Origin of the sequence: Hymenobacter sp. BT559, from assembly GCF_017571525.1 — a bacterium.
Classification (GTDB): domain Bacteria; phylum Bacteroidota; class Bacteroidia; order Cytophagales; family Hymenobacteraceae; genus Hymenobacter; species Hymenobacter ginsengisoli.
In genome coordinates, this window is sequence record NZ_JAGETY010000006.1 from 286,861 (window position 1) to 329,322 (window position 42,462).

The window sequence follows — 42,462 nt, forward strand, 5'->3', positions numbered from 1 at the left end:
TAAGGTCTGAACCACGGATTCGACGGATTTTTCGGATTTCACAGATTTTGTAGACGGCACGCCGCAACTCGGAACCTTGGTGCCAACACAAGCGGAAGAACCTGGCGGGCCAAGCTACAAAAGAGAATCGTCCCCAAAATCCGACTAATCCGAAAAATCCGTCGAATCCGTGGTTCAGATATCAGGTAGTAAACAAATTGCGCCCCACTTCGGCCGAGATGACGAGGGTTCGCTCTTCGTTAATGCTCACTTGTAATGAGTTATCAAAAAGCATTCTTTCCTGCACCCGCACCTGCGCCCCCAGCGGCAGGCCCACTTTGTCGAGGTACTGCAGGAAGGGCGCCGAGGTGTCGCGCACGGCGGCAAGGGTGCCGCACTCCCCCACGGCCAAGTCGGTGAGCAGGCGGTGGGCCGGGCGGCGCACGGCGCCATCTTCGGCCGGAATAGGGTCGCCGTGCGGGTCGAAGGTCGGGAAGTTCAGAAAGGCATCGAGCCGGCGCATGAGTAGCGGCGACTGCACGTGCTCCAGCTCCTCGGCCACCTCGTGCACCTCATCCCAATTAAAGCCGAGCTGCTGCACCAAAAACACTTCCCAGAGCCGGTGCTTGCGCACTGTGAGCAGGGCTAGCCGCCGCCCTTCGGGCGTGAGGCGCACCCCGCGGTACTTCTCGTATTCAAGGAGTTCCTTCTCGGCCAGGCGGCGCAGCATATCCGTAACCGAGGCGGCGCGGGTGGCTAGGGCCGCTGCTATGCGGTTGGTGCTCACATCCTGCCCCGGCTCGGCTTCGGCCAGCTTGTATATGGTTTTAAGGTAGTTTTCCTCGGTGTGGCTGGGCATATAATTACATTGCCATCCCTATCTGATTGACCAAACGAAGCATCCTATAAGGTTAGAACAAGGTGTATGAACCTGGCTAAATGCTTCCTTCGGGCCATCAAATAGGCATGACGGCTGATTTACCATTTAATCAGCGCCGAGGCCCAGGTGAAGCCCGAGCCGAAAGCGGCCAGGCACACCAGGTCGCCGCGCTTGATGCGGCCCTCCTGCACGGCCTCGCTCAGAGCAATCGGAATGCTGGCGGCGGTGGTGTTGCCGTAGCGCTGGATGTTGCTGAACACCTTATCATCGGCTAGGCCCATTTTCTGCTGCACGTACTGCGTAATGCGCAGGTTGGCCTGGTGCGGAATAAGCAGGTCGATGTCGGCCGGCTGATAATTGTTCTGGTCGAGGGCCTCCTTAATAACCTGCGGGAAGCGCACCACGGCATGCTTAAACACGTTTTGGCCGTTCATGTAGGGGTACATATCGGCTTCATTGGCGATGGCATAGTCCACGCGGCCCTCGCGGTTCGAGCCCGGCTCCTTCACAATCAGCTCCTCGGCAAACTCACCCTGGGCGTGCAGGTGCGTGCTCAGGATGCCATTGCCTTCAGTGCGGGCGGGGCGCAGCACCACGGCGCCGGCGCCATCGCCAAAAATGACCGATACGGCCCGGCCGCGCGTGCTTTTGTCGAGGCCCGAGGAGTGAATTTCGGAGCCCACTACGAGCACGGTATCGTACATGCCGGTGCGCACAAACTGGTCGGCCACCGACAGGCCGTAGATGAAGCCCGAGCACTGGTTGCGCACGTCGAGGGCCGGCACATTGCCCGTCATGCCAAGCTCGCGCTGCATGAGCACGCCCGAGCCAGGGAAGAAGTAATCGGGTGAGAGCGTGGCAAATACGATAAGCTGCACATCGTCCACACTCAGGCCAGCATTGGCCAGGGCGCGGCGGGCGGCCTCGGCGCCCATGCCGGCGGTAGTGTCCTTACCTTCCTCAAACCAGCGCCGCTCCTGGATGCCGGTGCGCTCCTGAATCCAGGCGTCGGTAGTTTCCATGAGCTGTTCGAGGTCGGCGTTTTTGACAACGCGGTCGGGGACGTAGTGGCCCACACCGGCAATTTCGGCGTGGCGCAGGGTGGTGGGTGAAGCCATGAGAACAGGGGCGTGAGAGGGGTGGGAAGCGCAATGGTACAGAAAATCAGCAGCGTACCGGCCTGCAAGTAAGAGAAATTTAGCCGAACGATACCAGCCGCTGGCTGGCCCGTTTCCACCCGGCTACGCGAAAGGGGCCGCAAAGGTCGGGCCTAGCTAGAGGGTTTCCAGCAAATGCCGCAATTTTTTGCCTTCACTGGCCCAAAGCACCTCGCCAGGCAGGCCGTGGCGGTAGAAGCCGCCAGTAGCGAGCTGGGCCCGCGCGGCCAGCTCAGCTAGCAGGGCGGACGCGTCAGGGCGCTCAGTGTCAACGCTCAGGCCTGCATCATGCTGCTGAATGAGTGCTTCCCAGAGCGGATTGTTAGGGATGAGTACCGGCAGGCCGTGGGCCAGGTACTCAAAGAGCTTAGTGGGCCGGCAGCGCCAGGTGCTCGGGTGCTCCTTATATAAGGCCAGTCCCAGGTGGCTGCGCCCGATTTCGGCTACGATGGCGGCGTGGGGCACGGCGTCGGCACCGCCAATGAGCTGAATTGGTAGTCCCTGCTGCTCGCCGCGCCGGAGGTGGGCTAGCAATGCTGGCTGCTGGCAAAAGCCGATAATAGTAAGTAGAACGCCGCCCGGCCGGCTGGCCTGCACCGCCCTGGCTAACTCGACGGCGGCGAAAATGCCGTTCAGCTCGGAAATGGTGCCCGAGTACAGCAGCCGCAGGGGTTCATCGGGGGCCGGCAGCGGGCGCGGGCTAGTGGGTAGGTGCTCGCCAAGAGCAGGCTGGTATTTGTTTTCGAGCACCACCACGCGGCTAGCGGGCAGCAATCGCAAAAACGGCAGCTCGGCCGCATAGCTTTCCTCGGCCAACGTGAGCGCGGCAGCCCGGCGGGCGGCTAGCCCCTCCACCCAGCGCAGGCCTGCTGCCAGCGCTCGCCGCGCCAGCCCTTGGTACACGCCTTGGGTCGAAACGTTGAGCGCGTAGTTTTCGCGGATGTCATAGATAAACTGCCGGCCCGGCCCCAGCGCCCGCCACAGCAGCGTGAGGGGCAGCAGCTCGGGCGCGTGCACCACCACCAGCCGGGGCCGAAGCTGCCGCAACAAGCGCCAGTAGCGCACCTGAGCCCCTAGCCGCCCCAGGCTCAGGCGGGTGCCCCAGAAGATGGGATGCTGGCTAATGCCGGCCACCGGGGGGCTAGCCGCGCTGGCTCGCCCGGCCACGGCCACCTGCGCACCGGCATCGGCCAGGGTGCGCGCAAACTTGCCCAGCATCCGGGTATCGTTGGTGGGCTTCAGGACGGAGGCGAGCAGAATCAAGGGTGGGCCGAAAAAAACAGGCTAGCTGCCGGTAAGCTGGTTAAAGCGGGTAGTTCAATCTAGCGCCAAAGATGGTAGTTTTGCCTTAATTCTACTTTCTACTCTGCTTTTTTGCATGCATACCGAAACTCATCACAGCCCCGTACTCGACCGTTTTGCCGCTCAGGAGGCCATTGAGGCGGCCTGGGCCGACCGCACCCTGCTCGACCAGCCCGAAACCAAAACCGCCATCGAGCACGTCATCGAAGACCTCGACAAAGGCCACCTGCGCGTAGCGGAACCCCCTACCGAAGAAGGCGGCCAGTGGACCATCAACGAGTGGGTAAAAAAGGCCGTTATTCTCTACTTCCCCATCCGCCAGATGGCGACCCAGGAAGTCGGCCCCTTTGAGTACCACGACAAAATGGCCCTCAAAACCGACTACGCCGGCCAGAAAGTGCGCGTGGTGCCGCCCGCCGTGGCCCGCTACGGCGCCTACCTGGCCCCCGGCGTTATCCTGATGCCCAGCTACACCAACATCGGCGCCTACGTGGGCGAAGGCACGATGGTCGACACCTGGGCCACCGTGGGCAGCTGCGCCCAAGTAGGCAAGCACGTGCACCTGAGTGGCGGCGTAGGCCTGGGCGGCGTGCTGGAGCCCGTGCAGGCGCAACCTGTTATTATCGAAGACGGCGCCTTCATTGGCTCGCGTTGCATCCTAGTCGAAGGCTGCCGCATCGGCAAAGAAGCCGTGATTGGCGCGGGTGTCACCATCACCGGCAGCACCAAAATCATCGACGTAACCGGTCCCGAGCCCAAAGAATACCGTGGCTACGTGCCCGCCCGCTCGGTGGTCATTCCCGGTTCCATTCCCAAGCAATTCCCGGCCGGCGAGTACCAGGTGCCCTGCGCCCTCATCATCGGCCAGCGCAAGCCCAGCACTGATTTAAAAACCTCGCTCAATGATGCGTTGCGCGATTTTGGAGTGAGTGTATAATTCTGAAATATGGAGTTCAGAATAAATAGCCGGGACGTTCTTATAAGCCTTATAATATTAAATCTGTTTGCCCTCCTAGGTGTCCAAGTATCCCACATAGGCCGGCATGGAAATATTCCTAATAAGGCGATTCCTTACGTATTGGTGTTTTTTAACTTACTCCTGTTCTTTGGTGGATTAGCTGACCAGCCATTGAGATTTATCAAGATTGATAAACAAGCGGATAGTGTAACTTATGCGCTTCTTTTTCATTCTTCACAAACGGTAAGCTACACGAGACTACAAAGCGAATGGATTACCAAGAAGCGAGTTAGCCGTTTTGGCACCAGGACTGAAAACATTTTGTCGTTCAAGCTAAGTGACCAAGAAATCTTCTCCTTAAGCGAAAATTCATTTGGCTGGTCAAAAGAACAATTAGACCATATCCACGAAGCAGTGATTATTAAAGGCTAAGCAATAAAAAAGCCCGCTAACTAGCGGGCTTTTTATTTTCAAGTATCAATAGCAATTACGCCTCCATAGATTTCAACTTCTCGCCAAACAGCGCCTTCACCTTATCCACTTTGGGCTTGGCCACAAATTGGCAGTAGGGCTCGTGGCCGTGCAGGTTGAAATAATTCTGGTGGTAATTCTCGGCTACATAGAACTCGGGCGCGGCCGTTATTTCCGTTACCACGGGGTTGGGGAAGGCGTGGCCGTCGTTGAGCTTCTGCTTGTACTCTTCGGCTAGGCGCTTCTGCTCATCGCTGTGGTAATAAATGACCGAGCGATACTGCGTGCCCACGTCGGCGCCCTGGCGGTTAAGGGTCGTCGGGTCGTGCGTTTTCCAGAAGATTTCCAGCAGCTCCTTGTAGCTGATAACGGCCGGGTCGAAAGTGATGTCGATTACCTCGGCGTGGCCAGTCATGCCGCTGCACACTTCCTTATAGGTAGGGTTTTTAATGCGGCCCCCGGCGTAGCCCGAAACCACTTTTTCAACGCCTTTCAGATTTTGAAAAACGGCCTCGACGCACCAGAAGCAGCCGGCTCCAAACGTTGCATGTTCCATGAGTAAGTAACCAATGGCGCAGATTAGCGCGGATTAATTTGAGTTTCGCTGTTTCACTTACAGCGCCCGGATATAACGCAAATTGGACTAATACTGTTCAGGCACTGCCTCGGCACCGGGCGCTACTTTCGGAAGCGGCTAGCCACCACCAGGTCTTTCGAGCCGGCGGTATACTGGTAGAAACCTTCGCCCGATTTTACCCCTAGCCGGCCGGCCATTACCATGTTTACCAGCAGCGGGCACGGGGCGTACTTGGGGTTGCCGAGGCCCTCGTGCAGCACCCGCAAAATGGCCAGGCATACATCGAGCCCGATAAAGTCGGCTAGCTGCAGCGGACCCATGGGGTGGGCCATCCCGAGCTTCATCACGGTGTCGATTTCTTCTACGCCGGCTACGCCCTCAAACAGGCTGATAATGGCCTCATTAATCATGGGCATCAGGATGCGGTTGGCCACGAAGCCGGGATAATCATTCACCTCGGTAGGCGTTTTGCCGAGCTGGCGCGAAAGGGCCATCACGCGCTCAGTCACCTCGTCGGAAGTGGCGTAGCCGCGAATTACTTCTACCAGTTTCATTACCGGCACCGGGTTCATAAAGTGCATCCCGATAACCTGCGCCGGCCGCTTGGTCACGGCCGCGATTTTGGTAATCGAAATCGACGACGTGTTGCTGGCCAGGATGGCGCCGGCCGGCGCGTGCTGGTCGAGGTCACGGAAAATCTGGAGCTTGAGGTCCACGTTTTCGGTGGCCGCTTCTACCACGAGCTCGGCGCCGGCTACCCCCTCGGCGAGGCTCGTGAAGGTGCGCAGGCGGCCTAGCGTGGCCGTTTTGTCATCCTCACTCAGCGTAGCCTTGGCTACCTGGCGGTCAAGGTTTTTGGTGATGGTAGCCATGCCCCGGTCGAGGGCGGGCTGGTTGATATCAATAAGGGCTACGGCAAAGCCGTGCTGGGCAAAAACGTGGGCAATACCATTGCCCATAGTGCCCGAGCCAATAACGGCAACGTTCATCGGGTGGGAGGAAAAGGGTAAAAGATGGCGGCTAGACAGCAAAACGCTTCCGCAAAACAAAGCTACTGGCTAACGCCCGTTAGCCTGGCCAAGGAAAAAAAATGTATACAACTTCATCCTTTTTCCAGCCGAGCCGTACAAATCCCACAAGCCACCTAAAACAGGCTTAGAATACCTTCTCACCTTCATTCTTTCTCCTTTTCACTCATGGGCAATCTGCTGTATATCATCGCCGTCATTCTCATCATCATCTGGGCACTCGGCTTTTTCGGCGTGCTGGGCGCGGGCCTGGCGGGCAACAACCTGCTTCACATTCTGCTGGTAATTGCCATTATTGCCATTCTGCTGCGCGTTATCAGCGGCCGCAACCCGGTATAATTCCGGAGAGTTGCTACTACATAAAAAAGCCCCCGCTGCCAGTGCAGCGGGGGCTTTTTGTGTGCCCAAATGTTGGAATAGGGGCCTAGCGGCCGATATTGAACAGGAAGTTGAAGCGAATGACCGGGTTAGGGTAAATGCTGTTGTAATTGTCCTGGAAATTGTACAGCAGCACAATGTCAGCCGCTGCGCGGTTGCTAATCTGTGAGCGGTAGCCCACGCCGGCTAGCGGTGTCTGCACCGTGCGGGTTACGGTGCCCACATAGTTGTTGTACTGGTCGAAGGCCAGCAGCTGGGCCTTGGTCGACTCATATTCGGCGTGAATGAAGAACTGGTCGATAACCCGGAACTGCGCAAATACCTTAGCGCCGAAGTTGCTGGTGCTCACGCTGCTACTCGCGCCATTGCCGTTGTCCTGTCCATAGTAGTTGTAGGCGTAGCTAATGCCTGGGCCAATGGAAAACCGGTCGGTGACGCGGTAACCAATTGCCGGCGAGATGCTAAAGCTAAAGTTGCTCAGGCCATAGTACGAGCTGTAGCCCAGGCCGATGCCCGAATAAATAAACAGCTTGGTGTATTGCTCAGCATGTTGCTCGGCGGCTTTGCGGGCCTGCTCGCGGCCCGGCAGCTCCAGGCCCGAGGGGCTATCCTGGCTAGGGGCGGGCAAGGGCTGCGCCGCAGCTGGTGCGGGTGCCTGGCCCGGGGTATATACCGGAATAGTAGGCGCTACATTGGTCGTATCTACTGCGGGGCGGGTAGGAGCCGGGCGGGCCGGCACCGCGCCGGGAGGGGCCGTGTTCAGCGCGGGTTTTTCCTGGGCTTGGCTGCGGCCGGGGGCTAGCCAGGCCGCAGTGCCCAGCAAAAAGGGAAGAAGCAGACGTTTCATGAAGGGAAATTAGCGGAGAGGCGAAAAGAATTAATGAAGAAGCCAGAAGTACTAGACGAAACCCCGAACTACGTCTGCTTAATTCCTCAGCTTAAGCCAGCTGATACATTTTTTGACGCTGCGCTTTCAGGGTTTCGTCGGCCAGGTATTCTTCGTAATTCATGCGGCGGTCGATGATGCCCTCGGGCGTCAATTCGATAATGCGGTTGGCCACCGTTTCGATGAACTGCAAGTCGTGCGAGGCAAAAATGAGCGAGCCCGTAAAGTCTTTCAACCCGTTGTTCAGGGCCTGAATACTTTCCAGGTCCAGGTGGTTGGTCGGGTCGTCGAGCACCAGCACGTTGCCGCTTTCCAGCATCATTTTCGAAAGCATGCAGCGCACTTTTTCGCCGCCGCTCAGCACGTTGGGCTTCTTCTGCGATTCTTCGCCCGAGAACAGCATGCGGCCCAGCCAGCCGCGCACAAAGCTCTCGTCTTTTTCCACCGAGTACTGGCGCAGCCAGTCCACAAGGTTCATGTTGTCGGCTTGGAAGAAGGCGCTGTTTTCCTTCGGAAAGTAGCTAGGGGTGATGGTGGTTCCCCACTTATACTCGCCTTTATCGGCCTTCGTCTCGCCAAAAATGATATCGAACAGCAGCGAGGCGGCGCGGTCATCGCGGCCCACGATGGCCACCTTGTCGCCTTTGTCGAGCGTGAACGACACGTTCTTGAGCACCGAGTGGCCATCTACGCGCTTGCTCACGCCCTCCACACTCAGCAGCTGGTTGCCAGCTTCGCGCTCGGGCTTGAAGGCAATGTACGGGTAGCGGCGCGACGACGGCTTAATCTCTTCCAACGTCAGCTTTTGCAGCAGCTTCTGGCGGCTGGTGGCCTGCTTTGATTTCGAAGCGTTGGCCGAGAAGCGGCGCACAAACTCTTCGAGCTCTTTGCGCTTGTCTTCGGTCTTCTTGTTCACTTCCTGGCGCTGGCGCAGGGCTAGCTGGCTGCTCTCGTACCAGAACGAGTAGTTGCCGGGGTACATCGTGATTTTCGAGAAGTCCAGGTCGGCCATGTAGTTACACACGGCGTCGAGGAAGTGGCGGTCGTGGCTCACCACAATCACGGTGTTCTCGAAGTTGTCGAGGAAGTTTTCGAGCCAGAGCACGCTCTCGGCATCGAGGTTGTTGGTCGGTTCGTCGAGCAGCAGCACGTCGGGGTTGCCAAACAGCGCCTGGGCCAGCAGCACGCGCACCTTTTCGCTAGCCCCCAGGTCGGCCATCAGGCTCTGGTGCTTGTCTTCAGTGATGCCGAGGCCGCTCAGCAGCTCGGCCGCCTGGTACTCCGCGTCCCAGCCACTCATGTCGGCAAATTCACCTTCGAGCACCCCTAGCCGCTCGCCGTCGGCGTCGGTAGCCGTGCCCAGGTCGTATTTGGCGTAGAGCGCGTCTTTTTCGCGCATCACAGCGGCCAGCTTCTGGTGGCCCTGAATGACGGTAGCTAGCACCTGCTGGTCGTCGTAGGCAAACTGGTTCTGCTTGAGCACGGCCAGGCGCTGGCCGGCGGGCATCTCCACCGAGCCGGTGTTGGGCTCAATTTCGCCCGAGAGTATCTTCAAAAAGGTGGATTTGCCGGCGCCGTTGGCCCCAATGAGGCCATACACGTTGCCGGGCAAAAACTTCACCGTTACGTCTTCAAACAGCACCCGCTTGCCGTAGCGCAAGCTCACGTTGGTCGTGGAAATCATCTAAGCCAGAAATAAAAATCCAAAAAACTAGGCAAAAATACGCCGCCGCCCGGCCTTGCCCTAGTCAAACGCCGGTCGGCGCTGATTTGTGCCCTGCTCCTGCGCACAACACCAACGCCAAAAAATGAGTATAGAAGAACAGGCCACCGCGGCCGATTGCTCGCTGTTTCACTTCACGCTAACTTTTTTATGGCTGCTACTTCCATCACCGCGCCAACGGCGCGCACGCTTACCCCCGAACAAAATGGCTTTCGCTACGGCGTAATGACTAGCGTGGTGCTGTGCGTTTATACGCTGGCCGCCGCGCTGCTGGGCTTTTTCTCGCGCATTGAGGCCGGTAGCCTCGATGTGTTGATACTTATCACAGGCTCGGTGCTGGCTATCAGGTACCTACATCAGTTGCGTGGCAACCAAATGCCCTACCTGGGCGGCTATGGCACGGGTATTATTACGGCCATGGTGGCTTCTGTAATACTAGGCCTGTTTTTCATCATCCTGACGGCCATCATGCCGCACTCGCTCGACCTGACGCAGGTAGAAAACCTGTTTGGCTTCGACTTGTCGGTGGTGGTTGCGTTTCTGGCCATCATCCTGCTAGGCACCATGACGGGCGTTATCACCTCGCTCGTGGCCATGCAGTATTATAAAGCTGACACCGTTGACCCGCTGAAAGCAATGGAGCGCTAGAAAAACCAGCAAAATGAAGGCCCCCATTTCCAGCCTGGAAGTGGGGGCCTTTTTGTTTTGGACAAAGGGTTATCTGGTAGAAAATCAGGCCGAAAGTGCGGGCAAGGTAAAGGGCACAAACTGGCTCACATCGCCGCCGAACCGGTGAATTTCGCGGATGATGGTGCTGCTCACGGCCGCCTGGGTGGGCGAGGTCACCAGAAACACGGTTTCGAGGCCGGGGCTGAGCTGGCGGTTGGCCTGGGCAATGGCATTTTCATACTCAAAATCAAGCGTATTGCGCAGGCCGCGCAGCAGGTAGCTAGCCCCCGTTTCGCGGGTAAACTCGGTGGTGAGCCCCTGGTAGCTGCGCACCGATACGCGCGGCTCATCGGCAAACAAGGCGTCGAGCTGGGCCGTGAGCCAGGCGAGCGGAAATTGACGCTGCTTGCTGCTATTGGTGCCGATGGCAATGATTACCTCGTCAAACAGCCCCACGCCGCGCCGCACAATATCGAGGTGGCCGTTGGTAAACGGGTCGAAAGAGCCGGGGAAAAGCGCAATTCTTTTCATGTAGTTGCGGCTGGCTTATTGCCGAAATTTGCTAATAACCAATCAGTGCCTACTCGCAAAAAGCCAGGCTGAATAAATCGAAGTGCCGATACTCGGCCACCTCGTTGAGGTAATAAAAATACTGCAGGCCAAACGGCCGCGCGCCAAAGCGCAGGTTGCGCACGTAGGTGCTCAGCAGCGCAAACGTGGCCGAGTCGCTCGTGAGCTCACCCCAGATGGTGACGGTGTCCTGGTCGGGGTTGAGGCCCAGCTCCTGCATCACGAGGATGGTATAATAGGCCACATCTTCGGCCGTGCTCACCGTGAAGGAATTGCAGAACTCGACCTGCGTGCCCAGCACTACGGCCGTCAGCTCGTAGTCGGCCAGGCTGAGGTAGAGCTGGCGCGGCGCGGCGCCGGGCCCGCGCTGGTGCAGCAGCCCGCCCAGCAGCGCGCTGGCCTGCGGCAGCAGCCGTGCGCTAGGCCCGTGCACCCGCTGCAGCCACTGCACTAGGCTGCCAGGGGCCGCAAACAGGCTCACAATATCAGTGGCCGGGGCGGGCAGGGGCAGCGTATAAGCCAGGGCCTCTTCGCTAGGGGCCAGCGCGTGGTGCAGGCCCAGGTAGGCAGTTTCATCGCCGGTGCGGTAGAGGGGCGCGGGCAGCAGCGGCGAGGCGCCGCCCCCTAGCGCCAGGCGCAGGCGCGCCCAGCCCGGCTGGCCCAGCAGCGTACTCGCCGCCACGGCCGGCAGCTCGGCCAGCGAGTTGGCGGGCAGGTCGTCGAAAGCGACTATTTTATGGCGGGCAACATCCAGCACGGCCAGGCGCAAGCGGCCGGGGCTAGCCACCGCATACAGGTGGTAGGCCGTGAGGTTGGCTGCGTCGAAGGTATCGTCGCGCAGGCTCAGCGTGGGGGTAGCGGGCAGGGTAGAAGTAGCAGACACGGGCAAAAAAGGCCCGCCCAGCGGCCGGCCGGGGTAAAGATAGTTGGCGGTGCGCCTCAGGAGCACGCAGTAGGCAAGGCTAGTAATTGGGGCGGCCGTGCTAGCCCTGGCGGCCCGCCAGCAGCGTGTTAGTTCAGCAGAACCTGCGGCACAAACACGTCGTCGGTGCTGAGGAGCCCGCGCAGCACGGGGTGCACCTGGGCCAGCGGCAGAGCTAGCAGCTGGCGCGGGGTGTACCAGGCCAGCTCGGTGAGCAGTTGGGCATCGGGTGCATGCTCAGGGTCGTGGCCCAGGCGTGGCGTGGTGGCGGGGTCGTCGGCCAGTACTTCAAAAAATATTTCCAGCGCCTGCAGCTCATCGCGCCGAAACTCGTGCAGGTGCAGCTGCCGGCCCACGCGCACCGCTAGCCCCGTTTCTTCCAAAAATTCGCGCTGCAAGGCTTCTTTCAGGCTTTCGCCAAAGGCCCAGCCCCCGCCGGGCGGCGACCAGAACGTAGCACCATCGGGCAGCAGCCCGCGGTGGGCCGCCAGCAAAATGGCTCCGTTGCGCACCAGGATGCCGCCCACACGCACGCGCACCGTTCCGGTGTAGGGGGTTAATAATGAATTAGTTGCCTGAATAGGGTCAGTGGGCATACATGCAAAGCTAGCCGGAATAATCTGGGGCCTCTACGCAAACCCATCCTGGATGGGTGAAGCGACCACCCGCGCCGCGCGCCGCTGCCGCCAGCGCCGCCACCGGCTGGCTATGAATACCAGCAGCGCCAGCACCAGGCCGGCCATCACCAACGGCAGCAGCAGCGTGAGGAAGGTGCCGGCCACGGCGAGCACGTTTTCGAGGGTGGCAAACAGGGGGTTGGCTAGCCCGCCGGTAGTGGCCGTGGAGCCGGCCCGCAGCAGCGCCGTGCCGCCCTGCACCACGCCCGCCGCACCGCCACCCACCAGGATGCCGAGCGTCCAGCGCAGGGTGGGGTCGAGGTGGGTGAGCGAAGAGGTCATAAGCAAAGTGCCCGCGATGAAGGAAGCCGGCGTGGTAAGCGTGTCGAGCAAATGGTCGAAGAAGGGCACATAGTAGCCCACCAGCTCGGCCACGGTGGCGGTGGCCAGCACCACCAGGGCCGTCCAGCTGCTCAGCCAGTCGAAGCCCGGCGAGCTGGGCAGCCAGCCCACCCGGTGGGCCACGCTGGCCGCCAGCAGCGGCACAAACACCCGAAAGCCGCTGCACGCGGCCAGCCCCAGGCCCAGCGCGCCGGCCACGAGGTACTGCAAAGTCGATAGATGGTCCATAGCAAGCAGGGAGCTGCAAAAATGTGGCCGTAAGGTAAGCACCCCTGGCCGGCCGGTATCTTTGAGCTACTTATGAACGCAGTTACGCCCGAACCCGCCCTCGACCTCGAAGTCCGCATCCGCGAAAAGCTCAAGCGCCAGCACTTTATGCACCTCATCGGGGCCGACCTCACCCGCATCGAGCCCGGCCGCATCGAGGCCGAGCTGCCGCTAGAGGTGCAGCACCAGCAGCAGCGCGGCTTTGCCCACGGCGGCCTCGTGGCCACCATGGCCGACCTGGCCGCGGGGTTTGCCGCCGTCACGCTCGTGCCCGAAAACTTCGGCGTGGTTACTTCCGACCTGAAAGTGAGTTACCTAAATCCCGGCGTGGGCCAGCGAATCAAAGCCATCGGCTGGGTGTTAAAAGCCGGGCGGCGCCTGCATTTCTGCGAGGCCGAAGTGTGGTGCGATGACGTGCTGATTGCCAAGGCTTCGGCCACGATGGCGGTGATTGAGCCGGTTGGCTAATAGTTATTACGCCGCTCGTTAGGTTTTTTAAATCCATCTGTTCTGCTGGCGAAAGAGCAAAACAAACGTTAGTAGCTGTGCTAAAAGCTAGATTTCCCTCGGTCCGCGATTATTTCCCGTTCGAGCCGACCGACGACCAGGCCGAATTATTCGTGCAGCTCGATGAGTTTTTGCGCGACCAACTGCCGGGGCGGAAGGTGTTTGTGCTGCGCGGCTACGCCGGCACCGGCAAAACCACCGTTGTGAGCGCCCTCGTGCAGTGGCTAGGCCGCATGCAGCGCCGCTACGCGCTCATGGCGCCCACCGGCCGCGCCGCCAAGGTGATGAGCGCCTACGCGGGCGTGCCAGCCAGCACCATTCACAAAAAAATATACCGCCAAACCAGCGGCTCGCCCAGCGAGCGCCTCAGCTTCACGCGCCAGCCCAATCGCCAAGAGGAAACGCTTTTTATTGTGGATGAGGCCTCTATGATTTCTGATGAGAAGGCTTTTGGCGAAAACGGCCTGCTCGACGACCTCATGGGCTTCGTGTTTGAGCGCAGCACCAACCGGCTGCTGCTCATCGGCGACACGGCCCAGCTGCCGCCGGTGGGCCAGCTGCTGAGCCCCGCCCTCGACCCTGAGCTGCTAGCCCATCGTTTCCGTGCTAGGGTCGATGGGGTAGAGCTGCGCCAGGTAATGCGTCAGGCCGAGGCCTCGGGCATCCTAGTGAATGCCACCGAGCTGCGCGAGGAATTGCGCGAGGAAACGCCGGATATTCACTTGCATACCAAGGGCTTTCGCGACATTTTTAAGATGGGTGGCGACAAGCTCGAAGACGGTCTGCGCTGGGCCTATCGCCACTTCGGCCACGAGAACACGACCATCATTTGCCGCTCCAACCGCAACGCTAACCAGTACAACCAACTTATCCGGCGCACGCTGTTTGAAGCTGAGGAAGAGATTGAGGCTGGCGACTACATCATGGTGGTGCGCAACAATTATTTCTGGCTGCCCAAAGATTCGGAAATCGGCTTTCTGGCGAATGGCGATTTTCTGGAAATTCAAAAGATAATACGCCGCGAAGAGGTCTTTGGCTGCCGCTTTGCGCAGGCCAGGGTACGCCTGGTAGACTACCCCGACGAGCCCGAGCTGGAAGTGAAGCTGCTGCTCGATACGCTGCACACCGAAAGCCCCTCGCTGCCGCGCGACCAAAACGAGAAGCTGTACCAAGCCATTACCGAAGATTACGCCCACCTCACCAAGAAGAGCGAGCGCAACGCCGAGATGCGCAAAGACCCGTATCTCAATGCGTTGCAAATAAAGTTTGCCTACGCCCTCACGTGCCATAAGGCGCAGGGCGGCCAGTGGCAGGCGGTGTTTGTCGACCATGGCTTTATCAAGCCCGACGAGCCGGTGGGCGGCGAGTTTGCGCGCTGGCTCTACACAGCCATTACGCGGGCGTCGGAGCGGCTGTTCCTGCTCAATTTTCAGCGGCGGCTGCTGGCTGAAAATGAGGCAGAAGCAAGCGAATAGCGCGGTGCAGAAGAATTGGAATTATAGGAATGAAGCGCTTACCTTGGTCGCGCATTTTTCATCTTTTCTACCTCCCTTTTTTCTGCCTGCTTTATGAAACATCTTTTCCTGGCTTTTGCCCTGCTGTTTACAGTGGGCGTGGCGGCTGCCCAAACGCGTGAAATCTACACCAGCCCCAAGTTTAAGGAGCTAGCCAAAGACCACAAGGTGCTGGCCATCCTGCCCTTCAAGGCCACGCTATCGCTGCGCCCTAATGAAGTGGCCAAAAATGGCGGCCCCGAAGGCGTGCACCAGCTGGAGCTGCGCGAAGGCCTGAATGTGCAAAGCGCCCTGCAATCGTACTTCCTCAAGCAAAAGCAAGACAAGGATATGACGATAGACGTGCAGGACGTTGCCAAAACCAACGCGCTGCTGGCCAAAACCAACATCACGGCCGAGAAGATGCCCACCATGACGATGGAGGAGCTAGCCCAGCTGCTGGGCGTAGACGGCATTATCTCGGGCACGTTTGAAAGCTCGCAGCCTTTCTCCAATGGGGCGGCCATCGCCATGACCATGATGGTGGGTTTTAGCGGCTCAACCAACACAGGCAAGCTGAGCATCAACATCCACGATGGCAAAACGAGCGAGCTGCTGTGGAAATACGATAAAAGCCTTGGGCGCGGCCTGGGCTCCGATACGGGCAGCATTATCACGGTAATTATGCGCAAGGCATCGCGTCAATTTCCGTATTCCAAGGAATTCAAAAGCTAGCTGTGGGGTTAGCGGCCTAGCGTTGGCCGACGTTGTTGTTAAATTGGCCGCAGATTTGCCAGCGCCGGCTTATCGCTTAAATTTGTTTTTCTCCCAATAACCCAATCCTACCCCTGTCATGACGAAGATGCTGCTGCTGGCCCTGGGCCTCACGTTTGCGGGCACCGCTGCCCACGCTCAGGCCACCAAGCCTGCCAAAGCCACCGCGAAGCCGGCCGGCCCCCAGATTGAGTTTTCGGAAGTGAAGTACGACTTCGGCACCATCAAGCAGGGCGACATTGTGGACCACGTGTTTAAGTTTAAGAACACTGGCACCCAGCCGCTCGTGATTTCTAACATCGGCGTAAGCTGCGGCTGCACCACCCCTAGCTGGACCAAAGAGCCCGTGCAGCCCGGCAAAACCGGCACCATCTCGGCCAAATTCAACTCGGCTGGCAAAATGGGCATGCAAACCAAAGTGCTGACCATCGACTCGAACTCGGCCGGTGGCAGCACCACCGTGTCGCTCGTAGGCGAGGTAAAGGAAGCCGCCACGGCTTCGGCTAAGTAAGCGCTTTTTAGCTACTATTAGCTATAAAAAAGGGGCTAGCCACTGTGGCTAGCCCCTTTTTTTGCGTCATATCGAGCGTAAGCTAGAGCTTGCTCACGGCCAGCAGCAGGCGAATCCAGCCGCCAATGAGCAGCAAGCCACCGATGGGGGCCACCGCCCCAAACTTGGTGATGCCCGTGAAGCAGATGGCGTAGAGCGAGCCACTGAAGATAAGAATACCCCCGAGCCACAGCGCCGCCGTGGTGTCGAGCGGGTCGCGCAGCTCGGGCCGGGCTACGGCCAGCATGCCCACCGCCAGCAGGGCCAGCGTGTGATAAAACTGATAGCGAACGGCCGTTTCAAAGGTTTCGAGGCGGCCGCTGGCCTCAAGCATGGGCCGCAGGCCATGCGCGCCAAAGGCGCCGATGGCCACGGTAAGCGCCCCTAGCAGGGCCGCGAGCTGAAGAATAAGGCGGGGAGACATAAGCAAACGATAAAAATTTGCTTGCAAAGAACGTCATGCTGAGCCCCGTGAGGCATCTCGTTCCTATTGCTAGGCTAGCATGCTACTGGTGCGCGCAAGATGCCCGGTAAGGTTCGATATGATACTTTATGAGCGTAACTGATTCATCAGCAACAGCTAGCGCCTCAGGCTCGGGGCGGTAGTGCATCGGCCGAGAAATGAAACGGCAGCAAGTCGGCCAAGCGCTCGAAACGAAGCACCGAGCCGCTAATACTCGGGAGTAGCAACCAAATGGGCTGGCCCTGGCGCACTTCGTATTCGAGCATTACTTGGCGGCAGGCGCCGCAGGGTAGGGCGGGGCCAAACTCGCCCTCGGCGGGGCGGCCCGCCACGGCCATGCCCACGATAAGCGGCGGCGGACTGGGCCGGCTGCCCGCCAGCCCAAACAAGGCCGTGCGCTCGGCGCACAGACCCGAGGGGTAGGCGGCGTTTTCCTGGTTGGTGCCCTGCACGAGGCTGCCATCGACCAGTAAAAGTGCGGCACCCACGTGGAAATGCGAATAGGGGGCATAGGAATGGGCGGTGGCGGCGCGGGCAGCGTCCCAGACCTGGCGCTCGGCGGCGCTGAGCTGGTCGGGAGTGGCTAGCTCGTGGTAGTGCAGCGAAAGCTGGCGCAGGGTAGTGGTAGCGTCGATGGTGGGGGCAGCCATTGCGGCGGGAATAAAAACGGGGCGACAAAGTAAGGGCTTATTTTGGAATAGGCAACCCGGGCGCAAAAACGGCTAGCCCCGCTCTGAGAAGGGCCAGCCCGCCAGGCTGGCCTCATTGGGCGGGCCATGTACTTTTGCCCGCATGACCCCACCTACCCGCTTGCTGCTACTCGGGGCCGGTCGCTCGGCTTCGGCACTTATTCAGTACCTGTTGCGCCACGCCCCGGCCGAGCGCTGGTTTCTGACCGTGGCCGATGCCGCGCCCGCCCACCTCGCCCCGGTGCTGGCCGCGCACTCGCAGTATGCCCGCGCCGTACCGCTCGATGCGCGCGATACCGCACAGCTGCGCGAGCTGGTAGCGGAGGCCGACCTCGTTATCTCGATGCTGCCCGCCTTTTTGCACCCGCTGGTGGCCCGAACCTGCCTGGAGTTTGGGCGCCACCTGGCCACGGCCAGCTACGTGAGCCCCGACGTACAGGCCTTGCACCAGGATGCGCAGGCGGCCGGCCTGGTGTTTTTGATGGAATGCGGCCTCGACCCCGGGCTCGACCACATGTCGGCAATGCAGACTATCAATGCGTTGAATGAGCAAGGCGCACGCATCACCGGCTTCCGCTCGTACTGCGGCGGGCTGGTGGCGCCCGAGAGCGAAGGCGACAATCCCTGGCACTACAAGTTCAGCTGGAACCCGCGCAACGTGGTGCTGGCTGGCCAGGGCGGCCCCGCCCAGTACCTCGAAAACGGCGAGTTGCAACACATTTCGTATCACGAGCTGTTTGCCCGTGCCGCCACGATAAGTGTGCCCGGCCACGGCCATTTCGAGGGCTACGCCAACCGCGACTCGCTCACGTACCGCGCCGCGTATGGGCTGGCCGACGTGCAAACTATGCTGCGCGGCACCTTGCGCCGCCCCGGCTACTGCCCGGCCTGGCAGGTACTGGTCGAGCTAGGCCTCACCGATGATGAAACCCGCCTGGATAACCCCGCCGGCCTGCCCTGGCAGGCGCTGGTAGCTAGTCGCTTTCCCGAAGAAGAAATAGTGGGCGATGTGGCCCAGCACGTAGCCGCCAGCTTTGGCCTTGACCTGCACGGCCCCGAGCTAACGCGCCTGGCCTGGCTAGGCATCTTTGGCGAGCGCCCAGTAGGCATGTCCAACGCTACCCCGGCCCAGCTGCTGGAGCACTTATTGGTAGAGAAGTGGGCGCTCGGCCCCCACGACCGCGACCAGGTGGTGATGCAGCATCAGTTTGAGTATGAGCTGCAGGGCCAGGCGCGCTGCCGCACGGCCTCGCTGGTGGTGACCGGGGCCGATGCCACGCACACGGCCATGGCCCAAACCGTGGGCCTGCCGCTGGGCATGGCCGTGCGCCGGCTGCTGCGCGGCGAGGTAGCGGGCCGCGGCGTGGTCATCCCCACCACGGCGGAGCTCTACGCGCCCATTCTACAAGAGCTGGCAGCCGACTACGGCATTGCCTTTGAAGAGCACGACGACGCCCGTTAATGTTTCGTCACCCCATGCTCCCTGCCGCCCCGCTGGCCGCTTACCTGCGCTTACGGCTGCGGCTGCTAGCCCGCCTCCTGTGTGAAATTGGCTGGTGGCGGCTGGTGCTAGGTGGCGCGATGCTAGGGCTAGGCCTATTGCAGGCGCTGGCCAGCCTGGGAGGGCACCCGGTGGGGCGCTGGCTGCTGCCGCTGTTGGGGGCGGGGGCGCTGCTAGGGGCGCACCGCCAGCGCGCCGACCTGCCGTTTCTGGCTAGCGCGGCGCCTGGCTTTCGGCCGTGGCTGGCGGTCGAGTATGGGCTAGCGGCGCTGCCGGGGGCGCTCGGTCTGCTAGCAGTGCGAGGCTACGGCCCCGCGGCGCTCTTGCTGGGGCTGGCGCCGCTGGTAGCCTGGGCCCCGCCAGCCCGCGCCGATGCCGCCACCCGGCACCGCTGGCGCAGCCCGTTTCGGAGCGAGGCGTTTGAGTGGGTAGGAGGGATGCGGGCCACCAAGGGTCTGTGGTTGTGGCCTATACTGGTGGCGCTAGCTACTTGGCAGCGCGCCCAGCCCCTGGCGCCGGTGGCGGGCCTGCTGCTCTGGCTGCTGGTAGTAGCCGCCTGCTACGGCATCCCGGAGCCTAGCCCAATGTTGACGCTGGCGGCCCGCACGCCCCGGCAGTTTTTGCGGCGGCGCCTGGCGCTGGGCCTCGGCTATGCGGCAGCTACGGCGGCGCCGTTTTGGCTATTGCTGGGGCTCGGGAGCGCCGGTGGGGGCGCTGTCCTGGCGGTGGCGCTGTTTTGGCTGTGGCTGCTGAGTATGGTAATTCTTTGTAAATACGCCTTTTACCCGGTTGTGGGGCATATTCGCAGTACCCAGGGGCTGGTGCTGGCGGTGGGCCTGCTAGGGGCTTGGCACCCGGCCTACCCGCCCGTAATGCTGGCCGCTGCTGGTGGGCTGGTGTGGCAAAGCCAGCGCCGCTTGCGGGCCGTATTGGCCACTTAGCAACAACCTGTCTTATGCTTGAAATCAAGGATTTGCATAAAGCCTACGGCCCCCACGAAGTGCTGCGCGGCGTGAGCCTGGCGGTGCGGCCGGGCATTATCCACGGCCTGGTGGGGGCCAATGGCGCTGGCAAAACCACGCTTATCAACTGCCTCTACGGCCTGGAAAGAGGCTTTACGGGCACCGTGCGGGCTAGCGAAAGTGCGAGCCTGCTGGTGCGCGAAGTCACGGGGCTGGTACCGTACGAGCCGTATTTCTACCCCCGCCTCACCGGGCGCGAGTACGTGACCTTCTGCCTGCAGGCGCGGGGCCGGCCGGTGGCCGACCTGCGCGGCTGGAACGAGGTGCTGGAGCTTCCCCTCGACCAATACGCCACTGAATACTCGGCCGGCATGAAGAAGAAGCTGGCCCTGCTGGCCGTGCTGGTGCAGGATTTTGCCTACCTCATCCTGGACGAGCCCTTCAACGGCCTCGACCTTGAGGCCAACCTGCTGCTCAAGGAAGTACTAAAGCGCTTGCGCGACCGGGGCACCGGCATTCTGCTCACTTCGCACATTCTGGGCACGCTCACCGAGGTGGCCGACGAAGCCACCGTGTTGGTGGCGGGCCAAGTGCAGCGCCACTACACTGCGGCCGAGTTCGGCACCCTCGAAGCCGACTTGCTGGCCGCCCTGCATGGCCAGAAGCTGAGCCAGCTAGCCCAACTGTTGTGACCCTGGCCAGCCCAGGTGGCTAAAAGCCCAGCCTACAACGCCAGGTAAAATCCTGCCAGTAGTGCCCGGAACGCTGCCGAATACTGTCCGTCAGCCTCTTGGATGACAAGAGTAGAATCGAGCGGGCTAGCCGGCTTTTCGCGCCCAAACTGCCAGATGCTGCGCGTGATGCGCCCACCCGGGCGGTGTCGCACGGCCAGCCGCGCCTGCGCGCCTAGCCCGCTAGCCAGTGCCGCCTGCGCAAAATGCTGCATCTCGGGCGGCGGCAGCAGCACGGTGAGCGTGCCGGCCGGCGCCAAGTGCGCCGTGGCAAAATTGCAGATTTCGGCAAAAGTGAGCGAGCTGGCCCCCGTATGCCGCGCCAGGGCGCGGGCCGCATCGGGCGGGGCCAGGCTGTGCCGAAAAAATGGCGGATTACAAATGAGGTGGCTGAATGGTGCCGGCCTGGTAGCCGCGTAAGCCGCCAGGCTCAGGGCATGCACAGCTATGCGGTCGGCCCAGGGGCTAGCTGCCACGTTGGCGGCAGCCTGCGCGGCAGCGGCTGGGTCAACTTCCACGGCTTCAATCAGCGCAGTTGAGGCGCGCTGGGCAGCCATGAGGGCTAGCAGGCCGGTGCCGGTGCCGATGTCCAGCACGCGGCTAGCCCCGGTGAGGTCGGTGGCCGCGCCCAGCAGGCAGGCATCGGTGCTCACCTTCTGGGCGCAATAAGCCTGCTCGATGCGGAATTGCTGAAATTGAAAAAAGTCGTTGGGCAAAATAGCGGGAGTAAGTGGGTCTGGGCAGTCAGTACAGCCCTAGCGAGGCTTTACAGGAATCCAGATTTCTTCTTTAGCTGTAGGGGCATCGGGGCGATAGTTGGCGGGCAGTACCTCGAAGTGGGGCCGGTCATCCAGGGCGTAGCCAGATGTGGGAAGCCACTCCAGCATAATGTAGCGAAACACGGCCGGGCCGCCGCTAGCGGGTCCCTGGTAGTCGAATACAGCGTAGAGGCCGGCTGGCAGCACAAGTAGCTCCAAATCGGCTGGCACATCCGCTGCCTGCGCTACGGCCACGGCTGCCCACTTCTCGAAAATAGCTTCGGGGCGAAAGCTTTGAAAGTAAGCAGCCCCATACATCTGCACTGAATACCGCTCGGCGCTGCCAGCGAAGGGCTGCGCCCGCAGCCGCTGCCCGAAGCTCCGCCACAGCGCGGCCGTCGTATCGGCCAGCAGCGACAGGCGCTGGCGCTGCCCGGCTAGGGTCGTTTCGGGCAGGGTTTCGAAGCGCGGCTGCATGAGGAGACTTTTAGGCTTGGGCACCGCTAATTATTCAGCTCAGGTCGAAAGGATTAAAAACACGTGCGCGGAGCTTATCGAACCACGAAATAGTATCTTGTCCAGTAAGTAAGTTGAGGTCTTTTAGGTCTCCATATACCCGATACCTGACGTGCCAGTCCGGGTCATGTAAAAGTTGCCGCAGTTTGGTTACTGTTCCAAAATCGGTGGGCTTAATGAAATCAGGTAACAAACTGGCTGCATAGTAGCGAAGTGCCAATGCTTCATTTTCCAGCTCCTTGCTTAATAACGCAACTAGCGCATCTCTTTTTTGAATTCGGCAGCGCTGATAAAGGAAAATTCGTCCAAATAAGTCAGCACTTTCTGCGGAGCGGTAGCCGTGCGCGCAAGGGCAAATAGGCGCTGAGCTTCTTGCATAAAAAAGTCGCCCCAATTGTCTAAGTCCGTCGCTAGTGCCTCATAGAAAATGGGTAACTTATTACTCAACTCATCAGCTACTGTTTCAAACTTTTGCGCATGAACTAACCGAATAAATGCAGCAGGGTCGGCGTTCGCTGTTTCAAGCACCAGCTTCCGCGTTTCCCGTTGTGCAACAGGCGGAAGTTCATAATAAGAAGCTAATCTGCTTGCTAGGCCCGCGTTCATAACCTTACCCTAGCGCCTCATAGCCCTCATCTACTAGCAGCCCTTTGCCGAGTGCGCTTTGCACGGCCAGCACGTCGCAGCGTTCGTTTTCGGGGTGGCCGGCGTGGCCTTTTATCCATTTGAAAGACACTTTGCGCTCCTTGTACACGCGCAGGAAGCGGCGCCAGAGGTCCTCGTTGGCTTTTTTGCCGAAGTCGGGCTTTTGCGCCCAGTTGAAGACCCAGCGCTTTTCTACCGCATCGACTACGTACTTGGAGTCGGAGACGACGAGGATGGGAATTTCGGGGCGCGTCACGGCTTCCAGACCCACTATCACGGCCAGCAGCTCCATGCGGTTGTTGGTGGTGCGGCGGAAGCCCTGGCTCAACTCCTTTTCGTGGGGGCCGTAGCGCAAGATGGTGCCGTAGCCACCCGGGCCGGGGTTGCCGCGCGACGAGCCATCGGTAAATAAGGTTATCAAGGGAATACTAAACTAATGCGGCCTATTGCGGGGTACCTCACCCCCGGCCCCTCTCCTTGAGGAGAGGGGAGCCTGACGACTACTGACGATACTTAACTTTTGCTTGCACTAGGCTTCCCTCTCCCCAAGGAGAGGGGCCGGAGGCGAGGTACCCCGCCTTGGGCTAGCGTGCTACTTCCTCATTCCGGATTTTCTCAAAAAACTGCACCAGTGCCTCAAATGCGGCATCGGGCACGGCTGGGAAGTTGGCGATGCGCAGGCTCGTGGCCTTGTGGTCGCCGTAGCCCGAGCCCAGCTGCAGGCCGGCCTCGTCGCGGGCGCGGCGCTTCATCTCCTCAATGAGGGCGGCCGGGCCTTGCAGGCCAATGACGGTGGTAGAGCGGGCCTCGGTGTTGTCGATGAGTGGGCGCAGGCCCAGCGGCTGCACCTGCTCGAAGTAGTCGTAGAGCTTCTGAGCGCGCTCGGCCAGGTGCGGGGCGATGGTTTTGATGGGTTCGCGGGCTTGCAGCACCCGGCTCAGGAGGTAGATGCCCAGCACGTTGGGGGTGTGCGTGGTTTGGTAGTTGAGCATCTGCTTCACCATGCCGTTCAGGCTGTTGTAGTGCGCATTATCGCCTACTTCGCGGGCGCGGGCCACGGCGCGGGGCGATAGCACCATGATGCCCAGCCCGGCCGGCAGGCCCAGGCACTTTTGCACCGAGCCATACCACACGTCGGCCTTGATGAACTTGAGGGCTAGCCCCCCCAGCGAGGAAGTAGCATCAACAGCCAGCAAAGCAGGGCCTAGCCGGTTGAAGGTGTTGAGAATGAACTGGTCGCGCAGTTGGGTGGCGGTGCTGGTTTCATTCTGGGTGAGACACACGAGGTCGGTTTCCTCGGGGTTGAAGGGTAGCGTGGCCGGGTCGGGCACGTCGTTGATATCGAAGCGCAGGCCAGTGCAGCCGGGGCGCAGGGCACGGGCGTAGTCAAACCATTTCTGCCCAAACGACCCGTTGTAGAGGTGAAACGAGCGGCGCGGCGTCAGGCTCTGCGCCAGAATTTCCCAGCATTCGGTAGCCGACGAGGTAAACAGAATGGTATAGTCTTGGGGAATGTTGAGCTTGAGGCGGGCCTGGTCGAGGCAGTGGCGCACCAGCGCCGTGAAGCGCTCGGAGCGGTGCGGCACCGACAGCCAGCCTTCCTCAAATGCGTCGGCCAGGTACTGGCGCACTTCGGGGTACACGGCTGCTGGGCCGGGGTTGAAGGTATATGTGGGGAGGGTTGCCATGCCGCAAAGGTAGGGGCGGGGCTAGCCCAAAAAGCCCCGCCCGGCACCTTATTGCACTACTAGCCGGGTGTGGGCGCGGCCCGCCCCGCCATCCCACTCCAGCACGTAGAGGCCGGCCGGCACGCTGGCCAGCGGCAGGTCGAAGGCTGCCCGCCCGGCAGGGCCGGTGGCGCTGGCCATGCAGCGGCCAGTAGCATCGAGCAGGCGCACCTGGGCCGCGCTGCCGGGGGCTAGCGGGCCGCTGAGGTGCACCGTGCCGGTGGCGGGGTTGGGGTAGGCCACCAGCTCGGTAGCGGTGGCCGATACACTCACCACGGGCGAGTAGGCTACCTTACCATCGAGGTCTACCTGGCGCAGGCGGTAGTAGCAGGTGCCGGCCAGCGGGCGCATATCGCGGGCCTGGTACTGGCGCGGGCTGGTGCTAGAGCTGGCTGCCGCCACCTGCGCCACGGCCTGCCAGGCGCTGGTGGTCGGGTCAGCCTGGCTTTCGACTACAAAGGCGGCGCTGTTGCTTTCCAAAGCGGTGCCCCAGCTCAGCAGCGTGCCCTGGCCGGGCACGTGGCGTGCCGTGAAGGCTACTAGCTCTACCGGCAGTACGCAGCTGCTGGAGCTGTAGGTAAGGATAGTGCGGCCGGTGTAAGCGGCCGCGCAGTGCATGGTAGCGGCAGTGCTGTAAGTAGTTTCGCTAGTGGCGGCCGCCAGGTCGGTATTGGCGTCGAGGGTGCGCTTGGTTTGGCCGTTGGAAATGGAGTAATTCATGACCCCGGTGCTGGAAATGATATGCGACAATAGAATGCCGTGGCCCAGCTCGTGCAGCGCAACGCTTTGAAAGTCATAGTCGGTAGGGGCCGGCGTGCCGCTGCCGTAGTACCAGTTGATGGCCGCCGCGTTGGTAAACGTATAATCGGTTTCAATCAGGTCCCAATTGACAGCTGAGCCCACATAGCAGCCCTGGTAGTAGCTATTGGTGACGCCTAGCACGCCGGTGGAGAGGGAGCCGAACGCCACGAGATTTACGCCGTCGGCCGCGGCTGCCGTTGGCGAAGCGTCGGCGCCCAAGCTGCGGTTGGCGCCGGCCTGGCAGTGCCAGCTGGCAAGGGCTGTCTCAAACGAAGTGCGGGCCGCCGCTGGCACCTGCGTGCCGGCGGTAGTGCTAGTGGTGTAGTGCAGCAAGTAGCCGGTGGGGTTGCTGGCTACGTTGTCGGTCTCGCTGGTGCCCGCCAGCCGCACCGAGTAGGGCTGCGCGGTGCCCGTAAAGCTGCTGGAAACACTCGTCAGGGCATAGGTCACCGTGAGGGGGCTAGCCGAAGCAGCCGTGTTGGCGTCGCTGTTAGTTACCCGCACCGTGCCGGTGCCGGCCGTGTTGCTAGCCGAGGGCACCTGCACTTGAATCTGGGTGTCGCTCCACAGCAGGTAGGCCCCGGCCACCGGCCGGATGTAGGTGGCGCCCCCATCGTCGGCGTTGCGAAACTCGACGTAGCCCGTGCCTTGCGTGGCGTTAAAGCCCGAGCCATTGATAGTGAGCACCCCATCGGCCGACGACCGGTTGGCGGTGCTGGTGCCAGCCGTTACGGCGCTGGGCGAAAAGCTGCTGATGGCGGGTATGGCCGTAGCCAGCGGCCCAGCCGCCGCGCGCAGGCTGCGGCGCTGAGTAGCGGTAGTCAAGGCGCTGTTGGCCGCCACCGTGCGGTAGGTAGTGCCGGCGCCAGCCTGCACGGCCTCGTAAAGGGCCTGGCCGATGCTGGCGTAGCGCCCAAACGGCTCGCTGGCCGTCAGGTCGGCCAGGTCGTAGCGGATAAATCCCTGCGGCCCGGCGTAAGCCCGCCGCTCGCCCGGCTGGCTAGGGTCGGCCTCCAGAAAAAAGATGCCCTGCTGCCCGGTCAGTAGCTGCAGCGCTCCGCTTACGTCCTCGCGGCGCAGCCCCAGCGTGCCACCCTGGGTGAGCAAACTCAGCGGCCCGGCCGGTAGCTGGCCCCGAAATACCTTGAAGACCTCCAAGGTGTTGCGGGTCACGAGGTGGCCGCCCAGGTCTGCTACCTGCTGGCTGGCCACGCGGGCTTCTACTACCAGCGTAGCCTGCTGGCTACGCTGGCTCAGGGGCACCGGCGCCAGCATACAGCTTTGAGCACGCGCTAGTTGGGGCGCCGCGATGCATAGCCAAGCAAGCACAGCGGGCCCAGCATAACGTAATAGAGGAGACATTGATACTTATTGTAAAAATAGCTTTCTACCAAAAGTACCAGTGCAATGAGGCTTAGTAAGTATGTGAGGGGGTTAAATGCAATATTATCCCATTTTAGTGCTGGCGTTAAGCTAACGCCGGCCAAAGCCCACCGGCCGGGGCCGCTGGCTCAGCAGGTAATGCAGGGCTAGCCGGTAGCTTTCCAGCCCAAAGCCCGCGATGCTGCCCACGCAGTGCTTGCCGATGTAGCTTTTGTGCCGAAAGTCTTCGCGCCCGGCCAAGTTGCTCAGGTGCACTTCGAGCACGGGTAGGCCCGCGCCGGCCACGGCGGCCACAGCATCGCCCAGCGCCACGCTGGTGTGGGTAAAGCCGCCCGCGTTCAGCACCACGGCCTGGCTGGCGGCCGTGCTACCCGCCTCGCCCCAGCCGGCCGCCACGTGCAGGCGGTCGATGAGCGCGCCTTCGTGGTTGCTCTGGAAAGCGGTGAGCGCAAGGTCAGGGAAAGACTCCTGCAATTCGGGCAGGAAGTCGTCGAACGAGCGCGTGCCGTAGATGTGCGGCTCGCGGCGGCCTAGCAGGTTAAGATTGGGGCCGTTGAGAATCAGAATGTTCAAGGAAGTAAGCGTAATGGTTGACTAAGGAGCGTATTTAGCTCTGGCTAAAATCGCTTTCAGAACGTCATGCTTCGACAAGTTCAGCATGACGTTCTTTTAAATTTCTAAACACACTCTCAATTATTAATACAGACCCAGCGCTGGCCCGGTTGGGCTAGCGGACCCAGGTCAGGGTATAAGTCTTGCCAGCTTGCGTAGCCAGGTCATACTCCGCCCAGGCCGACGACCCAGCCGGAGAAGTGCCGCCGGCCGCCGAGGTGAAAAACAAGCTTTGCTGGTAAAAAGGATTCGGATTGGGGCCGGTGGCGGCTTTCAGGGAAGCGCCCTGGGGCGCCTTTAGGCCCTGGGGCACGCGCAGGCGCAGGTTGCCGCCCAGGGTGGCGCGCACCGTGAGGCTGGCTAGCCGGCCCTGCTGCCAGTGCAAGGATACAACCTCGAAGCCCCCGCGGGCGCGCAGGCCCGTGACCGTGCCCGTGGGCCAGGCGCCGGGCAGGGCGGGCAGCAGGTGCAGGGCGCCGTCGTGGCTTTGTAGCAGCATTTCGGCCATGCCGGCGGTGCCCGCGAAGTTGCCGTCAATCTGGAACGGCGGGTGGGCGTCGAACAGGTTAGGGTAGGTGCCGCCGGGGCCGCCCCAGCCCGTAGTGGCCGGCACGTAGGTGAGCAGCTGCCGCACCAGGCGGTAGGCGTGGTCGCCATCGAGCAGGCGCGCCCACCAGTTTATTTTCCAGCCCTTGCTCCAGCCGGTGCCTTCGTCGCCCCTGGTTTCAAGGGTTTTGCGGGCGGCGGCCAGTAGGGTGGGGCTGGTGTGCGGCGTTATTTCCCAGCCTGGATACAGGCCGTAGAGGTGCGAAACGTGGCGGTGGTGTGGGTCGGTTTCGGCAAAGTCCTGCGACCATTCCAGCAGCTGCCCCTGGCTACCTACCTGCAGCGGCAGCAGCCGGCCCGTGGCCGCCCGTAGGCTGTCGCGAAAGCCAGCATCGACCCCTAGCACCCCCGCCGCCTGCCGCACCCCGGCAAATAGGTCGCGGATGATGGACATATCCATGGTCGTGCCCACCGATACGCTCTGCTCGTGGCCTGCCGCGTCGCGAAACTTGTTTTCGGGCGTGGTCGAGGGGGCCGTGACTAGGTGGCCGTGGCCGTCGTCGACCAGCCAGGCTAGCGAGAACTCGGCGGCCGATTTCATGACGGGATAAGCCCGGCGCAGGAAAGCCTGGTCGCCAGTGTAGAGGTAGTGCTCCCAGAGGTGGCGGCACAGCCAGTTGCCGCCCATGGCCCAGTTGGCCCACATGGGGTCGCCCTGGCCGCGGTCACCCACCGGGTACGACATCGCCCACAGGTCGGAGTTGTGGTGCGCTACCCAGCCGCGGGCGCCATAAAATTCGCGTGCCGTGGTGCGGCCGGTCTGTGCCAGGTGAGGCAGCCAGTCGAGCAGCGGCTGGTGCAGTTCGCTCAGGCCCGTGACCTCGGCCGGCCAGTAGTTCATCTGGGTATTGATGTTGATGGTATAGTTCGAGCTCCAGGGCGGGCGCACTTCCTTGTTCCAGATGCCCTGCAAGTTGGCCGGCGGCCCGCCGGGGCGCGAAGAGGAAATGAGCAAATAGCGCCCAAACTGAAAGTACAGCGCCTCCAGCGCCGGGTCGGTAGCACCGCGCGCATAGGCTTGCAGCCGTTCATCGGTAGCTGGGGCGGCGCCCCCGGCAGGGGCTAGCGGCCCGGACAGCACCAGCGTAGCCCGGTTGAACAAAGCCTGATAATCGGCCAGGTGGTGCTGGCGCAGGGCGGCGTAGCTGCGGCCGGCCGCGGCGCGCAGCGCGGCAGCGGCTAGGGCATCCTCATCGAGGCCCTGGCGGTCGGGGCACTTATCGAAGCCATTGAACGACGTAGCGGCCGCTACCAGTAGCACCACCTCGGTGGCCTGGCGCACGTGCAGGCCGGCCGTATCGGCCGTTACGGTGCCTTGTTTGGTCAGCACCCGCAGCCGGTACTCGAACCGCATGCCGTTGCAGCCGCTGGTGTCGGCATATACCACGGGCGGCTGGCCGGGGCGGTTGTAGTAATTGGGGTCAACGTGGGCCGGGGCTTTGCCGCGCACCAGCAGCTCGCCGGGCGCGCCGAGCGCCACCCGGTAGCGCAGCAGCGAGCGGGCCGACACGTCGAAGCTCAGTTTGCCCGGCTGGCTGCTGCTGAGGCGCAGCACCAGCACCTTGTCGGGCGCCGATATAAAGGCCGTGCGCTCGTAGCGCACGCCGCCCGCCACGAAGCGCGTGGTGGCCGTGGCGGTGGCCAGGTCAAGGTCGCGGTAATAGTCAGTAGGCGTGCGGCCGCCCAGGTTTTGGTGCAGGCGCACGTCGCCGAGCGGCATATACGACTCCGAATACAGGCCCTGCATCTGGCGGGCGAGGCGGTCGGCCCGGCCGTAGTCCTGGTCTTGCAGCAGCGCCTGCCGCACCTGCGGCAGCACCGCCGCCGCGCCAGGGTTCACGCTCGCCCGCACCGGGCCGCCGCTCCACAGCGTGCTTTCGTTGAGTTGCAGCAGCTCTTGCTCGGGGCCGCCAAATACCATGGCCCCGAGGCGGCCGTTGCCTAGGGGCAGCGCTTCGGTCCACTGCTGGGCGGGCTGCTTGTACCAAAGCTTGTTGACTACCTGTCCCTGGGCGGGCAGGGCTAGCAAACCCAGCAGCACCCCTAGCCAGCAGGCTGGGGCTAGCATTTTTGGCGGGAGGTAGGGCATAAGTTCTGGTGAGTGGTGAGCCAGCAAAAGCGTGCAGAGCAGGTTCTGGCCACGAATAACCGACATGATTCGGCGGCAACGCGGCTAGCCCCGACTTTTGCGGCGCGGTAGCCCATTGCCCGCCACAAATAACTCATCTGTTAACCAAGTGACCTGGCCGCAAGCTCTCAAACAATTCGATGGCTACCTGCGCCTCGAAAAGTCACTCTCGCCTAATTCGGTAGAGGCGTATATCCGCGACGTGCGCAAGCTGCAGCAGTGGCTCGAATTTGAGAAGCTCAAGGCGGGCCCGCTGCAAGTAACCACGCGCCTGCTGCGCGATTTTCTGGCCGCGCTCACCGAGCTCGGCCTATCGGGCACTTCGCAGGCGCGCACCTTGTCGGGTATTAAGGCTTTCTATGAGTTTCTCATCATGGAAGACCTGCTCAAAATTGACCCCACCGACACGCTGGAGTCGCCCAAGGCCGGCCGCCACCTGCCCGACACCCTCTCGTATCCCGACATTGAAAATCTGCTAGGGGCCATCGACCTGAGCACCAGCGAAGGCCTGCGCAGCCGGGCGCTGCTGGAGGTGCTCTACTCGTCGGGCCTGCGCGTGAGCGAGCTCTGCGATTTGAAGCTGTCGAACCTCTACTTTGAACAAGGCTTCATGCGGGTGCTGGGCAAGGGCAACAAGGAGCGGCTGGTGCCCATTGGGCGTGAGGCCGTGAAGCACCTGCACTTTTACCTGGGCGGCGTGCGCCAGCATCTTACCGTGCAGCCCGGCTGCGAAGACCTCGTTTTTCTGAGTATGCGTGGCCGGCAGCTGTCGCGCATCACCGTCTTCACCACCATCAAGAAGCTGGCCGAGCTGGCCGGCCTGCGCCAGACCATCAGCCCGCACACGCTGCGGCACTCGTTTGCCACGCACCTGCTCGAAGGCGGCGCCGACCTGCGCGCGGTGCAGGAAATGCTGGGCCACGTCAGCATCACGACCACCGAAATTTATACCCACCTCGACCGCGACTACCTGCGGCAGGTTATTACCGAGTTTCACCCCAGAAGCTAGGATTAATCGGGGCGGCGAAAAATCGTTTGTCATTGCGAGCGCAACGAAGTGGAGCGCGGCAATCCTTCCTTTGTCGTTGGGTTACTACTCCTATGAGGTGGACGACAAGGAAAGATTGCCGCGCTCCACTTCGTTGCGCTCGCAATGACAAACGATTTTTCGCCGCCCGCCTCCCGGCGCCCGCTTTACCTCGCCCTGCTAGGCCTCTTCCTGTTTCTACTGCCGGTGCTGCTGCTGGGCCGCCACGGCTACGTGCTCATTCACGACAACCTGGACACCGAAATCCCGCTGGTGTACCTGCTCACCAAGCTGCAGTTGGCTTTTGCCTACGGCCGCGACGTGGGGGTGCCCGAGGTAATGAACGGCATTCCGCGCAATGCCCTGCGGCCCGGCCTGAGCGCGACGGTGCTCGTCTTCAGTATTTTCCGTAATAACCCCCTAGCGGCCTACCTCATGCACCAGGTGCTGGTGCGGGTGCTGGGCCTGCTGGCTATGTACTGGCTGCTGCGCCGCTACGGCCTAAGCCAGCCGGGGCAGCGCGGGCTAGCGGCGGCCGTGGCGCTGGCCTGGGCCACGCTGCCGCTCTACAGCATCTATGGCCTCACGGTGCTGGGGCAGCCAGCGCTGCTGCGCGCCGCGCTGGACCTGCGCCAGGGGCGCAACCCCTGGCTGGCGTGGGCGGTGTGCGCGGCGTTTCCGTTGTGGTCGATTTTCGTGTACGTGGGGCCGTTTATTGCCGTGGTGTGGGGCGGCCTGCTGCTGCTCGACCTGGCCCGGCGCGGGCGCGCGGCCTTGCCCGCCACGGTGCGCGGCGCGGTGGGGCTAGCCCTGTTGCTGGCCATGTACATAGTGGTAGAATGGCCGCTGTTTTACTCGCTGCTGGTGGCCAAGCAGTTTGTCTCGCACCGCGAAGAGTTTGACTTTGTGCGGCTGCTGCCGCACGGGGTAGGGGTGGGGCTGAAGGAGGCGCTGCGCTACTTTTTGCTGGGGCAATACCACGCCAGCCCGTTTTTCCGGGGCGTGGTGCTGCTGGCGCTGGGCCTGGTGCTGGCCCGGCTAGCCCCGGCGCGGCGGCTGGTGCTGGGCCGCCGGGTGGGCTGGGTGCTACTGGCGCTGGCGGGGGCGTCGCTGTTTTGCGGCTTTGCGCCGCAGCTTGCCATGCTCTACCAAAAACAGCTGCCGCTGCTGCACGCCTTCACCCTCACGCGGTTTCATTTTCTGATGTCGCTGACCTGGTTCGGGCTTTTCGCGCTGGCCCTGCGCGAGCTGCCCGCTACGCCGGCTGGCCGGCGGCTCGCCTATGGGCTAGTGGCTTTGCAATGTGTAGTTGCGCTGCCGCTTAATGCTGAGTACGTCAACAACCTGCGCATACTAGCGGGCGTGCCGAAGGCCGACGCCCCTAGCTACACTTCCTTTGTGGCGCCCAAGCTGTTTAGCCAGGTTAAAACCTTCCTCTTGCGTCAAACAGGGCAGCCGCCCGCTGCCTACCGCGTGGTGAGCCTGGGGCTGCCGCCGGCCGTGGCGCAGCTCAACGATTTTTATACCCTCGACAGCAACCAGAACAGCTACCCGCTGCCCTACAAGCACAGCTTCCGGCCGCTCGTGGCCGGCGAGCTGGCCAAAAGCCCGGCCCTGGCCACCTACTACGATGCCTGGGGCAACCGCTGCTACCTGATGAGTGCCGAGCTCGGGCGCAACTACCTGATAGGCAAGCAGCCTCCGCGCACGGTGCAGCACCTGGACTTTGATGCGGCGGCCTTTCGGGCGCTGGGTGGACGCTACCTGCTCTCGGCCGTGCGCCTGGCTCACCCCGAGGAAAGCGGCTTGCGGCTGCTCGGGGTGTTTACCGATTCGGAGGCCTACTGGCGGCTGCATCTGTACGAAGCTCCGGCCGCTAAGGCCGGCTAGGCTATCCTAGCGGCCGGCACCCTGGGTATCCTGCTGCTGGCATTCGCGCAGCCAGGTGGCAGCATCTTCGGGGGTTGTAAATACCTGCACCTCAAAGTAATTGCCGAAAGGGTCGCGCGCCAGCACCGCGCCCAGGTCGGCCTCGGTGTGGGGCTGGGCCACGTGGGCCACATGGCGCAGCCCTAGCCGGGCCGCCTGCGGTGCCCAAACCTGCTGGAGCCAGGCTACCGAGTCGAACCACGGCCCCTTAATCTGGCTGTTGTCATTGAGCAGGCAGGGTGCCAGGCCTTCTTGCAGCACGCCGAGCGCGGCCAGGGCCCCTTGCTCGGCGTCAGCAGGCGACACAAAGCCTTGCCAGGTGGTGCGCAGCCAGTGCTCGGCCGATACATATTCAGTGGTGCAGTAGGCTTGTCCGTTGGGGTGGCATACTATGCCGGGTAAAGGTTGCATCAGGTAAGGGCTGGGCTACGTCAACAGGTGACAAAAGACGGAAAGGTGTGCTGAAAAGGACGAAAAAGCACGTTGAGCGGTTACAGCTCAGCTTAGGCCCACAGAAAGCTGTCATGCCAAAACCGACGTCGTTGGCGTAGATTTGAACTTTCCGTTTGCCCCCGCATGGCTACTAATAATTACCGCAACCCGCCGAGTGGCCCGGGCGCCACCAACCGCCCGGTGCCCCCGGCCGACCAGGGCCCGTCCCGTCCGGCTAGGGGCAATACTCCGCGCTCAGCCCCCGGCGCGGCCCCGGCCCCCGGCCCGGCCAAGGCAGCCGCCCCGGCCGGCCGCAGCGCACGTGCGCAAGCGGCAGCTCCGGCCCGGGCGGCCGAGCCGCGTGGCCCTCGGCGCCCCGTGCCCGGCCTCGGCCAGCTCACGGCGCTGCTGCGCGACCGTCGCTTTCACTTGCTCATCGGCTTCGGGCTGCTGCTCGGCTCGCTCTACCTCACCATTGCCTTCACCTCGTTTTTGCTGAGCGGCCGCGCCGACCAGAGTGTGGTGGCCGCCCTCGGCACCGTGCCCGTGAAGGAGGCCGGCCAGGAGTCGGGCAACTGGCTAGGCCTGCTCGGCGCCTGGCTGGCCGAAAAATTCATTTACCGCGGCTTCGGGCTCGCGTCTTACGCGCTTATTCCGATAGTCTTCTTCCTGGGCTATAAGATTGTGTTTCGCCGGGCCCGGGGCTCGGTGAGCTATGTGCTGGCGCTGGGGCTGTTTACCATGCTCTGGGTCAGCGCTCTGCTGGGCTATGTGGTAGTGCAGCTGGCGCAGCCCGGCGCCGACCCCGCCCAGGCCGGCGCGGCCCAGGCCCATCGTTTCGATTGGCTCAGTGGTGGCGCTGGCTACGAGCTGGCTTTGTGGCTCGACTCGCTCATTGGCTGGGGCACGGTGCTGCTGCTGGCGTTTGGGCTGATAATGTTTGTGATATTCTTCTTCAATATCACGACGTTAAATCTTAATCTGGGCGGCAAAGACGACGAGGAAGAGGCCGAAGCAGAGGTGGTTGCCGCGCCTGCCCCCGTGGCCAACCGCCCCACCAAAACGCCCGCGCCTCGCGTCTCTGAGCCCGAAATCGAGCTCCTGCCTGCCCGCGAGCCGGAGTTTGAGCCGGCTCCGCGCCCTGGCCCCCTTAAGGCGCCGGTGCTTGCCAGCACCAGTTTTGAGGTAGTCACGGCACCCGCTGATGAGCCTGAAAGCAGCCCGAATGTCGGCCTGGACCTCAATGGTGCAGCTGCCACGGCGCTGGCAGTAGCGCCTGCAGTGCCCCTAGCCGCGGTGCCGACGGCCGGCCCGGCTTTCTCGTTTGAGCTGCCCGAGTCAGAGCCCGAAGTAATGCCCGCCGCGCCCGTGACGGCGAGCGTGCCTACGCCGCTCTCACTAGCCGACCTGGCCGAAGGCCCATTGCCCACGGCCACTAGCCCGGGGCCCACCTTACCCAGCCAAAAGCTGGAGATAACGGTGCCCAGCCGCGATGACCTTGACCCCAACGCGGGGGCCGACATCGCAGCCGTGGCCGACGAGGATGAGAACGCCGACGTCATGCCCGACGTCAACTACGACCCCACGCTCGACCTCTCGCGCTACCAATTCCCCACCCTGGAGCTGCTCAACGACTACGGCGTAGCGAAAGCCCAGGTAACCAAGGAGGAGCTGGAAGCCAACAAGGACCGCATCGTCGAAACGCTAGGGCACTACGGCATCACCATTGCCAGCATCAAGGCTACCATCGGGCCCACGGTCACGCTCTACGAGATTGTGCCCGAAGCTGGGGTGCGCATCTCCAAAATAAAGAGTCTCGAAGATGATATTGCCCTGAGCCTGGCGGCGTTAGGTATTCGTATTATCGCGCCCATTCCGGGCAAGGGCACCATCGGCATCGAGGTACCCAATACCAAGAAGGAGATGGTAAGCATCCGCTCGGTGCTAGGCAGCGAGAAGTTTGCCCGCTCCGAGATGGACCTGCCGGTGGCCTTTGGGCGCACCATCACGAACGAAGTATTTGTGGCCGACCTGGCCAAAATGCCCCACTTGCTGATGGCCGGCGCCACCGGCCAGGGTAAGTCGGTGGGCCTGAACGTGATACTGGCCTCGCTGCTCTACAAGCGCCACCCCGCCCAGCTCAAGTTCGTGCTCGTCGACCCTAAGAAGGTGGAACTCAGTATCTTCAACAAGATTGAGCGCCACTTCCTAGCCAAGCTGCCTGACACGGAAGAGGCCATTATCACCGACACCAAGAAGGTGGTGAACACGCTCAACTCCTTGTGCATGGAGATGGACCGGCGCTACGACCTGCTGAAGGAAGCCGGCTGCCGCAACCTCAAGGAGTACAACGCCAAGTTTATTGAGCGGCGCCTGAACCCCAAGAAAGGCCACCGCTTCCTGCCCTTTATCGTGCTGGTAATCGACGAGTTGGCCGACCTCATGATGACGGCGGGCAAGGAAGTCGAAACGCCCATTGCCCGCCTCGCCCAGCTGGCCCGTGCCATCGGCATTCACCTCATCGTGGCTACGCAGCGGCCTAGCGTGAACGTGATTACGGGTATCATTAAGGCGAACTTCCCGTGCCGGATTTCCTTTAAAGTGACGAGCAAAATTGACTCGCGTACCATCCTGGATACGGGCGGGGCTGACCAGCTCATTGGGCAGGGCGACATGCTGTTCTCGGCCGGTTCCGACCTCATCCGGGTGCAGTGCGCCTTCATTGACACGCCCGAGGTTGACCGCGTGTGCGACTACATCGGTGAGCAGCAGGGCTATCCCGATGCCTACCTGCTGCCCGAGGTGGCGGGCGCCGATGGCGACTCAGACTCCGACGCCAGCGACCTCGACCTGGCCGAGCGCGACTCGATGTTTGAAGAAGCGGCCCGCTGCATTGTGCTGCACCAGCAGGGCTCAACTTCGCTCATTCAGCGCAAGCTCAAGCTCGGCTACAACCGCTCGGGCCGCATTGTAGACCAGCTGGAGCGCGCCGGTATCGTGGGTCCTTTCCAGGGCTCGAAGCAGCGCGATGTGCTCATCCCCGACGAGTACCAGCTGGAGCAGCTGCTAGCCACGCTACCGAAATAAAAGCTGGCTGCCATTGTGAGCAGAGCGAAGCAAACGCTTCCGAACAACTCGTTCTGGGGCTATTGCTTCGCTCTGCTCGCAATGGCAGCCAGCCGTTTGGCCCCGCTTTTGCGTATGCATACTCACCCGGCCCCAACTCGGCCGGGTTTTTTCTACCCATGACCAAGCAATTCTCCCTGTTGGCACTGGCCGCTAGCCTGGCTCTGCCGGCCGCCGCGCAGCAAGACCCTAAAGCTGGCAAAATTCTCGACGCTGTCAGCGCCAAGTACACGGCCCTCAAGTCGTTTCAGGCCAGCTTTACCCAAACCCTGGAAAACCCCGCTGCCAAGCTCAAGCAAAACCTGAGCGGCGACGTGACCGTGAGCGGGCAGAAATACCACCTTGCCACGAACGGCCAGGAAATCATCAACGATGGCAAAACGACCTGGACCTACCTCAAAAATGAGAACGAGGTAAACATCACCGAGTCGGACCCCACCAACCAGGATATGTCGCCGGCCCAAATGTACACGATGTATAAGAAGGGCTATAAATACACCTACGTGAAGTCGCTGAAGGACGCCGGCGTGACTAGTGACCTCATTGAGCTGTCGCCGGAAGACCGCAAGAATGATGTATTTAAGGTGCAGATTATTGTGGGCACGGCCGACCACGCCATTCACAGCGTGAAGACGTTTAAGAAGAATGGCACGCGCACTACGTTCACCCTCAAAAACTTCAAGCCGAATGTTCCGGTATCGGCTACTTCGTTTGCCTTTGACAAAAACGCCCACAAAGGCGTGAAGGTGGTAGACCTACGCTAGCCCTCCTGGTTAGCCCAGCCTGGAAAAACCGTCTGTCATTGCGAGCTTGCGAAGCAATCGCCCCTGAACGAGTTGTTCGGAGGCGATTGTTTCGCTCTGCTCGCAATGACAGACGGTTTTTTGTTTAGTCCGCTATGCGCGAAGATTTCCTCCATTACGTCTGGCAGCATCAATATTTCGATAAAGTAGACCTACGCACCACGGCCGGTGAGGAAATCCAGGTGCTACGCCCCGGCCAACGCAACGCTGATGCCGGCCCCGATTTCCTAAACGCCCGCCTGCGTCTGGGCGAGGTGGAATGGAACGGCGCCGTGGAGATTCACCTGCGCGCCTCTGATTGGCACCGGCACAACCACCAGGTAGATGCCAAGTACGACCAAGTAATCCTGCACGTGGTGCTCACCGCCGATGCCGACGTGCGCCGCACCAATGGCAGCCTGATACCGACCCTGGCGCTAGCCCCGCGCCTGGCCCCCGACCTGCTGGCCCGCTACGAGGCCTTGGTGGCTTCGCCCCCCGCCGCCCCCTTGCCCTGCGCCCCGCTGCTAGGGCAGGTGCCGCAGCTGGTGCGCACGATGATGACCGAGCGGGCGCTGTTAGAGCGCGTTGAGCACAAGGCCGATATTATGGCCGAGCTGCACGCGCACCTGGGCCACGATTGGGAAGCCACGGCCTACCACGCGCTCATGGCCGCCTTTGGCTTTCAGAAGAACAGTGAGCCGCTGGCCCGGCTGGCCAAGGCCGTGCCGCTGCCGGTGCTGCGCCGCCACCGCCACGACGCGCGCCAGCTCGAAGCGCTACTCTTCGGCCAGGCTGGCTTTCTCGTTGAAAACGAAGAAACGGCGGGTGATGCCTATCTGGCCGACCGCCGCCAGGAGCACGAGTTTTTGCGCCATAAATACGGGCTAGCTGAGGCTGCGCTGGCCGCCCATGAGTGGAACTACCTGCGCCTGCGCCCTGCCAATTTTCCGGCCGTGCGGCTAGGGCAGTTGGTGGGGCTGCTGCACCGCCGCCCGGCCCTGTTCGATGCCTTGCTCACGGCGCAGAGCGTGGCGGCACTCAGCGAGTTTTTTGGCGGTGCGCCGGCGCCCGACTATTGGCGGCAGCACTTTCGACCCGGCCGGCCAGGCAAGGTGCCGGGCCTGGGTAAGAGTAGTATTGAGCTGCTCATTATCAACGTAGTGGTGCCGCTGCGGGTGGCCTATGCCCGCCACGTGGGCCAGCCGGCGCTGGTAGAGAGCAGCATAGCGCTACTAACCGAGCTACCCGCCGAGCACAACCAGTTTACCGACCTTTACGAGGAGCTGGGCTTCGAGCACCGCACAGCGGCCGACTCGCAGGGCCTGCTAGCCCTGCACAAAGGCTACTGCCAGCCGCGCCGCTGCCTGCGCTGCGCCATTGGCGCGCGGCTGGTGGGCGGCAGCGAAACCCGTATGCGCATCACGCGATGAGACTAGCGGTAAGTCTTCTGTTGAATGTGCTGCTGGCCGGGGCGTTGGGTTACTGGCTGCGGGGCCAGTGGCAGCGCGCCAGCCCCAGCCTGCGACGCTGGCTGCTGCCGGCGCTAGGGTGGCGGCTGCTGCTCACGGCCATCAGTAGCCTGCGGCCCAGCCCCGATGCGCAGCTAATGGGAAAATTCAGCCGGCTACTAACCGCTGATTTTTGGGCGCAGCCTACCGCGGCGCCCGCGCTTTGGCAAGGCAATCAGTTCCAGGCTGCCGGCGAGTCAGTAACCTTCTACGCTTGGTCAAATACGTTGTATTTCATCAAGCTGCTGGCCCTGACTAATATTGTTACAAATAGTAAATTGTGGCTTAATGCGCTGTACCTAAGTGTACTATGCTTTATAGCCTGTTGGTCGTTGGTTCGAGCGCTGGCCCAGGCATTCCCGCTAGCCTCGGTTGCAGCCGCAAGAGTAGCGTTTCTGGCTTGGCCTACCGTAATATGGTGGACGGCCGGTCTCACCAAGGAAACGCTGTTACTAGGGGCAGGAGCGGGCCTAGTATCCTTAGCCTTGCCAGCTATTTATGGCGCGCATAGTAGCCAGCCAGTACGGCTTAGTAAGGGTCTGGCGCGCCTGGTAGTAGGCATAGTGCTGGCGTGGGTCATGTTCCGTATGCGCTATTTCTTTGCCTTGCCGCTGTTGGGAGGGCTACTGGCGTTGGCGCTAGTGCGCCTGGCCACGCGGCGCGGGTGGCTAAGGGCGGGCTGGTGGCCCCAGATAGGCGGCCTGCTAGTGGCGCTGACCTTGCTGGCTGGCCCAGCTATTATTGGCGGTAATAAGCTGGTGCGCATCAAGTTTCTGGTCGATGAAATAGACCGCAATTATCATCACGGTCTGCTCACTTCATCGGGCCGGCCGCACCTCGAATACACCGATTGGCAGCCCACGCCGCTAGGGCTGCTGCGGCACGCCCCGCTGGCCGCCGAGCAGGTGCTGGTGCGGCCCTGGCTAGGTGAGTCGAGGCAACTGTTTTATATAGGAGCTGGTTTGGAAAATGCTTTGATAATCATTCTGTTACTGTTGTCAGTGGCGGCAATTGTTCGCCGCCGTCCAGGCCGGCTGCCGGTGGCCCTGGTGGTTGTGCTCATCGTCTACTGCCTGCTGCTAGCTGCCTTTATTGGGCTGAGTACCCCCAACCTGGGCACCTTAAGTCGTTACCGCGCCGCGTTCTTACCGTGGCTAATCCTGCTGCTATTGCAAAACGACTATGCTCGTAGCTTGTTGAAAAGGCTGGGTCAGTGGGGCCGAGTGGCTTCGTAGCCCTTCTCTGGCGTCAGTCGTACCTTTGTCAACTTATGGAAAATCCCGTTATCATTCTGGGCGCGCAGGCCATCGGCACCGCCGCGCTGGATGCTTTTTTATCCAATGACGTGGTCGTGTATTGCCTGCTCGACGACGACCCCAAGCTGCACAACACCGAGCTGCTCGACGTGCCCGTGATGGGCAACACCGACGACGGCGAGCTGCTGAAGCTGCTGGGCAAAAAGTGTGAAGTATTTGTGGCCACCGAAGATGCCGCCAGCCGCCGCAGCCTCGCCAAAATGCTGCGCGATGAGTACGAAGTAGTCCCCGTCAATAGCATTCACCAGCGGGCCAGCGTATCGGCGCACGCCGAGCTGGGCCACGGCAACTACGTAGGTCCCAATGCGGTAGTGGCTGCCACTGCCAAGCTGGGCGAAGGCGTTTTAGTTGGTCCGAATGCCGTGGTTGAAGGCCAGGCTAGCGTGGGCGACTATGCCCAGCTAGGCAGCGGTGCCCAGATTGGGGTAGGGGCCAGCGTGGGGGCCAACGCCTTCGTGGGCGCCGGTGCCGTGCTGGTGGCTGGTGTAAAAGTGGGCGACAAAGCCCGCGTGGGCGCCGGCTCGGTAGTAGTGGCCGACGTGCCCGGCGGCCAAACCGTATTCGGCAACCCGGCCAAGCAAGTGTAATTTTAGCTGTTAGCCATTAGCTGTTAGCTGTTAGCTGTTGTTTGAGGCTCATGGCAAAAGCTACTAGCTAGCAGTTACTAGCCAATAGCTTAAAAGATGTATCAAGTCCTTCTTTATTACTGCTATACTCAGCTCGACAACCCCGAGCAGTTCCGCGACGAGCACCACCGCCTGTGCCTCGACCTGGACTTGCGCGGCCGTATCATCGTGGCCGCCGAGGGGCTGAACGGCACCGTGTCGGGCACCCGCGAGGCGTGCGCCGCCTACATGGCCGCTGTGAAGGCCGACCCGCGCTTCGCGGCCCTGGAGTTTAAGATTGATGAGGTGGCTAGCCATGCCTTTCAAAAGCTGCACGTGCGCGTGAAGCCCGAAATCGTGCACAGCAGCCTGCACCATATGCGGCCCCACGAAAAAACTGGCCAGCACCTGAGCCCGCAGGAATTCAAGGAATTGAAAGACCGCGCCGACGTGGTGGTCGTTGATGTGCGCTCCGATTACGAATACAACCTCGGCCGCTTCAAAAATGCCGTGACGTTGGATATTGAGAATTTTCGCGACTTTCCCGAGCGCGTCGAGCGTCTGGAGCAGTTCAAGGATAAAAAGATTCTGACGTACTGCACCGGCGGCGTAAAGTGCGAAAAGGCCACTGCCTTTTTGCTGGAGCAGGGCTTCGAAAACGTGTACCAGCTGCACGGCGGCATTATTAAGTATGGCCACGAAGTGGGCGGCGAAGACTTTGAAGGCCAGTGCTACGTATTCGACGGCCGCGTAGCCGTCGATGTCAACACGGTGAACCCCAGCGTTATCTCACGCTGCCGCCATTGCCAGCAGCCTTCGGCCCGCATGGTCAACTGCGCCAACCCGCACTGCAACGACCACCTGCCACTTTGCGAAAGCTGCGGCGAGGCGCTGGGCGGCGCTTGCTCGGAGGCCTGCGCCGCGCACCCCGACAAGCGTCCCTACGACGGCACTGGCACTTACCCCAAGCAAAGCAACCATTATACCCCCGCGCAGGGTCTGGCTTCGTACCGGGGCTAGCTGCTGCCCAGACGCATTGGTTTTGGCAAGTGCACCAGCACCATGCTGCGCTACCTATTTCGTTCTGCTGCGATTGCTACGCTCGCAAGAACAGCTACTACTTGACGCCTGAAAACATGATTCCTGAATCCGAGCTCATCCTGAATGCTGACGGCACGATTTACCACCTCAATCTGCTGCCCGACCATATTTCTGATACCATCCTGACTGTGGGCGACCCGGCCCGGGTGACGCAGGTGAGCCGGCATTTCGACTCCATTGAGTTTGAGGGCACACACCGCGAGTTTGTAACCCACGTGGGCTACTACCGCGGCAAGCGCCTCACGGTGCTGAGCACCGGCATGGGCACCGACAACATCGATATCGTGCTAAACGAGCTCGATGCGCTGGTAAACATCGACTTTATGTCGCGCACGGTGCGCCCGGTAGAAGAACGCCTGAGCCTACGCATCATTCGGCTGGGCACCAGCGGCAGCTTGCAGGCCGATGTGCCGGTGGGCTCATTGCTGGCCACCCAGCATGCCGTGGGGCTCGACTCGCTCATGCAGTTCTACCCCCTAGTAGAAACCGGCCTTGAAACGCAGGTAGCCAAGGACTTGCAGCAGTCGCTAGCCCTGCCTTTCGCACCCTATGTGGTGCGAGGCTCCGACTTGCTGCGTGAGCAGCTGGCCGCTGACCTGCTCGTCGGCAACACCGTGACCTGCCCCGGCTTCTACGGCCCGCAGGGCCGCCGCCTGCGCCTCGACCTGCGCCAGCCCGACTACATGCAGCGCCTCCAGGACTTCCGTCACCAGAGCTCAGAGGGCGATTTCCGCCTCTCCAACTTTGAGATGGAAACGGCTGGCTACTACGCGCTAGGGCAACTGCTGGGCCACGAGGTGCTCAGCCTCAATGCAATAGTGGCCAACCGTGCCACTGGCGAATTTGCCAAAAACGCGGGCGATATCGTCGACACGCTCATCGCCCGCACGCTGGCTTTAGTCTGAACCACGGATTCGGACGGATTTTTCGGATTAGTCGGATTTTGTGGACGAGTATTTAGCCATTTGTTTCGTTAGCCTCTTAAAAGAGCCAGCCTAAGC

43 protein-coding genes (1 of these 43 only partly in view) are annotated in these 42,462 nt (G+C 61.7%); 20 read left to right on the top strand and 23 right to left on the bottom strand.

Annotated elements, in window-relative coordinates; translation table 11 throughout:
* The 4 genes from mnmE to J4D99_RS10795 all read right to left on the bottom strand — a co-directional run.
* Window positions 1–15: the 5' portion of a tRNA uridine-5-carboxymethylaminomethyl(34) synthesis GTPase MnmE gene (mnmE, locus tag J4D99_RS10780; protein WP_208131705.1), read on the bottom strand. Its footprint begins 1,389 nt before the window's first position; only the first 15 of its 1,404 coding nucleotides appear in the window; it begins with the start codon at window positions 13–15; its stop codon lies off the left edge, out of view.
* A gap of 166 nt (window positions 16–181) precedes the next feature.
* Window positions 182–838, bottom strand: a complete 657-nt coding sequence (locus J4D99_RS10785) for a metal-dependent transcriptional regulator (protein WP_208131706.1) — start codon at window positions 836–838, stop codon at window positions 182–184.
* Between the two features lie 119 nt (window positions 839–957).
* Window positions 958–1,977: a 3-oxoacyl-ACP synthase III family protein gene (locus J4D99_RS10790; RefSeq protein WP_208131707.1), complete on the bottom strand. Its 1,020-nt coding sequence runs from the start codon at window positions 1,975–1,977 to the stop codon at window positions 958–960.
* A 156-nt stretch (window positions 1,978–2,133) separates the two neighbouring features.
* Complete coding sequence (locus J4D99_RS10795) at window positions 2,134–3,279, bottom strand: glycosyltransferase (protein ID WP_208131708.1); 1,146 nt, start codon at window positions 3,277–3,279, stop codon at window positions 2,134–2,136.
* 115 nt (window positions 3,280–3,394) lie between these two features.
* Here J4D99_RS10795 and J4D99_RS10800 point away from each other — a divergent pair, with 115 nt between their 5' ends.
* Together J4D99_RS10800 and J4D99_RS10805 are read left to right on the top strand one after the other, a co-directional pair.
* Window positions 3,395–4,255 (top strand): 2,3,4,5-tetrahydropyridine-2,6-dicarboxylate N-succinyltransferase, encoded by an 861-nt coding sequence (locus J4D99_RS10800; protein WP_208131709.1) that lies wholly within the window; start codon window positions 3,395–3,397, stop codon window positions 4,253–4,255.
* 144 nt (window positions 4,256–4,399) lie between these two features.
* On the top strand, window positions 4,400–4,708 hold the full coding sequence (locus J4D99_RS10805; RefSeq protein WP_208131710.1) for a hypothetical protein: 309 nt from the start codon (window positions 4,400–4,402) through the stop codon (window positions 4,706–4,708).
* A 55-nt stretch (window positions 4,709–4,763) separates the two neighbouring features.
* Here J4D99_RS10805 and msrA read toward each other — a convergent pair whose 3' ends face one another.
* Window positions 4,764–5,303: a peptide-methionine (S)-S-oxide reductase MsrA gene (gene msrA, locus J4D99_RS10810; protein WP_208131711.1), complete on the bottom strand. Its 540-nt coding sequence runs from the start codon at window positions 5,301–5,303 to the stop codon at window positions 4,764–4,766.
* Between the two features lie 122 nt (window positions 5,304–5,425).
* Entirely contained in the window at window positions 5,426–6,313 is an 888-nt protein-coding gene (locus tag J4D99_RS10815; RefSeq protein WP_208131712.1) for a 3-hydroxyacyl-CoA dehydrogenase family protein, read from the bottom strand.
* A 207-nt stretch (window positions 6,314–6,520) separates the two neighbouring features.
* Here J4D99_RS10815 and J4D99_RS10820 point away from each other — a divergent pair, with 207 nt between their 5' ends.
* Window positions 6,521–6,691, top strand: coding sequence for a lmo0937 family membrane protein (locus J4D99_RS10820; protein WP_208131713.1), 171 nt, complete (start codon window positions 6,521–6,523; stop codon window positions 6,689–6,691).
* 85 nt (window positions 6,692–6,776) lie between these two features.
* Here J4D99_RS10820 and J4D99_RS10825 read toward each other — a convergent pair whose 3' ends face one another.
* A complete protein-coding gene (locus tag J4D99_RS10825) occupies window positions 6,777–7,577 on the bottom strand; it encodes an outer membrane protein (RefSeq protein WP_208131714.1) in 801 nt (266 codons plus the stop codon).
* Between the two features lie 91 nt (window positions 7,578–7,668).
* Window positions 7,669–9,300 carry an ABC-F family ATP-binding cassette domain-containing protein gene (locus J4D99_RS10830; protein ID WP_208131715.1) on the bottom strand — a complete coding sequence of 544 codons (1,632 nt, stop codon included), beginning with the start codon at window positions 9,298–9,300 and terminating at the stop codon, window positions 7,669–7,671.
* A 189-nt stretch (window positions 9,301–9,489) separates the two neighbouring features.
* Here J4D99_RS10830 and J4D99_RS10835 point away from each other — a divergent pair, with 189 nt between their 5' ends.
* Complete coding sequence (locus tag J4D99_RS10835) at window positions 9,490–9,987, top strand: hypothetical protein (protein ID WP_208131716.1); 498 nt, start codon at window positions 9,490–9,492, stop codon at window positions 9,985–9,987.
* 84 nt (window positions 9,988–10,071) lie between these two features.
* On the opposite strand, the gene coaD is transcribed toward J4D99_RS10835, so the two are convergent.
* From coaD to J4D99_RS10855, 4 genes are all read right to left on the bottom strand, one after another.
* The gene (gene coaD, locus J4D99_RS10840; RefSeq protein WP_208131717.1) at window positions 10,072–10,539 is read right to left on the bottom strand and encodes a pantetheine-phosphate adenylyltransferase; all 468 of its coding nucleotides are present in this window, start codon (window positions 10,537–10,539) and stop codon (window positions 10,072–10,074) included.
* A 49-nt stretch (window positions 10,540–10,588) separates the two neighbouring features.
* A complete protein-coding gene (locus J4D99_RS10845) occupies window positions 10,589–11,461 on the bottom strand; it encodes a DUF3822 family protein (protein ID WP_208131718.1) in 873 nt (290 codons plus the stop codon).
* A 128-nt stretch (window positions 11,462–11,589) separates the two neighbouring features.
* Complete coding sequence (locus J4D99_RS10850) at window positions 11,590–12,096, bottom strand: NUDIX domain-containing protein (protein ID WP_208131719.1); 507 nt, start codon at window positions 12,094–12,096, stop codon at window positions 11,590–11,592.
* Between the two features lie 33 nt (window positions 12,097–12,129).
* Entirely contained in the window at window positions 12,130–12,747 is a 618-nt protein-coding gene (locus J4D99_RS10855) for a DUF4126 domain-containing protein (RefSeq protein WP_208131720.1), read from the bottom strand.
* Window positions 12,748–12,819: 72 nt separating this feature from the next.
* Between J4D99_RS10855 and J4D99_RS10860 the strand changes: the two genes are divergently transcribed.
* From J4D99_RS10860 to J4D99_RS10875, 4 genes are all read left to right on the top strand, one after another.
* Entirely contained in the window at window positions 12,820–13,254 is a 435-nt protein-coding gene (locus J4D99_RS10860; RefSeq protein WP_208131721.1) for a PaaI family thioesterase, read from the top strand.
* A gap of 77 nt (window positions 13,255–13,331) precedes the next feature.
* The gene (locus J4D99_RS10865) at window positions 13,332–14,768 is read left to right on the top strand and encodes an ATP-dependent DNA helicase (RefSeq protein ID WP_208131722.1); all 1,437 of its coding nucleotides are present in this window, start codon (window positions 13,332–13,334) and stop codon (window positions 14,766–14,768) included.
* 93 nt (window positions 14,769–14,861) lie between these two features.
* Window positions 14,862–15,521, top strand: a complete 660-nt coding sequence (locus J4D99_RS10870; RefSeq protein WP_208131723.1) for a hypothetical protein — start codon at window positions 14,862–14,864, stop codon at window positions 15,519–15,521.
* 118 nt (window positions 15,522–15,639) lie between these two features.
* Window positions 15,640–16,071 (top strand): DUF1573 domain-containing protein, encoded by a 432-nt coding sequence (locus J4D99_RS10875; protein WP_208131724.1) that lies wholly within the window; start codon window positions 15,640–15,642, stop codon window positions 16,069–16,071.
* Between the two features lie 82 nt (window positions 16,072–16,153).
* Here the strand turns inward: J4D99_RS10875 and J4D99_RS10880 are convergent, their stop codons facing one another.
* Together J4D99_RS10880 and J4D99_RS10885 are read right to left on the bottom strand one after the other, a co-directional pair.
* Window positions 16,154–16,534, bottom strand: a complete 381-nt coding sequence (locus tag J4D99_RS10880; RefSeq protein WP_208131725.1) for a DUF423 domain-containing protein — start codon at window positions 16,532–16,534, stop codon at window positions 16,154–16,156.
* 164 nt (window positions 16,535–16,698) lie between these two features.
* Entirely contained in the window at window positions 16,699–17,223 is a 525-nt protein-coding gene (locus J4D99_RS10885; RefSeq protein ID WP_208131726.1) for a cytidine deaminase, read from the bottom strand.
* Window positions 17,224–17,365: 142 nt separating this feature from the next.
* On the opposite strand from J4D99_RS10885, the gene J4D99_RS10890 reads away from it, so the two are divergent.
* Genes J4D99_RS10890 through J4D99_RS10900 form a run of 3 tightly spaced genes read left to right on the top strand, consistent with a single transcriptional unit; the run spans window position 17,366 to window position 20,417 of the window.
* Window positions 17,366–18,724 carry a saccharopine dehydrogenase C-terminal domain-containing protein gene (locus tag J4D99_RS10890; protein ID WP_208131727.1) on the top strand — a complete coding sequence of 453 codons (1,359 nt, stop codon included), beginning with the start codon at window positions 17,366–17,368 and terminating at the stop codon, window positions 18,722–18,724.
* 14 nt (window positions 18,725–18,738) lie between these two features.
* Complete coding sequence (locus J4D99_RS10895; protein WP_208131728.1) at window positions 18,739–19,704, top strand: hypothetical protein; 966 nt, start codon at window positions 18,739–18,741, stop codon at window positions 19,702–19,704.
* A gap of 14 nt (window positions 19,705–19,718) precedes the next feature.
* Window positions 19,719–20,417: an ABC transporter ATP-binding protein gene (locus J4D99_RS10900; RefSeq protein WP_208131729.1), complete on the top strand. Its 699-nt coding sequence runs from the start codon at window positions 19,719–19,721 to the stop codon at window positions 20,415–20,417.
* A 32-nt stretch (window positions 20,418–20,449) separates the two neighbouring features.
* Here the strand turns inward: J4D99_RS10900 and J4D99_RS10905 are convergent, their stop codons facing one another.
* The 8 genes from J4D99_RS10905 to J4D99_RS10940 form a co-directional block, all read right to left on the bottom strand.
* Window positions 20,450–21,172, bottom strand: a complete 723-nt coding sequence (locus tag J4D99_RS10905) for a tRNA1(Val) (adenine(37)-N6)-methyltransferase (protein WP_208131730.1) — start codon at window positions 21,170–21,172, stop codon at window positions 20,450–20,452.
* A gap of 39 nt (window positions 21,173–21,211) precedes the next feature.
* Complete coding sequence (locus J4D99_RS10910) at window positions 21,212–21,691, bottom strand: GyrI-like domain-containing protein (RefSeq protein WP_208131731.1); 480 nt, start codon at window positions 21,689–21,691, stop codon at window positions 21,212–21,214.
* 294 nt (window positions 21,692–21,985) lie between these two features.
* Window positions 21,986–22,336 carry a hypothetical protein gene (locus tag J4D99_RS10915; RefSeq protein ID WP_208131732.1) on the bottom strand — a complete coding sequence of 117 codons (351 nt, stop codon included), beginning with the start codon at window positions 22,334–22,336 and terminating at the stop codon, window positions 21,986–21,988.
* Window positions 22,337–22,340: 4 nt separating this feature from the next.
* Entirely contained in the window at window positions 22,341–22,796 is a 456-nt protein-coding gene (gene rnhA, locus J4D99_RS10920) for a ribonuclease HI (protein WP_208131733.1), read from the bottom strand.
* Between the two features lie 163 nt (window positions 22,797–22,959).
* On the bottom strand, window positions 22,960–24,063 hold the full coding sequence (locus J4D99_RS10925; RefSeq protein ID WP_208131734.1) for an aminotransferase class V-fold PLP-dependent enzyme: 1,104 nt from the start codon (window positions 24,061–24,063) through the stop codon (window positions 22,960–22,962).
* A 48-nt stretch (window positions 24,064–24,111) separates the two neighbouring features.
* The gene (locus tag J4D99_RS10930; protein WP_208131735.1) at window positions 24,112–26,178 is read right to left on the bottom strand and encodes a T9SS type A sorting domain-containing protein; all 2,067 of its coding nucleotides are present in this window, start codon (window positions 26,176–26,178) and stop codon (window positions 24,112–24,114) included.
* A 198-nt stretch (window positions 26,179–26,376) separates the two neighbouring features.
* Window positions 26,377–26,859, bottom strand: coding sequence for a type II 3-dehydroquinate dehydratase (locus J4D99_RS10935; RefSeq protein WP_208131736.1), 483 nt, complete (start codon window positions 26,857–26,859; stop codon window positions 26,377–26,379).
* Window positions 26,860–27,013: 154 nt separating this feature from the next.
* Window positions 27,014–29,593 carry a glycoside hydrolase family 95 protein gene (locus J4D99_RS10940; protein ID WP_236018616.1) on the bottom strand — a complete coding sequence of 860 codons (2,580 nt, stop codon included), beginning with the start codon at window positions 29,591–29,593 and terminating at the stop codon, window positions 27,014–27,016.
* A gap of 148 nt (window positions 29,594–29,741) precedes the next feature.
* Here J4D99_RS10940 and xerD point away from each other — a divergent pair, with 148 nt between their 5' ends.
* Entirely contained in the window at window positions 29,742–30,641 is a 900-nt protein-coding gene (gene xerD, locus J4D99_RS10945) for a site-specific tyrosine recombinase XerD (RefSeq protein WP_208131737.1), read from the top strand.
* A 144-nt stretch (window positions 30,642–30,785) separates the two neighbouring features.
* Entirely contained in the window at window positions 30,786–32,549 is a 1,764-nt protein-coding gene (locus J4D99_RS10950; protein WP_208131738.1) for a DUF6044 family protein, read from the top strand.
* 6 nt (window positions 32,550–32,555) lie between these two features.
* Here the strand turns inward: J4D99_RS10950 and J4D99_RS10955 are convergent, their stop codons facing one another.
* On the bottom strand, window positions 32,556–32,999 hold the full coding sequence (locus tag J4D99_RS10955; RefSeq protein WP_208131739.1) for a hypothetical protein: 444 nt from the start codon (window positions 32,997–32,999) through the stop codon (window positions 32,556–32,558).
* Window positions 33,000–33,164: 165 nt separating this feature from the next.
* On the opposite strand from J4D99_RS10955, the gene J4D99_RS10960 reads away from it, so the two are divergent.
* The 7 genes from J4D99_RS10960 to J4D99_RS10990 all read left to right on the top strand — a co-directional run bounded on the left by J4D99_RS10960 (window position 33,165) and on the right by J4D99_RS10990 (window position 42,366).
* Window positions 33,165–36,107 carry a DNA translocase FtsK gene (locus tag J4D99_RS10960; RefSeq protein WP_208131740.1) on the top strand — a complete coding sequence of 981 codons (2,943 nt, stop codon included), beginning with the start codon at window positions 33,165–33,167 and terminating at the stop codon, window positions 36,105–36,107.
* A gap of 158 nt (window positions 36,108–36,265) precedes the next feature.
* A complete protein-coding gene (gene lolA1 / locus J4D99_RS10965; protein ID WP_208131741.1) occupies window positions 36,266–36,910 on the top strand; it encodes an outer membrane lipoprotein periplasmic chaperone LolA1 in 645 nt (214 codons plus the stop codon).
* 134 nt (window positions 36,911–37,044) lie between these two features.
* Window positions 37,045–38,361, top strand: coding sequence for a DUF2851 family protein (locus J4D99_RS10970; RefSeq protein WP_208131742.1), 1,317 nt, complete (start codon window positions 37,045–37,047; stop codon window positions 38,359–38,361).
* A gap of 20 nt (window positions 38,362–38,381) precedes the next feature.
* Window positions 38,382–39,674 carry a hypothetical protein gene (locus J4D99_RS10975; RefSeq protein ID WP_208131743.1) on the top strand — a complete coding sequence of 431 codons (1,293 nt, stop codon included), beginning with the start codon at window positions 38,382–38,384 and terminating at the stop codon, window positions 39,672–39,674.
* Window positions 39,675–39,709: 35 nt separating this feature from the next.
* Entirely contained in the window at window positions 39,710–40,342 is a 633-nt protein-coding gene (locus J4D99_RS10980; protein WP_208131744.1) for a DapH/DapD/GlmU-related protein, read from the top strand.
* 96 nt (window positions 40,343–40,438) lie between these two features.
* Entirely contained in the window at window positions 40,439–41,380 is a 942-nt protein-coding gene (trhO, locus tag J4D99_RS10985) for an oxygen-dependent tRNA uridine(34) hydroxylase TrhO (protein WP_208131745.1), read from the top strand.
* A gap of 116 nt (window positions 41,381–41,496) precedes the next feature.
* Window positions 41,497–42,366 (top strand): nucleoside phosphorylase, encoded by an 870-nt coding sequence (locus tag J4D99_RS10990; protein WP_208131746.1) that lies wholly within the window; start codon window positions 41,497–41,499, stop codon window positions 42,364–42,366.
* Window positions 42,367–42,462: the final 96 nt, after the last annotated feature.

Coding starts and splice junctions, on each gene's coding strand:
- J4D99_RS10885 (WP_208131726.1), bottom strand. CDS start 17,223: ATGGCTGCCCCCACCATCGACGCTACCACTACCCTGCGCCAGCTTTCG.
- J4D99_RS10860 (WP_208131721.1), top strand. CDS start 12,820: ATGAACGCAGTTACGCCCGAACCCGCCCTCGACCTCGAAGTCCGCATC.
- J4D99_RS10820 (WP_208131713.1), top strand. CDS start 6,521: ATGGGCAATCTGCTGTATATCATCGCCGTCATTCTCATCATCATCTGG.
- J4D99_RS10870 (WP_208131723.1), top strand. CDS start 14,862: ATGAAACATCTTTTCCTGGCTTTTGCCCTGCTGTTTACAGTGGGCGTG.
- J4D99_RS10855 (WP_208131720.1), bottom strand. CDS start 12,747: ATGGACCATCTATCGACTTTGCAGTACCTCGTGGCCGGCGCGCTGGGC.
- J4D99_RS10990 (WP_208131746.1), top strand. CDS start 41,497: ATGATTCCTGAATCCGAGCTCATCCTGAATGCTGACGGCACGATTTAC.
- J4D99_RS10830 (WP_208131715.1), bottom strand. CDS start 9,300: ATGATTTCCACGACCAACGTGAGCTTGCGCTACGGCAAGCGGGTGCTG.
- J4D99_RS10890 (WP_208131727.1), top strand. CDS start 17,366: ATGACCCCACCTACCCGCTTGCTGCTACTCGGGGCCGGTCGCTCGGCT.
- J4D99_RS10815 (WP_208131712.1), bottom strand. CDS start 6,313: ATGAACGTTGCCGTTATTGGCTCGGGCACTATGGGCAATGGTATTGCC.
- J4D99_RS10790 (WP_208131707.1), bottom strand. CDS start 1,977: ATGGCTTCACCCACCACCCTGCGCCACGCCGAAATTGCCGGTGTGGGC.
- J4D99_RS10950 (WP_208131738.1), top strand. CDS start 30,786: ATGACAAACGATTTTTCGCCGCCCGCCTCCCGGCGCCCGCTTTACCTC.
- J4D99_RS10925 (WP_208131734.1), bottom strand. CDS start 24,063: ATGGCAACCCTCCCCACATATACCTTCAACCCCGGCCCAGCAGCCGTG.
- J4D99_RS10940 (WP_236018616.1), bottom strand. CDS start 29,593: ATGCCCTACCTCCCGCCAAAAATGCTAGCCCCAGCCTGCTGGCTAGGG.
- J4D99_RS10915 (WP_208131732.1), bottom strand. CDS start 22,336: ATGAACGCGGGCCTAGCAAGCAGATTAGCTTCTTATTATGAACTTCCG.
- trhO (WP_208131745.1), top strand. CDS start 40,439: ATGTATCAAGTCCTTCTTTATTACTGCTATACTCAGCTCGACAACCCC.
- J4D99_RS10785 (WP_208131706.1), bottom strand. CDS start 838: ATGCCCAGCCACACCGAGGAAAACTACCTTAAAACCATATACAAGCTG.
- J4D99_RS10980 (WP_208131744.1), top strand. CDS start 39,710: ATGGAAAATCCCGTTATCATTCTGGGCGCGCAGGCCATCGGCACCGCC.
- J4D99_RS10850 (WP_208131719.1), bottom strand. CDS start 12,096: ATGCCCACTGACCCTATTCAGGCAACTAATTCATTATTAACCCCCTAC.
- J4D99_RS10955 (WP_208131739.1), bottom strand. CDS start 32,999: ATGCAACCTTTACCCGGCATAGTATGCCACCCCAACGGACAAGCCTAC.
- J4D99_RS10800 (WP_208131709.1), top strand. CDS start 3,395: ATGCATACCGAAACTCATCACAGCCCCGTACTCGACCGTTTTGCCGCT.
- J4D99_RS10900 (WP_208131729.1), top strand. CDS start 19,719: ATGCTTGAAATCAAGGATTTGCATAAAGCCTACGGCCCCCACGAAGTG.
- J4D99_RS10825 (WP_208131714.1), bottom strand. CDS start 7,577: ATGAAACGTCTGCTTCTTCCCTTTTTGCTGGGCACTGCGGCCTGGCTA.
- lolA1 (WP_208131741.1), top strand. CDS start 36,266: ATGACCAAGCAATTCTCCCTGTTGGCACTGGCCGCTAGCCTGGCTCTG.
- J4D99_RS10835 (WP_208131716.1), top strand. CDS start 9,490: ATGGCTGCTACTTCCATCACCGCGCCAACGGCGCGCACGCTTACCCCC.
- J4D99_RS10970 (WP_208131742.1), top strand. CDS start 37,045: ATGCGCGAAGATTTCCTCCATTACGTCTGGCAGCATCAATATTTCGAT.
- J4D99_RS10910 (WP_208131731.1), bottom strand. CDS start 21,691: ATGCAGCCGCGCTTCGAAACCCTGCCCGAAACGACCCTAGCCGGGCAG.
- J4D99_RS10960 (WP_208131740.1), top strand. CDS start 33,165: ATGGCTACTAATAATTACCGCAACCCGCCGAGTGGCCCGGGCGCCACC.
- J4D99_RS10930 (WP_208131735.1), bottom strand. CDS start 26,178: ATGCTGGCGCCGGTGCCCCTGAGCCAGCGTAGCCAGCAGGCTACGCTG.
- J4D99_RS10880 (WP_208131725.1), bottom strand. CDS start 16,534: ATGTCTCCCCGCCTTATTCTTCAGCTCGCGGCCCTGCTAGGGGCGCTT.
- J4D99_RS10895 (WP_208131728.1), top strand. CDS start 18,739: ATGCTCCCTGCCGCCCCGCTGGCCGCTTACCTGCGCTTACGGCTGCGG.
- J4D99_RS10875 (WP_208131724.1), top strand. CDS start 15,640: ATGACGAAGATGCTGCTGCTGGCCCTGGGCCTCACGTTTGCGGGCACC.
- coaD (WP_208131717.1), bottom strand. CDS start 10,539: ATGAAAAGAATTGCGCTTTTCCCCGGCTCTTTCGACCCGTTTACCAAC.
- msrA (WP_208131711.1), bottom strand. CDS start 5,303: ATGGAACATGCAACGTTTGGAGCCGGCTGCTTCTGGTGCGTCGAGGCC.